This window comes from Rhodoferax sp. GT1R46, from assembly GCF_056521285.1.
This window is the reverse complement of the sequence record NZ_JBWMBC010000006.1, coordinates 167,332-225,002: the sequence shown is the minus strand read 5'-3', so window position 1 is coordinate 225,002 and position 57,671 is coordinate 167,332. Positions and strand designations below refer to the sequence as shown.

Annotated in this window: 51 protein-coding genes, 2 tRNA genes and 1 other RNA gene (2 of these 54 only partly in view); 23 read left to right on the top strand and 31 right to left on the bottom strand. The window is 57.3% G+C overall.

Annotated elements, in window-relative coordinates; genetic code table 11:
* The 3 genes from AC097W_RS14725 to AC097W_RS14715 all read right to left on the bottom strand — a co-directional run.
* Positions 1-41, bottom strand: the beginning of a protein-coding gene (locus AC097W_RS14725; protein ID WP_479603359.1) for a GntR family transcriptional regulator. 628 nt of this gene lie to the left of the window's left edge; the window shows 41 of its 669 coding nt (coding positions 1-41); its start codon is at positions 39-41; its stop codon lies beyond the left edge, outside the window.
* A 138-nt stretch (positions 42-179) separates the two neighbouring features.
* Positions 180-989: a prolipoprotein diacylglyceryl transferase gene (gene lgt, locus AC097W_RS14720; protein WP_479603358.1), complete on the bottom strand. Its 810-nt coding sequence runs from the start codon at positions 987-989 to the stop codon at positions 180-182.
* A 4-nt stretch (positions 990-993) separates the two neighbouring features.
* Positions 994-1,926 (bottom strand): LysR family transcriptional regulator, encoded by a 933-nt coding sequence (locus AC097W_RS14715; protein ID WP_479603357.1) that lies wholly within the window; start codon positions 1,924-1,926, stop codon positions 994-996.
* A gap of 107 nt (positions 1,927-2,033) precedes the next feature.
* Here AC097W_RS14715 and ilvD point away from each other — a divergent pair, with 107 nt between their 5' ends.
* Positions 2,034-3,728 carry a dihydroxy-acid dehydratase gene (gene ilvD, locus AC097W_RS14710; protein WP_479603356.1) on the top strand — a complete coding sequence of 565 codons (1,695 nt, stop codon included), beginning with the start codon at positions 2,034-2,036 and terminating at the stop codon, positions 3,726-3,728.
* A gap of 37 nt (positions 3,729-3,765) precedes the next feature.
* Here ilvD and AC097W_RS14705 read toward each other — a convergent pair whose 3' ends face one another.
* Positions 3,766-4,011 (bottom strand): TIGR04438 family Trp-rich protein, encoded by a 246-nt coding sequence (locus AC097W_RS14705; RefSeq protein WP_479603355.1) that lies wholly within the window; start codon positions 4,009-4,011, stop codon positions 3,766-3,768.
* 51 nt (positions 4,012-4,062) lie between these two features.
* Positions 4,063-6,060 carry an acetate--CoA ligase gene (acs, locus tag AC097W_RS14700; RefSeq protein ID WP_479603354.1) on the bottom strand — a complete coding sequence of 666 codons (1,998 nt, stop codon included), beginning with the start codon at positions 6,058-6,060 and terminating at the stop codon, positions 4,063-4,065.
* 199 nt (positions 6,061-6,259) lie between these two features.
* Between acs and AC097W_RS14695 the strand changes: the two genes are divergently transcribed.
* From AC097W_RS14695 to murI, 3 genes are read left to right on the top strand one after another with little or no spacing between them, the layout of a single operon-like run.
* Positions 6,260-6,868, top strand: coding sequence for a TIGR00645 family protein (locus tag AC097W_RS14695; protein WP_479603353.1), 609 nt, complete (start codon positions 6,260-6,262; stop codon positions 6,866-6,868).
* A 30-nt stretch (positions 6,869-6,898) separates the two neighbouring features.
* Entirely contained in the window at positions 6,899-8,449 is a 1,551-nt protein-coding gene (locus AC097W_RS14690; RefSeq protein WP_479603352.1) for a fumarate hydratase, read from the top strand.
* Positions 8,450-8,459: 10 nt separating this feature from the next.
* Complete coding sequence (murI, locus tag AC097W_RS14685; RefSeq protein WP_479603427.1) at positions 8,460-9,290, top strand: glutamate racemase; 831 nt, start codon at positions 8,460-8,462, stop codon at positions 9,288-9,290.
* A 60-nt stretch (positions 9,291-9,350) separates the two neighbouring features.
* Here the strand turns inward: murI and AC097W_RS14680 are convergent.
* Together AC097W_RS14680 and AC097W_RS14675 are read right to left on the bottom strand one after the other, a co-directional pair.
* Positions 9,351-9,427: transfer RNA gene (locus tag AC097W_RS14680), tRNA-Arg, on the bottom strand.
* Between the two features lie 64 nt (positions 9,428-9,491).
* A tRNA-Pro gene (locus AC097W_RS14675) sits at positions 9,492-9,568 on the bottom strand.
* A gap of 100 nt (positions 9,569-9,668) precedes the next feature.
* Here AC097W_RS14675 and aat point away from each other — a divergent pair.
* The 3 genes from aat (at position 9,669) to AC097W_RS14660 (ending at position 12,034) form a co-directional block, all read left to right on the top strand.
* Entirely contained in the window at positions 9,669-10,403 is a 735-nt protein-coding gene (aat, locus tag AC097W_RS14670; protein WP_479603351.1) for a leucyl/phenylalanyl-tRNA--protein transferase, read from the top strand.
* Between the two features lie 10 nt (positions 10,404-10,413).
* Positions 10,414-11,172 carry an arginyltransferase gene (locus AC097W_RS14665; protein WP_479603350.1) on the top strand — a complete coding sequence of 253 codons (759 nt, stop codon included), beginning with the start codon at positions 10,414-10,416 and terminating at the stop codon, positions 11,170-11,172.
* Positions 11,173-11,245: 73 nt separating this feature from the next.
* Positions 11,246-12,034, top strand: a complete 789-nt coding sequence (locus tag AC097W_RS14660) for an IclR family transcriptional regulator (RefSeq protein WP_479603349.1) — start codon at positions 11,246-11,248, stop codon at positions 12,032-12,034.
* An 11-nt stretch (positions 12,035-12,045) separates the two neighbouring features.
* Here the strand turns inward: AC097W_RS14660 and AC097W_RS14655 are convergent, their stop codons facing one another.
* The 6 genes from AC097W_RS14655 to AC097W_RS14630 form a co-directional block, all read right to left on the bottom strand.
* Positions 12,046-13,077 (bottom strand): serine hydrolase, encoded by a 1,032-nt coding sequence (locus tag AC097W_RS14655; RefSeq protein WP_479603348.1) that lies wholly within the window; start codon positions 13,075-13,077, stop codon positions 12,046-12,048.
* A gap of 147 nt (positions 13,078-13,224) precedes the next feature.
* Positions 13,225-14,763 carry a 2-isopropylmalate synthase gene (locus AC097W_RS14650; RefSeq protein ID WP_479603347.1) on the bottom strand — a complete coding sequence of 513 codons (1,539 nt, stop codon included), beginning with the start codon at positions 14,761-14,763 and terminating at the stop codon, positions 13,225-13,227.
* A gap of 33 nt (positions 14,764-14,796) precedes the next feature.
* Positions 14,797-15,612: a CDP-diacylglycerol--serine O-phosphatidyltransferase gene (gene pssA, locus AC097W_RS14645; protein WP_479603426.1), complete on the bottom strand. Its 816-nt coding sequence runs from the start codon at positions 15,610-15,612 to the stop codon at positions 14,797-14,799.
* Positions 15,613-15,750: 138 nt separating this feature from the next.
* Positions 15,751-16,767 carry a ketol-acid reductoisomerase gene (gene ilvC / locus AC097W_RS14640; RefSeq protein ID WP_479603346.1) on the bottom strand — a complete coding sequence of 339 codons (1,017 nt, stop codon included), beginning with the start codon at positions 16,765-16,767 and terminating at the stop codon, positions 15,751-15,753.
* Between the two features lie 70 nt (positions 16,768-16,837).
* Complete coding sequence (ilvN, locus tag AC097W_RS14635) at positions 16,838-17,329, bottom strand: acetolactate synthase small subunit (RefSeq protein WP_479603345.1); 492 nt, start codon at positions 17,327-17,329, stop codon at positions 16,838-16,840.
* A gap of 103 nt (positions 17,330-17,432) precedes the next feature.
* Positions 17,433-19,232: an acetolactate synthase 3 catalytic subunit gene (locus AC097W_RS14630; RefSeq protein WP_479603344.1), complete on the bottom strand. Its 1,800-nt coding sequence runs from the start codon at positions 19,230-19,232 to the stop codon at positions 17,433-17,435.
* 297 nt (positions 19,233-19,529) lie between these two features.
* Between AC097W_RS14630 and AC097W_RS14625 the strand changes: the two genes are divergently transcribed.
* The 5 genes from AC097W_RS14625 (at position 19,530) to AC097W_RS14605 (ending at position 22,246) form a co-directional block, all read left to right on the top strand.
* The gene (locus AC097W_RS14625; RefSeq protein WP_479603425.1) at positions 19,530-20,096 is read left to right on the top strand and encodes an RNA polymerase sigma factor; all 567 of its coding nucleotides are present in this window, start codon (positions 19,530-19,532) and stop codon (positions 20,094-20,096) included.
* A complete protein-coding gene (locus AC097W_RS14620; RefSeq protein WP_479603343.1) occupies positions 20,093-20,524 on the top strand; it encodes a DUF3619 family protein in 432 nt (143 codons plus the stop codon). The genes AC097W_RS14625 and AC097W_RS14620 overlap by 4 nt, the downstream gene beginning before the upstream one ends.
* Positions 20,525-20,540: 16 nt before the next feature.
* Positions 20,541-21,245: a DUF3106 domain-containing protein gene (locus tag AC097W_RS14615; protein ID WP_479603342.1), complete on the top strand. Its 705-nt coding sequence runs from the start codon at positions 20,541-20,543 to the stop codon at positions 21,243-21,245.
* An 87-nt stretch (positions 21,246-21,332) separates the two neighbouring features.
* Entirely contained in the window at positions 21,333-21,827 is a 495-nt protein-coding gene (locus AC097W_RS14610) for an RDD family protein (RefSeq protein WP_479603341.1), read from the top strand.
* A gap of 5 nt (positions 21,828-21,832) precedes the next feature.
* Positions 21,833-22,246 carry a diacylglycerol kinase gene (locus AC097W_RS14605; RefSeq protein ID WP_479603340.1) on the top strand — a complete coding sequence of 138 codons (414 nt, stop codon included), beginning with the start codon at positions 21,833-21,835 and terminating at the stop codon, positions 22,244-22,246.
* Between the two features lie 16 nt (positions 22,247-22,262).
* On the opposite strand, the gene AC097W_RS14600 is transcribed toward AC097W_RS14605, so the two are convergent.
* Together AC097W_RS14600 and AC097W_RS14595 are read right to left on the bottom strand one after the other, a co-directional pair.
* Positions 22,263-22,601 carry a P-II family nitrogen regulator gene (locus tag AC097W_RS14600; protein ID WP_479603339.1) on the bottom strand — a complete coding sequence of 113 codons (339 nt, stop codon included), beginning with the start codon at positions 22,599-22,601 and terminating at the stop codon, positions 22,263-22,265.
* A 53-nt stretch (positions 22,602-22,654) separates the two neighbouring features.
* Positions 22,655-24,331 (bottom strand): NAD+ synthase, encoded by a 1,677-nt coding sequence (locus AC097W_RS14595; protein ID WP_479603338.1) that lies wholly within the window; start codon positions 24,329-24,331, stop codon positions 22,655-22,657.
* A gap of 62 nt (positions 24,332-24,393) precedes the next feature.
* Between AC097W_RS14595 and AC097W_RS14590 the strand changes: the two genes are divergently transcribed.
* Positions 24,394-25,593 (top strand): GNAT family N-acetyltransferase, encoded by a 1,200-nt coding sequence (locus AC097W_RS14590; RefSeq protein ID WP_479603337.1) that lies wholly within the window; start codon positions 24,394-24,396, stop codon positions 25,591-25,593.
* Positions 25,594-25,613: 20 nt separating this feature from the next.
* Here AC097W_RS14590 and AC097W_RS14585 read toward each other — a convergent pair whose 3' ends face one another.
* On the bottom strand, positions 25,614-27,362 hold the full coding sequence (locus AC097W_RS14585; RefSeq protein ID WP_479603336.1) for a methyl-accepting chemotaxis protein: 1,749 nt from the start codon (positions 27,360-27,362) through the stop codon (positions 25,614-25,616).
* A 40-nt stretch (positions 27,363-27,402) separates the two neighbouring features.
* Positions 27,403-27,912, bottom strand: a complete 510-nt coding sequence (locus tag AC097W_RS14580) for a chemotaxis protein CheW (protein ID WP_479603424.1) — start codon at positions 27,910-27,912, stop codon at positions 27,403-27,405.
* Positions 27,913-28,126: 214 nt separating this feature from the next.
* Here AC097W_RS14580 and AC097W_RS14575 point away from each other — a divergent pair, with 214 nt between their 5' ends.
* A complete protein-coding gene (locus tag AC097W_RS14575) occupies positions 28,127-28,918 on the top strand; it encodes an esterase/lipase family protein (RefSeq protein ID WP_479603335.1) in 792 nt (263 codons plus the stop codon).
* A gap of 168 nt (positions 28,919-29,086) precedes the next feature.
* On the opposite strand, the gene ppa is transcribed toward AC097W_RS14575, so the two are convergent.
* Entirely contained in the window at positions 29,087-29,623 is a 537-nt protein-coding gene (ppa, locus tag AC097W_RS14570; protein ID WP_479603334.1) for an inorganic diphosphatase, read from the bottom strand.
* Between the two features lie 251 nt (positions 29,624-29,874).
* On the opposite strand from ppa, the gene AC097W_RS14565 reads away from it, so the two are divergent.
* On the top strand, positions 29,875-31,944 hold the full coding sequence (locus tag AC097W_RS14565) for a sodium-translocating pyrophosphatase (protein ID WP_479603333.1): 2,070 nt from the start codon (positions 29,875-29,877) through the stop codon (positions 31,942-31,944).
* Between the two features lie 104 nt (positions 31,945-32,048).
* Positions 32,049-32,690, top strand: coding sequence for a response regulator (locus AC097W_RS14560; protein WP_479603332.1), 642 nt, complete (start codon positions 32,049-32,051; stop codon positions 32,688-32,690).
* Positions 32,691-32,713: 23 nt separating this feature from the next.
* Here AC097W_RS14560 and AC097W_RS14555 read toward each other — a convergent pair whose 3' ends face one another.
* Genes AC097W_RS14555 through AC097W_RS14545 form a run of 3 tightly spaced genes read right to left on the bottom strand, consistent with a single transcriptional unit; the run spans position 32,714 to position 37,755 of the window.
* Complete coding sequence (locus tag AC097W_RS14555) at positions 32,714-34,633, bottom strand: ATP-binding protein (RefSeq protein ID WP_479603331.1); 1,920 nt, start codon at positions 34,631-34,633, stop codon at positions 32,714-32,716.
* Positions 34,630-35,568 (bottom strand): ABC transporter substrate-binding protein, encoded by a 939-nt coding sequence (locus AC097W_RS14550; RefSeq protein ID WP_479603330.1) that lies wholly within the window; start codon positions 35,566-35,568, stop codon positions 34,630-34,632. The genes AC097W_RS14555 and AC097W_RS14550 overlap by 4 nt, the downstream gene beginning before the upstream one ends.
* Positions 35,569-35,577: 9 nt before the next feature.
* Positions 35,578-37,755 carry a TonB-dependent receptor plug domain-containing protein gene (locus AC097W_RS14545; RefSeq protein WP_479603329.1) on the bottom strand — a complete coding sequence of 726 codons (2,178 nt, stop codon included), beginning with the start codon at positions 37,753-37,755 and terminating at the stop codon, positions 35,578-35,580.
* On the opposite strand from AC097W_RS14545, the gene moaA reads away from it, so the two are divergent.
* The gene (moaA, locus tag AC097W_RS14540) at positions 37,715-38,818 is read left to right on the top strand and encodes a GTP 3',8-cyclase MoaA (RefSeq protein ID WP_479603328.1); all 1,104 of its coding nucleotides are present in this window, start codon (positions 37,715-37,717) and stop codon (positions 38,816-38,818) included. The genes AC097W_RS14545 and moaA overlap by 41 nt on opposite strands.
* Positions 38,819-38,828: 10 nt before the next feature.
* Here moaA and AC097W_RS14535 read toward each other — a convergent pair whose 3' ends face one another.
* The gene (locus AC097W_RS14535; RefSeq protein ID WP_479603327.1) at positions 38,829-40,226 is read right to left on the bottom strand and encodes a phenylacetate--CoA ligase family protein; all 1,398 of its coding nucleotides are present in this window, start codon (positions 40,224-40,226) and stop codon (positions 38,829-38,831) included.
* Positions 40,227-40,388: 162 nt separating this feature from the next.
* Between AC097W_RS14535 and AC097W_RS14530 the strand changes: the two genes are divergently transcribed.
* Positions 40,389-42,164 carry a PHA/PHB synthase family protein gene (locus AC097W_RS14530; RefSeq protein WP_479603326.1) on the top strand — a complete coding sequence of 592 codons (1,776 nt, stop codon included), beginning with the start codon at positions 40,389-40,391 and terminating at the stop codon, positions 42,162-42,164.
* 9 nt (positions 42,165-42,173) lie between these two features.
* On the opposite strand, the gene AC097W_RS14525 is transcribed toward AC097W_RS14530, so the two are convergent.
* The 4 genes from AC097W_RS14525 to AC097W_RS14510 all read right to left on the bottom strand — a co-directional run bounded on the left by AC097W_RS14525 (position 42,174) and on the right by AC097W_RS14510 (position 47,853).
* A complete protein-coding gene (locus tag AC097W_RS14525; RefSeq protein ID WP_479603325.1) occupies positions 42,174-45,257 on the bottom strand; it encodes an efflux RND transporter permease subunit in 3,084 nt (1,027 codons plus the stop codon).
* Positions 45,254-46,486 carry an efflux RND transporter periplasmic adaptor subunit gene (locus tag AC097W_RS14520; RefSeq protein WP_479603324.1) on the bottom strand — a complete coding sequence of 411 codons (1,233 nt, stop codon included), beginning with the start codon at positions 46,484-46,486 and terminating at the stop codon, positions 45,254-45,256. Before AC097W_RS14520 ends, AC097W_RS14525 begins: the two co-directional genes overlap by 4 nt.
* A gap of 105 nt (positions 46,487-46,591) precedes the next feature.
* The gene (rnhA, locus tag AC097W_RS14515) at positions 46,592-47,044 is read right to left on the bottom strand and encodes a ribonuclease HI (RefSeq protein WP_479603323.1); all 453 of its coding nucleotides are present in this window, start codon (positions 47,042-47,044) and stop codon (positions 46,592-46,594) included.
* Positions 47,045-47,082: 38 nt separating this feature from the next.
* Complete coding sequence (locus AC097W_RS14510; RefSeq protein ID WP_479603322.1) at positions 47,083-47,853, bottom strand: class I SAM-dependent methyltransferase; 771 nt, start codon at positions 47,851-47,853, stop codon at positions 47,083-47,085.
* On the opposite strand from AC097W_RS14510, the gene gloB reads away from it, so the two are divergent.
* Complete coding sequence (gene gloB, locus AC097W_RS14505; protein WP_479603321.1) at positions 47,852-48,619, top strand: hydroxyacylglutathione hydrolase; 768 nt, start codon at positions 47,852-47,854, stop codon at positions 48,617-48,619. The genes AC097W_RS14510 and gloB overlap by 2 nt on opposite strands.
* The gene (locus tag AC097W_RS14500) at positions 48,619-50,187 is read left to right on the top strand and encodes a transglycosylase SLT domain-containing protein (RefSeq protein WP_479603423.1); all 1,569 of its coding nucleotides are present in this window, start codon (positions 48,619-48,621) and stop codon (positions 50,185-50,187) included. The genes gloB and AC097W_RS14500 overlap by 1 nt, the downstream gene beginning before the upstream one ends.
* Positions 50,188-50,229: 42 nt before the next feature.
* On the opposite strand, the gene AC097W_RS14495 is transcribed toward AC097W_RS14500, so the two are convergent.
* From AC097W_RS14495 to dnaX, 4 genes are read right to left on the bottom strand one after another with little or no spacing between them, the layout of a single operon-like run.
* Positions 50,230-50,643 carry an MAPEG family protein gene (locus AC097W_RS14495; RefSeq protein ID WP_479603320.1) on the bottom strand — a complete coding sequence of 138 codons (414 nt, stop codon included), beginning with the start codon at positions 50,641-50,643 and terminating at the stop codon, positions 50,230-50,232.
* Positions 50,644-50,687: 44 nt separating this feature from the next.
* Positions 50,688-51,278 (bottom strand): recombination mediator RecR, encoded by a 591-nt coding sequence (gene recR / locus AC097W_RS14490; RefSeq protein WP_479603319.1) that lies wholly within the window; start codon positions 51,276-51,278, stop codon positions 50,688-50,690.
* Between the two features lie 12 nt (positions 51,279-51,290).
* Positions 51,291-51,623: a YbaB/EbfC family nucleoid-associated protein gene (locus tag AC097W_RS14485; RefSeq protein WP_479603318.1), complete on the bottom strand. Its 333-nt coding sequence runs from the start codon at positions 51,621-51,623 to the stop codon at positions 51,291-51,293.
* A 44-nt stretch (positions 51,624-51,667) separates the two neighbouring features.
* A complete protein-coding gene (gene dnaX, locus AC097W_RS14480; RefSeq protein ID WP_479603317.1) occupies positions 51,668-53,572 on the bottom strand; it encodes a DNA polymerase III subunit gamma/tau in 1,905 nt (634 codons plus the stop codon).
* Between the two features lie 147 nt (positions 53,573-53,719).
* Between dnaX and AC097W_RS14475 the strand changes: the two genes are divergently transcribed.
* The 3 genes from AC097W_RS14475 (at position 53,720) to ffs (ending at position 56,625) form a co-directional block, all read left to right on the top strand.
* Complete coding sequence (locus AC097W_RS14475; protein WP_479603316.1) at positions 53,720-54,766, top strand: extracellular solute-binding protein; 1,047 nt, start codon at positions 53,720-53,722, stop codon at positions 54,764-54,766.
* A complete protein-coding gene (locus AC097W_RS14470; protein ID WP_479603315.1) occupies positions 54,763-56,496 on the top strand; it encodes a diguanylate cyclase domain-containing protein in 1,734 nt (577 codons plus the stop codon). The genes AC097W_RS14475 and AC097W_RS14470 overlap by 4 nt, the downstream gene beginning before the upstream one ends.
* A 32-nt stretch (positions 56,497-56,528) precedes the next feature.
* Positions 56,529-56,625: signal recognition particle sRNA small type (gene ffs, locus AC097W_RS14465), an RNA gene on the top strand.
* Positions 56,626-56,715: 90 nt separating this feature from the next.
* Here ffs and AC097W_RS14460 read toward each other — a convergent pair.
* Positions 56,716-57,671 carry the 3' portion of a TIGR03862 family flavoprotein gene (locus AC097W_RS14460; protein ID WP_479603314.1) on the bottom strand. Its footprint extends 304 nt past the window's final position, so 956 of the gene's 1,260 nt are visible here — the last part of the coding sequence; its start codon lies off the right edge, out of view; it ends in the stop codon at positions 56,716-56,718.

The following is a 57,671-nucleotide window of genomic DNA, read 5'->3' as shown; positions in this document are numbered from 1 at the left end:
ACCGCGACTTCAATGTGCAAAGAGTTATGAACCAGACGCATGGTGCAGTTGGACCGGGTAGCCACGGAGGTCGTGGTTGGGTTGGTGATTTTCGATAATTACCGGTAATTATCGAATCTTCCACTCCAGCAGACAAGACCATTTACCCCCGGACAAACCCGGGGGTCACTATCATTTCTTTACTTGAGCGGACGGGATTGGAACCACGCCCACAGTGCAGCCCCGCCCACAATCATGGGCACGCACAACCACTGCCCCATGCTCATGCCCAGGGACAGCAAGCCCAGATAGGCATCGGGTTCACGGAAGAATTCAGCGACAAAGCGCATCAATCCATAACCCAACAGGAAGGCGGCAGCGACCTGCCCCTGCTTGGGAGCCCGGCGTGCGTACCACCACAACAGCACAAACAACAGCAAGCCTTCCAGCAAAAACTGGTAGACCTGTGATGGGTGCCGGGGCAGATCGCCCGCCCCTCGAAACACCATACCCCAGGGAAGCGCCGGATCGGCCAGACGGCCCCACAACTCACCGTTGATGAAATTACCAACCCGGCCAGCTGCCAGCCCCGTGGGCACACACGGCGCCACAAAGTCGGCAACCTGCCAAAAAGGCTTTTTGCGCGAGTGGGCAAACCACACCATCGCTGCAATCACCCCCAGCATGCCGCCATGAAAGCTCATTCCACCCTGCCACACCGCGAACACCTCCAGCGGGTGGGCCAGGTAGTAAGCCGGCTTGTAAAACAGGCAATAGCCGATACGCCCGCCCAGCACCACACCCATCACCCCCAGGAACAGGATGTCTTCCACGTCCTTGTAGGCCCAGGCACCAGGGCCGGTGATCGAGACAAACGGCCGGTGCCGCAGCCGTCGACTTCCTAAAAACATGAACAGTGCAAACGCAGCCAGGTAAGTCAGACCATACCAATGGACGGCGACAGGGCCCAATTGCAGGGCGACGGGATCGATAACAGGATGAATCAGCATGGCCTTATTGTGCCTGCCATACGGGTTGTTTGACAGAAGGAAGAAACTCGACGAACCGCGCCAGCGCGGGGTTGGGTGATGCACCCGACCACACCAGGCTGGTTTCGCAGCCAGGAATTTCCAGGGCCGGCGCGGCCAAAACAGGTCTATACACTACGCCCGGTCGCTGAAACTGCCGCACGCTTTCAGGCACCCAGGCCAAGCCCAGACCGGCAGAGACCAGATTGACAATGGTCTGCATCTGGATGGCCTCCTGGGCGATCTGTGGCAACTGGTTGGCACTGTGGTAAACCGAAAAAATGGCGTCGTGCAGCGACGGCAGAATGCGCCGCGGAAAAATAACCAGGGGCTGTGCGAGTACATCCTCCAGATGCAGTTTTGCCATGGTGGCCAATGGATGGTGCTGGGGCACGGCCACAATCAGCGGCTCGCTCGCAATCAATACGCGTTCCAGCCCCACTGGCGCAAAACCGGGTGAATGCAGAATGAAACCGGCGTCCATTTCGCCCCGCTCCAGTGCAAGCAATTGCACATCACCGGTGGCTTCAATCAATTCCAGCTGGATATCGCCATAGCGTTCGCGCAGTGCCCGCACCCATTCAGGTAACAAACCAAAGCCCACCGTCGACACAAATCCCAGGCGCAAACGCCCCAATGCACCCGTCGCCGCCGCGCGTGCATAGGCTGGCAGCGCCTCGGCGCGCTCCAGCAATTCGCGTACCTCGGGCAGTAGCGCGACACCCGCGGCGCTCAAGGCAACCCGTCGCTTGGTGCGCTCAAACAGACGAACCTGCAACCGCGTTTCCAGCAAGGCAATCGCTTGCGTCAGCGGCGGTTGGGACATGTGCAGGCGCAAGGCGGCACGGCCAAAGTGCAACTCTTCGGCCAACGCCACGAATTGTCGCCACACACGCAGTTCAATTGGATGCTCACTCATATGCCACGCATATTAATATAGATGATTAAATATATTGGAAAAACAGGTTTGACGGGGGCATACTTTGGGCTCACTAGCCCCCTCCAAACCAAGGCGAGAAACACCCCATGGACAACAAACCCGTCATCATGAATCCGCGCAGCCGCAACATCACCGAAGGCAAGTCGCGCGCACCCAACCGGTCGATGTACTACGCCATGGGCTACGAGGAAGGCGATTTTGTCAAACCCATGATTGGTGTGGCCAACGGTCACAGCACCATCACGCCCTGCAACTCAGGCCTGCAAAAGCTGGCGGATGCAGCCATTGACGCCATCGAAGAAGCCGGCGGCAACGCCCAGGTTTTTGGCACACCCACCATCAGCGATGGCATGGCAATGGGCACCGAGGGTATGAAGTACTCATTGGTCAGTCGCGAAGTCATCAGCGACTGCATCGAAACCAGCGTGCAAGGGCAGTGGATGGACGGCGTGGTCGTCATCGGCGGCTGCGACAAGAACATGCCCGGCGGCCTGATGGGCATGCTGCGCGCCAACGTGCCATCGATCTTTGTGTATGGCGGCACCATTTTGCCAGGCCGCTACAAGGGTCAGGACCTGAACATCGTGAGCGTGTTTGAAGCCGTGGGTGAAAACGCTGCCGGCCGCATGAGCGACGAAGACCTGCTACAGATCGAGCGCCGTGCCATCCCCGGCCCTGGCTCCTGCGGTGGCATGTACACCGCCAACACCATGTCGTCCGCCTTTGAGGCACTGGGCATTTCGCTGGCCTACTCCAGCACCATGGCCAACCCGCACGACGAGAAAGTGGAGTCGGCCCGCGAGTCAGCCCGCGTGCTGGTTAACGCCATCAAGAACGACCTGAAGCCGCGTGACATCGTGACCCGCAAGTCGATTGAAAACGCCGTAGCGGTCATCATGGCCATCGGTGGCTCCACCAACGCGGTATTGCACTTTTTGGCCATTGCCCATGCGGCGGGCGTCGAGTGGACGATTGACGATTTTGAGCGCGTACGCCAGAAGACGCCCGTTCTGTGCGACCTGAAACCCAGCGGCAAGTATCTGGCGGTGGACCTGCACCAGGCAGGCGGCATTCCGCAAGTGATGAAAACACTGCTGGCGGCTGGCCTGCTGCACGGTGATTGCATCACCATCACCGGCCAGACCGTTGCCGAAGTGCTCAAAGACGTCCCCGATGCACCCCGTGCGGACCAGGACGTGATTCGCCCCTTGGATAACCCCATGTATGTGCAAGGGCACCTGGCTATCCTGAAAGGCAACCTGTCACCCGAAGGCGCCGTGGCCAAGATCACAGGCCTGAAAAACCCGGTGATGACTGGCCCAGCCCGCGTGTTTGAGGACGAGCAAACCGCCTTGAAAGCCATTCTTGCCAACCAAATTGTGGCCGGTGATGTGATGGTGCTGCGCTACCTGGGCCCCAAGGGCGGCCCCGGCATGCCCGAAATGCTGGCACCCACCGGTGCGTTGGTGGGTCAGGGTCTGGGCGAGTCAGTCGGCTTGATTACCGATGGCCGTTTTTCGGGCGGCACTTGGGGCATGGTCGTGGGCCATGTGGCGCCCGAAGCCGCAGTGGGCGGCACGATTGCCTTCATTCAGGAAGGCGATTCGATCACGATTGATGCGCACCAGTTGCTGCTGCAGTTGAATGTGAGCGATTCCGAGATCGCCAAGCGCCGTGCGGCCTGGACGGCTCCGGCACCGCGGTACACCCGCGGGGTGCAGGCCAAGTTTGCGTTCAACGCCTCAACCGCAAGCAAGGGTGCGGTATTGGATAATTTCTAGACGATACCAACCCGTTGCAGACGAAAAAAAACGCCGCTTAGCGGCGTTTTTTGCTGTTGAGGGTACCAATCGCTTCACGGTTCTTGTCAATGCGTGCTTTACGCCGCGCATCCTCAACGTCCATGGCTTTTTTCTTGGTGTAGCCGGAAGAATCCGCCCAAGCCCACCAAGCCACTGCCAGTCCGAAGGGGGCCAATACGACCCACCAGTCCCACATGGCAACCGGACCCAACTCCAAAAACTTCATGGCCAAGAGAACCAGACCCAAACCCAGAAAATACATGACCGTCTCCGATTTTTCTTGCGTACGACGGTCAGATACTACACCGGCTTGTCAATAGGCCTGACCTAGCTGGTCGAGAATCGCCGGATTTTCCAGCGTAGAAGTGTCCTGGGTAATCGCTTCGCCTTTGGCCAGCGAGCGCAGCAGGCGGCGCATGATCTTGCCGGAACGGGTCTTGGGCAGGTTCTCGCCAAAACGGATGTCCTTGGGCTTGGCAATGGGACCAATTTCTTTGGCAACCCAGTCGCGCAACTCCTTGGCGATGGCCCTGGCTTCGTCGCCAACGGGGCAAGGACGCTTGAGCACCACAAAAGCACAAATAGCCTCGCCGGTGAGGTCATCCGGACGACCCACTACGGCAGCCTCTGCCACCAGATCTGACTTGGCAACCAAAGCAGACTCGATTTCCATGGTGCCCATACGGTGACCCGACACGTTCAACACGTCATCGATGCGGCCAGTAATGCGGAAGTAGCCACGGTCAGCACTGCGCACTGCACCATCCCCCGCCAAATACATCTTGCCGCCCATTTCTGCCGGGAAATAGCTCGATTTGAAACGCTCGGGATCATTCCAGATGGTGCGAATCATGGAAGGCCATGGGCGCTTGACGACCAGAATACCGCCCGTGCCGTTAGGAATGTCGTTTCCGACTTCGTCCACGATGGCGGCCATGATGCCGGGCAGCGGCAAGGTGCAGCTACCGGGAACCAGCGGCGTAGCACCCGGCAGCGGTGTCATCATGTGACCACCGGTTTCAGTCTGCCAGAAGGTATCGACAATCGGGCACTTCTCATGGCCGATGTTTTTGTAGTACCACATCCACGCTTCGGGGTTGATGGGCTCGCCCACCGAGCCCAGAATGCGCAAGCTGCTCAAATCGGAGCGGTCAGGGTGCACTTTCGGGTCGGCCTCGGCTGCCTTGATGAGCGAACGGATCGCAGTAGGCGCGGTGTAGAAAATGGTGCACTTGTGGCGCTCGATCATTTGCCAGAAACGGCCGGCGTTGGGGTACGTCGGTACGCCTTCAAAGATGATCTGGGTCGCACCGGCCGCCAATGGGCCATAAGCCACATAGGTGTGGCCGGTGATCCAGCCGATGTCGGCGGTACACCAGAACACATCTTCCGGCTTCAAGTCAAAGGTCCAGTCCATGGTCAGCTTGGCCCACAGCAGGTAGCCGCCAGTGGAGTGCTGAACGCCCTTGGGCTTGCCGGTGGAACCGGAGGTGTAAAGAATGAACAAGGGGTGCTCGGCGCCCACGGGCACGGGCGCGCACTCGGTGCTTTGGCCGGCAATAGCTTCAGCGAATGTCTTGTCACGCCCAGCCACCATGGCGCAGGCAGTCGGGGTGCGCTGATACACATACACCGTCTTGATGGACTCGCATCCGCCCATCGCCAGACCTTCGTCCACAATGGCTTTGAGTGGCAACTCTTTGCCACCCCGCATCTGGTAGTTGCAGGTGATGACCGCGACGGCACCCGCGTCGATGATGCGCTCCTGCAAAGCCTTGGCCGAGAAGCCGCCAAACACCACGCTGTGGGTGGCACCAATGCGGGCACAGGCTTGCATGGCAATCACGCCTTCCAGCGTCATGGGCATGTAGACGAGGACGCGATCGCCCTTTTTGATGCCATCGGCCTTGAGCGCGTTGGCAAACTGACTCACGCGGGCGAGCAGTTCCTTGTACGTGGTCTTGGTTACGGTTCCGTCATCGGCTTCGAAAATGACAGCGGTTTTGTTTTCGGTGGGTGTGCCCACCCACTTGTCCAGACAGTTGGCGGACGCATTGAGTTCGCCATCATCAAACCATTTGTAGAACGGCGCATTGGACTCGTCCAGCGTCTTGGTGAAAGGTTTGTTCCACAGCACGTTCTCGCGCGCCAGCCTGGCCCAGAATCCCTCAAAATCCTTCTCGGCTTCGGCGCACAGTGCGTTGTAGCCGTCCATACCCGAAATGCGTGCGGCCTTGACCATGGCGTCACTGGGCATGAAGACCCGGTTTTCGACCAGGGTGGATTGGATGGCAGAGGATGAAGTACTCATGGGAATGTCTCCTGACTTATTTGTTGGAACTGTCGCAATGGTTATGGATGCCACTTACATTTCACTGACTTCTAACCAGGGCGCTCGCCATTGCCCAGACCGACCCCGTTGTGCGGCCGACCATCACCCAATGGTCGCCTGATGCCACATGGCAGGCTTCTACAATGGTGTCCATCCCGATTTATAACCTACTTGCAAAATGAGCCAAGCCCCTCCTCCGAAGCGCGGCACCGCCGCCATGTCACCCCTGTCGCGTCTGATCTTTGCGAGTCGCTGGCTGCAACTCCCGCTGTACCTGGGCTTGATTGCAGCACAAGCGGTCTACGTTTTCCATTTTTGGGTGGAGCTGGTTCATTTGCTGGAAGCGGCCTTTGGCAACCAGGACGCGCTGGCCCAGCTGGTGAAAAGCATAGGCTACAAAGATTCGGTCACCGTTACAGCGCTGAACGAGACCATCATCATGCTGGTGGTACTGGCCCTCATCGACGTAGTGATGATCTCCAACCTGCTGATCATGGTGATTGTGGGCGGCTATGAAACATTTGTGTCCCGCCTGAATCTGGATGAACACCCGGATCAGCCTGAATGGCTCAGCCACGTTAATGCGTCTGTCCTGAAAGTCAAGTTGAGTACCGCCATCATCGGCATCAGCTCCATCCACCTACTCAAGACCTTCATCAATGCGGCCAACTACGACGAAAAAGTCCTGATCGCACAGACCGGCATCCACATCACCTTTTTGCTGTCTGCATTGGCCATTGCCTACACCGACCGCTTGATGGCGCGTACCCAAAACGAAGCGCATTGATCTTTTATTACCCTGAAACAAAGCACCGTCATGACCAACATCCGCCAGTCCGACCTCATCGAATCCGTTGCTGCCGCTTTGCAGTACATCAGCTACTACCACCCTGCCGATTACATCGCCCACCTGGCGCGTGCCTACGAGCGCGAACAGAGCCCCGCAGCAAAAGACGCCATTGCGCAAATCCTCACCAATAGCAAAATGAGCGCTACGGGCCATCGCCCAATTTGCCAGGACACCGGCATCGTCAACGTGTTTCTCAAAGTCGGCATGGACATTCGCTGGGAGGGATTTACCGGCAGTCTGGATGACGCCATCAACGAAGGTGTGCGCCAGGGTTACAACCACCCCGACAACACCCTGCGCGCCAGCGTGGTGGCCGACCCTGAATTTGCCCGCAAAAACACCAAAGACAACACGCCGGCCGTCATCTTTACCGAGATCGTGCCTGGCAACACCGTGGAAGTGACCGTTGCCGCCAAAGGCGGCGGCTCCGAGAACAAAAGCAAGATGATCATGCTCAACCCCGGCGACTCGGTGGTTGACTGGGTGCTGAAAACCGTGCCCACCATGGGTGCGGGCTGGTGCCCGCCCGGTATGTTGGGCATCGGCATTGGCGGCACAGCAGAAAAAGCGGTGCTGATGGCCAAGGAAAGCCTGATGGACGACATCGACATGTACGAGCTGCAAGCCAAGGCCGCGGCCGGACAACCACTGACGCAAACCGAAGAGTTGCGTCTGGAACTGTGCGAGAAGGTAAACGCCCTGGGCATTGGCGCGCAGGGCTTGGGTGGACTCACTACCGTACTGGACGTCAAAATCAAGATGTATCCCACCCACGCGGCCAGCAAGCCCGTCGCGATGATCCCCAACTGCGCAGCCACACGCCACGCCCACTTCGTGATGGATGGCAGCGGCCCGGTGTATCTGGATCCGCCGTCCCTGGATCTGTGGCCCAACGTCAACTGGACGCCCGACTATGTGCAGAGTAAAAAGGTGGACCTCAACACCCTGACCAAAGAAGAAGTCGCCAGCTGGAAACCCGGTCAGACCCTGCTACTCAACGGAAAAATGCTCACCGGTCGCGATGCCGCGCACAAGCGCATCAAGGACATGCTGACCAAGGGTGAAAAGCTGCCCGTCGACTTCACCAACCGCGTCATTTACTACGTGGGCCCGGTTGACCCGGTCAAAGGCGAGGCCGTCGGCCCCGCTGGCCCCACTACCGCAACCCGCATGGACGGTTTTACCGAGATGATGCTGAGCCAGACCGGCCTGATTTCCATGATTGGCAAAGCCGAACGCGGACCGGTCGCCATCGAGGCCATCAAGAAGCACAAAAGCGCTTACCTGATGGCAGTAGGCGGTGCCGCCTACCTGGTCAGCAAGGCCATCAAGCATGCCAACGTGGTGGGCTTTGCCGATCTCGGCATGGAAGCGATTTACGAATTTGACGTCGTGGACATGCCCGTCACGGTGGCCGTGGACTCTGGCGGCACCAGCGCCCACATCACGGGACCAGCCGAATGGCAGAAGAAGATTGCCACCGGCGAGTTCAAAACCATCCCGGTGCGCTCTGCCTGATTTTCAATCCCTGCTCCCGGCAACCCGGGCCATTGGCGTCTTTGATAGCGGCGTCGGCGGCCTGAGTGTGCTGCGGGCGTTGCGAACCGAACTGCCACTGGAGCGCTTTGTCTACATCGCCGACAGCGGCCATGCCCCCTACGGGGAACGGGACGACGCCCATGTGATCGCCCGCTCCCACGCCATAACCCGTTACCTGCTCAACCAACACCACATCAAAACCCTTGTCGTGGCATGCAATACCGCAACGGCAGCCGCGATAAAACTACTGCGCCAGGACTACCCGAACCTGCCCATCGTCGGCATCGAGCCAGCACTCAAGCCGGCGGCAAGCGTGAGTCAGACCAAGCACATCGGCGTCATGGCCACGCGAGGCACGCTCAACAGCGAGAAATTCCGCGTGCTGCTGGAGTCTCTGCACGCTCAAGCCACCTTTGTGCTGCAACCCTGCGACGGTCTGGCAGACGCGATTGAGCGCGCAGATGCTACAAAAACAATAGCTGCCTGCGCTTATTACACGGGGGCTATGGGCCGATTTGGCACTAAATCAGGAGAGATGGACACGCTGGTTCTGGGCTGCACCCACTATCCGTTTGCCGCTGACACACTGCGCACTACGGTCGGAGAAACAACGGCCTTCCTGGAAGGTGGGGCGCCCGTGGCACGCCAGACCCGGCGCCTTCTGGCGGATCGGGGATGGCTGGTGCACGCGCACATGCCCCTTCCAGCAGAGCCCCAAGCCCTGACCTTCTGCACGACCGGCAGCGCAGACTCCCTGCAATCAGCCGTGCATCGATGGCTGCAACTGCAAGTTGACGTGCAGTCAATCAACATTCCGTAAAGATTCAGTGCACCGGGATGCTACAGAAGGCCAATCATTCTGGCATCACCGCCCCGGGAGTGGCCTGTCCGGAGGGGATCGAACCCCCGACCCTCAGCTTAGAAGGCTGATGCTCTATCCAACTGAGCTACGGACAGAATGCTAGGGTTTGTAGTAACCCTGAAACAAATAAGCCAGAGACTTTGCTCTGGCTAAAAATGATGGTCGGGGCGAAAGGATTCGAACCTTCGACCCTCTGGTCCCAAACCAGATGCGCTACCAGGCTGCGCTACGCCCCGACAGCGAGTATTCTAACCGCTTGAACGCCCTCTCCATCCTGAGGTGCAATATATTTATAGTCCACTCCACATTACGGCAACCCTTTTGTCAAACAACGCTATGTCCCTACCTTGGCTGGAACCTGGTCTCGCGTTTCCGCCAGTGGAGCGGGCGTGGGGCGCCGAATCTGATGCACCTGGCCTGCTGGCTGCGGGAGGTGACCTGACGGTCCGCACCTTGCGGGCTGCCTATTCCAGCGGAATATTTCCCTGGTTCAGCGAGGGCCAGCCGAATCTCTGGTGGAGCCCGGACCCACGCATGGTGCTGAAGGTATCGGATTTTCGACTGCACCGATCCTTCCGAAAAACGCTGACCCGATTCAGAGCTGATACTCGCTGTGAAATTCGCTTTAACACCGCCTTTTCCACCGTCATCCAGTCGTGCGCCAGCGCTTCAAGACATGGCCAACCAGGAACCTGGATTCTGCCGGCCATGGTGCAGGCCTACACACGCCTTCATGAAGCAGGCGACGCACACAGCTTAGAGACCTGGATTGATGGCAAGCTGGCGGGAGGGCTTTACTGCGTTGCATTGGGGCGAGCGGTTTTTGGGGAATCGATGTTTGCCCACATGCCTGATGCGTCAAAAATTGCCTTGGCTGCACTGGTGGCCTTCTGCCGCGCAAATGCCATCACCATGATTGACTGCCAACAAAACACAGCACACCTGGCCTCGCTCGGGGCTTCGGAAATTCCGCGTAGCAACTTTTTGAAGCGGGTTCATACGGCTATCAAAGAACCCAGCGTGGACTGGCATTTCTCCCCCCTATACTGGAACCACATTTTCCCGGACTGACGCATTCACCGTGACAGACCTCAAAGACCTCCCGCTGCAAATACTGCAGTTCTACGCGACAGCGCCCTATGAGTGCAGCTATCTGCCAAACCGGCAAGCTCGCTCCCAAGTCGCGACACCCAGCCACCTGATCAACAACGCAACCTATTCCGAGTTGGTCACCAAGGGATTTCGCCGCAGCGGTATGTTCACTTACCGGCCCTACTGCGACGGTTGCCAGGCCTGCACTCCGTTGCGTGTGGTCGTAGATCAGTTCAAACCCGGCAGAAGCCAGCGACGTGCATGGACACAACATCAGACCTTGTCGGTTCGCGTACTCAAGCTCGGCTTTGTGCCTGAGCATTACGCACTCTACCTGCGCTACCAGAATAGTCGGCATGCCGGCGGCGGCATGGACGAAGACAGCATTGACCAATACACCCAATTTCTGCTGCAAAGCCGCGTAAATTCCAGACTGGTTGAGTTCCGAGCGCCTTCGAGCGATGGAATACCCGGGGCGCTGAAAATGGTCTCCATTCTGGACGTTCTGGATGATGGTCTTTCGGCGGTCTACACATTTTTTGAGCCTGAAGAAAAATCCAGCTTTGGAACCTTCAACGTACTGTGGCAAATTGAACAAGCCAAACTCCTGGGGCTTGACTTTGTGTATTTGGGATACTGGATACAGGAAAGCCCGAAGATGAGCTACAAAGCCCGTTTTGCGCCCATGCAACTCTTGATTGACAGTCAATGGTCCACATTCTCCAGCGCAACCCCTGCCCCAGACTGAGTTGTTCAACGCACCGCTTGCCAATGGGTCGGGTGTCGCGGTCACACGATAAGATAGGGGCAAAGAAAGCACCATGGCAAAAAAAGACCCCGACATTCCCAGTGTTCCCGCCGTTCAGGTACTCGAACGCATGTTTACGCTGATCGACGTACTCGCGTCGCGTGAGGAAGCCATGTCGCTGAAGGAAATCAGCGAAAAAGCAGGGCTCCATCCGTCAACCACCCACCGTATCCTGAATGATCTGGCGATTGGCCGTTTTGTAGATCGTCCCCAGGCAGGCAGTTACAGGCTGGGAATGCGACTGCTTGAATTGGGAAACTTGGTCAAAGGACGGCTCAACGTCCGTGATGCGGCCGTGGCTCCGATGCGAGAGCTTCACAAGCTTACCCAGCAACCCGTCAATTTAAGTATGCGCCAAGGAGACGAAATCATTTACGTTGAGCGCGCCTACAGTGAACGCTCCGGAATGCAGGTCGTTCGAGCCATTGGAGGACGTGCCCCCTTGCACCTCACGTCGGTCGGCAAGCTATTTCTTGCAGCGGATGATCCCCAGCGGATTCGCGCCTATGCCGCGCGCACAGGTTTACAAGGGCACACCAAAAATAGTATTACGCAATTGGAAGATCTGGAGCGGGAACTGTCCAAGGTCCGTCAATATGGCCAGGCAAATGACAACGAAGAGTTGGAGCTCGGGGTGCGCTGCATGGCTGCAGGTGTGTACGATGACCAGAACAAACTTATTGCCGGGCTTTCGATTTCAGCCCCCTCGGGACGAATGGAAGAGAGTTGGCTACCCAAACTCAAAGAAACCGCACGACTTATTTCCGAAGCACTGGGACACAAGCCCAGCACGGTTCGGTAATTCGCTAAAGATCAGTTGGAAATAACCGGGTGGTCTGGGTGAATGCTGGCCACGGGCGAGGTCTTGTTCGCCACCGCTGGAATGGATTCAACCCAGCGCTTGACACGCTCCGCATCGCCAAGACGACTGAGTTTTCCTGCCGAATCCAGAAATACCATGATGATTTTTCGGCCCGCTACTTTGGCTTGCATAACCAGACACTGGCCAGCTTCGTTGATGTAGCCCGTCTTTTGCAGCCCGATGTCCCAAGCCGGGTTCTTTACCAGCCGGTTGGTATTGTTGTATTGCAGCGTACGATGTCCTACGGCAACTTGGTAACCAGTAGACGTCGACAGTTCACGCAAGGTCGGATCGCCATAAGCGAAATTCACCAAAGTCGCCAGATCTCGCGCGCTCGACTGATTTTTGCTCGACAGTCCGGTGGGCTCAACATAGCTGGTGTCATTCATTCCAAGCGTCTTGGCCCGCGAATTCATCAACCCTACAAACATTGGCAATCCGCCTGGGTAGCTGCGCCCCAACGCGTGTGCCGCTCGGTTTTCACTGGACATCAACGCCAGATGCAACAACTCCCCTCGGGTCAACGCGGTACCAACGCTCAGGCGCGATGAACTCCCTTTTTCCAGATCCACGTCGGCTTGGGTGATCTCGATCACTTCGTCCATTGGCAATTTGGCTTCGCTGATTAGCAAGCCAGTCATGAGCTTGGTGAGGGACGCAATAGGTAGCACCGCCAGTTCATTCTTTCGGAACAGCACTTCTTTTGTATCTTGGTCGACCACAAATGCCACACTTGACTTCAAATCCAGTGCATCGCGTCCGCCATGCAATCCGGCCAACTGCCCAAAGGACGGTGCTTTTGGAACCGCTGCTATGCGAACAGCCACGCGCTTTCGCACAAGATGACCCTTCGCTGCCGTGCGTTTGATGAGACGCGGCTTCTCTGCGCCCGATGGGTGTTGAGATGTGGCCGAATACACAGGCGTCATGCCCATCGTAGACAGCACAACAAGCAGCCCCAACCGGGAAAAGAGTCGTTTCATGGTGTGTTCCAACGCTGCAGCAAGGCGAATTACCAGAAATCTGGCCAACAGCCTAACCGTGTAACGAGAGTTTAATCAGAAAAGTCACGCAAGATCAACTACTTGCGCGACAAACTTCAACAAATTAGTAAGCAATTGGGGTTCACCCTAACCCTGCGCGGCTACGCGATCCGCTTTGCTGTGCAACTTATTGAGTGCACTCAGGTATGCTTTTGCGGAAGCGACCACGATATCGGGATCCGAGCCGACGCCATTGACGACCCTTCCGCTATTTTGCAGACGCACGGTCACCTCGCCCTGGCTCTCTGTGGAACCACTGATTGCATTGACGGAATAAAGCACCATTTCAGCGCCGCTTTTAACGTGACCCTCAATGGCTTTTAGCGAAGCGTCCACAGGTCCATTGCCTTCAGAGGAGCCTTTGACTTCTTTGCCGTCTACGGTAAATACTATGCTCGCCTGTGGCCGCTCGCCGGTCTCGCTGTGCTGCGACAAGGAAACAAAACCGTACTGCTCCTTGACGTGCGTCACGCTCTCATCACTCACCAAGGCGAGTATGTCTTCATCGAAAATTTCACTTTTGCGATCTGCAAGCTCTTTGAATCTCGCAAATGCGGCATTGATGTCTGCTTCGCTTTCCATCTGAACGCCCAGTTCCTGCAAGCGCTGCTTGAACGCATTTCGACCGCTCAACTTTCCCAAAACAATCTTGTTGGCGGTCCACCCCACATCCTCAGCGCGCATGATTTCATAGGTGTCTCGCGCCTTGAGCACACCATCCTGGTGAATGCCCGAGGCGTGGGCAAATGCATTGGCACCCACCACGGCCTTATTGGGCTGCACAACAAAGCCGGTGGTTTGGCTGACCATGCGGCTGGCCGCCAGAATGTGACGGGTATCGATGCCCAGCTCCAGTCCAAAATAGTCCTGCCGCGTCTTAATGGCCATCACAACCTCTTCAAGGCTGCAGTTCCCGGCACGCTCGCCCAGACCGTTTATGGTGCACTCCACCTGACGTGCCCCGCCAATCTTGACCCCTGCCAAAGAATTCGCCACGGCCATGCCCAAATCATTGTGGCAATGAACAGACCAAATTGCCTTATCGGAATTAGGAATTCTCTCCCGAAGGGTCTTGATAAAGTTGCCGTATAACTCTGGTATCGCATATCCCACCGTATCGGGGACGTTGATGGTCGTGGCGCCTTCATTGATGACGGCCTCCAAGATCCGGCACAAAAAGTCGACATCACTGCGATAGCCGTCCTCCGGACTGAATTCAACATCCGCAACCAGATTCCGGGCAAATCGCACCGCCTGCTTGGCCTGCTCAAACACCTGGTCAGGTGTCATGCGCAGCTTCTTCTCCATGTGCAATGGCGAAGTTGCAATGAATGTATGAATGCGAGCGCTATTTGCACCCTTGAGCGCTTCAGCCGCTCGCGAAATGTCGCGGTCATTGGCACGTGACAACGAGCAAATTGTGGCATCCCTGATGGTGTTGGCTATCAGTTGGACGGCTTCAAAGTCTCCGTTGGAACTTGCCGCAAAACCAGCCTCAATGACGTCCACCTTCAATCGCTCAAGCTGGCGGGCAATACGCAACTTCTCATCGCGCGTCATGGATGCACCCGGCGATTGTTCGCCATCACGCAATGTGGTGTCAAAAATGATTAGTTTGTCAGCCAATTCAAAACTCCTTTTATTCGTTTGATGCCCGATTTACTTGTGCAGTCCACGTTCATCTGGCTCGTCGGTCGACGTACTAATCAAACTGGTTTGAACACCCTTGGCTTTCCGCCATCCATACACAGCATATCCACTCAAACCATAAATAACAAAAATGCCAAACATGACAGTAGGTGGATCAATGTTCACAACGGCTATTCCAAGTGCAATCAGCACAATGACTACGAAGGGTACGCTTCGTTTCATACTCACGTCCTTGAAACTGTAAAAAGGAACGTTGGTCACCATTGTCAATCCGGCATACAGCACCAAAAAGAAAACCGCCCAAGCGACTGTCGGGCCTTTGATGCCAAGATCCGTACAAAGCCATATAAAACCAGCCACGAGCGCTGCGGCGGCAGGAGAAGGAAGCCCCTGAAAAAACCGCTTGTCCACCACGGCCGTGTTCACATTGAACCGAGCCAGACGCAAGGCCGCACAAGCACAGTAGACAAAAGCCGCAAACCAGCCCCACCGACCCAAGCCCCTGAGTGCCCATTCATAAGAAATAAGTGCAGGCGCAGCACCGAAAGAGACCATGTCAGAGAGGGAATCCATCTGCTCCCCAAATGCGCTCTGGGTATTGGTCATACGCGCCACCCGCCCGTCCAGACTATCGAGAACCATGGCACAAAATACACCTACAGCAGCCAGGTCAAACCGGCCATCCATCGCCATCACGATAGAGTAGAAACCGCCAAAGAGCGCCGCCAATGTAAACAGATTGGGCAACACGTAGATGCCTTTGCGCCGCTTTCGCACCAAGACAGCCTCATTGTCGGTAATGCCAGAATCTGTTCCATCATGCATAAATTTTCCTTGCCAAGCTTGTCCGGCAGCGCGCCAAACGTCGAAGTGTAAGCCAGTCACAGGTGGATTTCTCTGCAACATATAGGGGTCAAAAATAAAGGCCACCGAAGTGGCCTTTATCTAATCGCCTTTCAGGCGTTAATTGCGAGTCTGATCGACCAGCTTGTTCTTTTTGATCCAGGGCATCATTGCGCGCAAGGTTTCACCGACTTGCTCAATTTGGTGCTCCGAGGTCAAACGACGGCGGCTCAACAAAGTAGGAGCGCCGGCCTTGTTTTCCAAGATGAAGCTCTTGGCGTATTCGCCCGTCTGAATATCCTTCAGGCACTGACGCATAGCGTCTTTGGTAGCACTGGTCACGATGCGCGGGCCAGTGACGTATTCGCCGTACTCTGCGTTGTTGGATATCGAATAATTCATGTTGGCGATGCCGCCTTCATAAATCATGTCAACAATCAGCTTGAGTTCATGCAGGCACTCAAAATAAGCCATTTCTGGTGCGTACCCGGCTTCGACCAAAGTCTCGAAGCCCGCTTTAATCAATTCGACCGTACCACCGCACAAAACCGCCTGCTCACCAAACAGATCCGTCTCGGTTTCTTCACGGAAATTGGTCTCAATGATGCCGGCCTTGCCGCCACCGTTTGCCATGGAATAGCTCAGCGCCAAATCGCGACTGCGGCCCGATTTATCCTGATGCACTGCAATCAGATGGGGGACGCCGCCACCCTGGGCATAGGTTCCGCGCACGGTGTGCCCAGGCGCCTTGGGAGCGACCATCCAGACATCCAGGTCAGCACGGGGCGTAACCAGACCGTAATGCACGTTGAAACCGTGAGCAAACACGAGTGAGGCACCCTGCTTGATGTTGGGCTCAATGTCGTTCGTGTAGACCGAACCGATTTGCTCGTCCGGCAGCAGAATCATGACCACATCAGCCGATTTCACGGCGTCGGCCACTTCAGCAACCTTCAAACCAGCTTTTTCCACCTTGGGCCAAGATGCTCCGCCTTTACGCAAACCGACCACCACTTTCACGCCGCTGTCGTTCAAATTTTGCGCGTGGGCGTGTCCTTGGCTTCCGTAGCCAATGATGGCAACGGTCTTGCCCTTAATGAGACTCAGGTCGCAATCCTTGTCATAAAAAACTTTCATCTTCTCTCCGAAATAAATAGTGGCGAAAGGCGCCTGGTTGCTAAAAACTATCCAAACTTACGCAAAAAAATTACACGCGCAAAATGCGCTCACCTCGTCCGATACCACTTGAGCCGGTTCGTACGGTTTCAAGAATTGCAGCACGCTCAAGCGCTTCCAGAAAGGCGTCGTTCTTGGACTGGTCACCTGTGAGTTCAATGGTGTAGCTCTTGTCCGTTACATCGATGATTCGCCCGCGAAAAATATCCGCCATGCGTTTCATCTCTTCGCGCTCTTTGCCAACCGCTCGTACCTTGACCATCATGAGCTCACGCTCAATGTAGGCACCCTCAGTCAAGTCCACTACTTTAACCACTTCGATGAGGCGGTTAAGGTGCTTGGTGATTTGCTCAATTACATCGTCTGAGCCCGTGGTCTGAATGGTCATGCGGGACAGACTGGGATCCTCTGTCGGTGCCACGGTCAACGATTCAATGTTGTAGCCACGGGCCGAAAACAACCCGACGACCCGTGAAAGAGCCCCTGGCTCATTTTCCAGCAATACAGCGATTATGTGTTTCATATTGATAGATTCCTCTTTTCGCTGCCCTCCCCCCGATGCGGTAACACCGGAGCTCGGCAAACAATAGATTCGTCAAATAAAGTTCAAGAAAAAATGCGGCCAATTACAGGTCTTCAGACCCCAGCAACATCTCGGTAATACCCTTGCCAGCTTGAACCATGGGGAACACGTTCTCGGTCGGATCGGTTCTGAAGTCCATGAAGACCGTTCGGTCTTTCAACTTGCGGGCTTCACGCAAAGCAGGCTCAACATCTTGCGGCTTTTCGATCAGCATGCCCACATGCCCATAGGCCTCTGCCAGCTTGACAAAATTAGGGAGCGCATCCATGTAACTGTGACTGTAACGGCCCTCGTATTCGACCTCCTGCCACTGGCGAACCATGCCGAGGAAACGATTATTCAGCGACACAATTTTGATGGGCGTGTTGTATTGCAGACAGGTTGACAACTCCTGAATACACATCTGCACCGAACCCTCTCCAGTAATGCAAAAAACCTCGCTATCGGGCTTGGCCAGCTTGACGCCCATAGCATAAGGAATACCCACGCCCATGGTGCCAAGACCGCCTGAATTGATCCAGCGGCGAGGTTCATCAAACTTGTAGTACTGCGCCGCCCACATCTGATGCTGCCCCACATCAGATGTGATGTAGGTGTCAGCGTCCTTGGTCATGTTCCAAAGCGTCTCCACAACATACTGCGGCTTGATCACGTCGCCCTTGCCCAGACTGTATTTCATGCAGTCGCGCTTGCGCCAGCCTTCGATCGTGTCCCACCACGCACCCAGTGCTTGCGCATCGGGTTTGGTTGTACTTTCCTTGATCATGGCGATCATTTCGCTGAGCACATCTTTCACATCGCCCACGATGGGAATGTCAACCTTCACGCGCTTGGAAATGCTCGACGGATCAATGTCGATATGAATGATCTTTCGCTCGTTTTGGGCGAAATGCTTGGGATTGCCGATGACACGGTCATCAAAGCGAGCACCCACTGCGAGCAGAACATCACAGTTTTGCATCGCATTGTTGGCCTCAACAGTTCCATGCATGCCCAGCATGCCCAAAAACTTGCGATCGCTTGCCGGATAGGCGCCCAAGCCCATCAGAGTATTGGTACAGGGATATCCCAGCATATCCACCAAAGTGCGCAACTCTGCGGATGCGTTACTCAGCAGAACCCCACCGCCGGTATAAATGTAGGGACGCTTGGCTGCCAGCAACAACTGCAGAGCTTTGCGAATCTGTCCACCGTGCCCCTTGCGCACTGGGTTGTAAGAACGCATCTCAACAGAAGTGGGATAGCCCGTGTAAGGAACCTTCTTGAAGGAGACGTCCTTTGGGATATCCACAACGACAGGGCCCGGACGGCCGCTGCGGGCAATGTGAAACGCCTTCTTCATCGTTTCAGCGATGTCGCGCGCATCTTTCACCAGAAAATTGTGTTTAACGATTGGACGGGTGATGCCGACGGTATCGCACTCCTGGAACGCATCCAGGCCAATCGCATGCGTAGGCACCTGTCCCGTGATGATGACCATGGGAATGCTATCCATGTAGGCAGTAGCGATGCCCGTAACCGCATTGGTCACACCAGGACCTGAAGTGACCAGCGCCACGCCCACGTCTCCGGTTGCACGGGCATAACCATCGGCAGCGTGCACCGCCGCCTGCTCATGGCGCACCAAAATATGCTGGATCGAATCCTGCTTGTAAAAAGCGTCGTATATGTGCAGTACGGCTCCGCCTGGGTACCCCCAGATGTACTTGACGTTCTCGGCCTGAAGGGCCTTGACCAGGATTTCAGCACCCCGGAGTTCTTGCGACGCGGGTGAAACACCCTGTGTCTTGACTGTGGCGGAAGTGGCAGCAGCCGACGCGATTTCGGATTTGGAAATTTCCATGATGAACCTTTGTGAATTTCTCTGACGAAAAACCTTGGGTGCCCCTTCGCAAACACTTGTGGAGTCGCGTCGGAACTTAAGATTAGGGCCATGGGCGCATTGAATATTGCGCCGGACCAAAATCCGTTTGCCTTTTGATTGCAACCGGTATTATCGCACTGAGTCGCCGTATTTTCAAAAATACGCCAGCGATATGAACGAAGCGGGTGCCATAATTCTGCCAAGTAGCAGGACGTGAAGACCTTTCTTGTCTCAGCGTTTCTGTACAACATCCCTTTTTTCGTTGGCTTGTCACAATTGGCATCTGAACTCGAACTTTCCGAATTTCTGAAAAGCGTAGAAAAGCGCGCTTTTAAACGATCGGTGTATCACGTTCGCAACGAGGAATCCGCTCTGGACATCGTTCAGGAAAGCATGATGAAGCTGGCTGAGCATTACGGACATAAGCCAGTTGAAGAGCTGCCAATGCTCTTTCATCGAATTTTGTCCAACTGCACACTGGACTGGTTCCGCAGGCAAAAGACACAAAACGCCCTGTTTACCAATATGGGAGATTTTGAATCCGCCAACGAAGATGGGGATTTCGACCTGCTGGAAACATTGCACGCGTCAAACAGCCCTGAGCAGAATGAAAGTACCGAAACTCAGACTGAACGGGCACAAACCTTGCGTGAGATCGAAATTGAGATCCAGCAACTACCTGCGCGTCAACGAGAAGCTTTCTTGATGCGTTACTGGGAAGAGCTGGATGTGGCAGAAACTGCTGCAGCCATGGGTTGTTCCCAGGGCAGTGTCAAAACACACTGCTCCAGGGCCGTTCATGCTCTCGCAAAAGCTTTGAGCGCAAAGGGATTAAAACTATGAACAATATGCACTTGGTCTTACACGACAACTTCGAGGACAAATTCGGGAGCCGTATCGCGGCTCGCCTGTCAGAATCAACTGCGAGCTTGCCCAACGACATCTCAGAACGTCTTAAGGCTGCGCGGATGCAGGCACTATCAATACGAAAGGTAGTCAAACTCCAAGTTGCGTCTGGTGTTTCCCAAAATGGTGGGGCAGCGGCTTTACACATGGGCGGAAACGATCGCAGCCTGTGGAACCGGATAGCTTCACTGGTCCCTTTGTTTGCGTTGATTGCGGGTCTGCTGACCATCGCCGTCCTTCAGGACCAAAAACGAGCGAGTGAAATTGCGGCTGTCGACGTTGAGTTGCTCACCGACGACCTTCCTCCTGCGGCTTACACCGATCCGGGTTTTCTGCATTTTCTGAACCTGAATCGCCGCGACTGACGGTTGCTGAGACACCATGTTGTTTGTTGATTCATTCTCGCGTATTCCCTCCCGCCGACCGCTGCAACGTTCAGTTGCCGTATTGACGTTGATGGCAACTGGGCTGGTCGCTACAACTTCCATGGCCTGGTCACAAACCGGGGGGAGTAGCAGTGCGTCAGTTGCGCCCAAGGTACAGTCATCCGCACCTCAAACCTTCGTCAAACCTTCCGGTCCTCAATGGCGTGAACTCAGCGGCGTGCAGCAGCAGACGCTGCGTCCCCTGGCGGGTACTTGGGATTCATTGAGTGAGGGGCACAAGGGCAAATGGATAGCGCTTGCGCAGAATTACCCGTCACTTGCACCGGCAGAGCAGGGAAAGCTGCAAGGCCGCATGGCTGAGTGGGCTGCGCTCAAACCACGCGAGCGCGAACAGGCACGGCTAAACTTTGCCGAAACCAAGAAACTTTCCCCGTCTGAGCGCACGGCCGACTGGGAGACTTACCAGGCGCTCAGCCCGGAAGAGAAGAAGAAATTGGCGGCTGAAGCCGGCGAAAAGCCCAAAGGTGCGGCAATCAGGATTAAGCCAGTGCCATCGGAAAGACTGACGACGGTTCCCATTACCCGCCACACACCTGCGGAAGATCGTACCCAGCTGGCACCAAAGCAGACCCTGGATCGCAACACCTTGCTGCCGCAGCCAACGCGTCAAGCCCCCGGTACGTCTGCCACCCAGAACTGATTCCGGACCGCTTTTAAGCCAGGCCGGAGCAGGGTAAGGCCTGCGAATGCCCGCCTACAATCGGGCGTCCATTTGACTCTTATCCTGATGAAAAACACCTTTAAAACTCCCGGCTTGTGGCGCCGAATGGCATGCTGGACCTATGAAGGCATGCTCATGTTCGGTGTGGTTTTTTTGGCCGGATACCTCTTTGGCACCTTGAGCCAAACACGCAACGCAATGGACAACCGCAATGCCTTGCAGGCATTTTTGTTCGTTATTTTTGGCATTTACTTCGTTTGGTTCTGGGCAAAAGGGCAAACCCTTGCAATGAAAACCTGGCATATCCGGCTGGTCGATCGCCATGGACTTGCTGTGTCACAAGCCAGGGCCTTGGGTCGCTATTGCCTGAGCTGGCTCTGGTTTTTGCCGCCGCTGATCGCGATTTCACCTTTTCATCTCAGCGGGCCAGAATCAGCTGTCATTTTTCTTGGGTGGGTCGTTTTTTGGGCGTTACTCAGCCGGCTGCAGCCGCAGGGGCAGTTCTGGCACGATGCCTGGGCTGGCACCCGCCTGGTTTCTTCCGAACCGCTCAGCCGCTGATATTTATGCACCCTGCCGACGTTAAACCAGCCACTTCCAGCAAACCCGCAAATCCTCAAAAAGACCGCGTTGGGTTGAGCCGGATGTGGCATGCCACAGGCTACTCCATGGCTGGCTTGCGTGCGGGATGGGGCGAAACCGCGTTCCGCCAAGAGGCATTGGCTGCATTGGTGATGCTGCCACTGTCATTTTGGCTGGGCAGCAACTGGGTGGAAACCGCTTTACTGGCCGCCTGTGTAGTGCTGGTGCTGGTGGTGGAGTTGCTCAACACGGCAGTAGAAACTGCTGTTGACCGCATTGGCCCCGAGTGGCACGACTTGTCCAAGCGGGCCAAGGATATGGGCAGCGCCGCGGTGCTGCTGAGCCTGGTACTGTGTGCGGGCATTTGGGCAGCAGCGGCGCTTCACCGCTTCACATAGCCACCCTTCGCAACAATCAGACTGCGGACTCGTCCTGCTCACCGGTGCGGATGCGCACGACGCGTTCCACGCTGGTGACGAAAATCTTGCCATCACCAATCTTGCCGGTACGGGCTGCCTTGACGATGGCATCCACACAACGCTCAACATCATCGGTTTTCACCACGACTTCCACCTTGACCTTGGGAAGAAAATCGACCACATACTCGGCCCCACGGTACAGCTCAGTGTGTCCTTTCTGGCGGCCAAACCCTTTGACTTCGGTCACGGTGAGGCCGGTCACACCACACTCAGCCAGCGCTTCACGCACTTCTTCTAGTTTGAATGGCTTGACGATGGCGGTAATTTGTTTCATTTTTTTCCAATCAGTTGAGGACGTCAGCACCGACTGTCCCACACAATGTTAATTCACGCGCGAAAACGGTTGGTAATAGGATAACGCCAATCCTTGCCAAAGCTGCGGTGCGTCACCCGAATTCCAACCGGGGCCTGACGTCGCTTGTATTCATTGAGCTTGATGAGACGTGTGACCTTCTCGACATCAGCCCGTGCAAATCCGGCTGCAACAATGGTTTCGATGCTTTGGTCGTTTTCCATATAGCGATCCACGATGGCATCCAGTATCTCGTAGGGCGGCAGACTGTCCTGATCGGTCTGATCAGGGCGCAACTCGGCACTGGGCGGGCGGGTGATGATGCGCTCCGGAATCGGGTTGCTGCCGGTGCCGTAGGGGTCGTGGGCATTGCGCCAGTGCGCCATTTTGAACACCAGTGTCTTGGCCAAATCCTTGATCACGGCAAAACCACCCGCCATGTCGCCATACAGGGTGCAATAGCCTGTGGCCATCTCGGACTTGTTGCCGGTGGTGAGCACCATGCTGCCCAGTTTGTTGCTCAGCGCCATCAGCAAGGTGCCACGAATGCGGGCCTGGATGTTTTCTTCGGTCGCGTCTTCGGCCAAGCCCGCAAACTCTTTGGCCAGGGAGGACTTGAAGGCTTCGAACTGCGGAACAATGGAAATCTCGTCATAGCGTACGCCCATGCGCGCAGCCATTTCACGGGCATCCAGCCAGCTGATGTCGGCGGTATAGGGCGATGGCATCATGACGGTGCGCACCTTGTCGGCGCCCAGCGCATCCACGGCAATCGCCAGTACCAATGCCGAATCAATACCGCCGGACAGTCCCAAAATCACACCGGGAAAGCCGTTTTTGCCCACGTAGTCCCGAACACCGAGCACCAGCCCGTCCCATAAATCCTGCTCGGGGGTGCGCATCGGCTCCACCATTGCTATGATATTCATAGCTGCTTGCGCAGGCTCCACGAGGGCTACGAACATATTTTCTTTAAAACTGGGTGCACGACCTGCGACGGAGCCGTTGGCGTTCAAGACAAACGAGTGGCCCTCAAAAACCACTTCATCCTGCCCACCCACCAGATGGGCATAGACCAGCGGCAAGCCGGTGGCGCGGGCGCGGGCCGCCATGGTGTCTTCGCGCTCATAGCCTTTGCCCACATGAAAGGGCGAGGCATTGATGACGGCCAGCATCTGGGCACCCGCCTCCTGGGCCAAACGGGCGGGTTCCTCAAACCAGGCGTCTTCGCAGATCAGCAGTCCGACACGGATTCGCTCGCCTGGCGTGCCCGCTTCAAACACGCAAACACCGTTACCAGGCGTGAAATAGCGGCGCTCGTCAAAGACCTGGTAATTGGGCAACTCGCGCTTGGCGTAGGTGGCCACAACCTGTCCTTCCCGCAGCACACTGGCCGAATTGAAGCGGTTTTGCACTGCCACCGAGCGCGTGCGGCTATCGCCCCCGGTGGGGTGGCCCACCACCACGGTCATGTCTTTTAGCCCGGCGAGCGCCCGGGCCACTGCTTTCACGGCATCATCGCAGGCATGAATAAATGCAGGACGCAAGAAGAGGTCTTCGGCCGCATAGCCGCAAATCGACAACTCGGGAGTCAGCAGCAGCCGCGCACCGTCCGCGTGCGCCTGTTGCGCTGCCGCGATGATCTTTTGGGCGTTGCCGTCCAGGTCGCCCACAATGAAATTAAGTTGCGCAACGCACAGTTTGAGAGTCATGAACCAGTATCGTTTCGTTAATGGCCGTGCTGCGTTCGCAGTACCCAGGCAAGGGCAGCAGCATGGCTCAGATTGATTATGTCATTCGGGTACGGACTTCGCCTCTGGAGCTGAATTCCCAGGCCTGGGACGACCTGCTGTACGCGCAGTCAGAGCCCAGCCCTTTCATGCGCCACGCTTACCTGGCGGCGTTGCATGCCAGCGGCAGTGCCACGCCCGACACGGGCTGGGCACCCCATTTCATCACCCTGGAGGCTGGCGGTCAGTTGGAGGCTGCCTGCGTCGTGTACGCAAAAAACCATTCGTATGGTGAGTATGTTTTTGACTGGGCCTGGGCCAACGCCTACCAGCAGCATGGCTTGGCCTACTACCCCAAGGCCGTGGTGGCGGTGCCTTTCACGCCCGTGCCAGGTGCACGCTTGCTGGCGCGCAATGACCACGCCCGCGCCGCATTGGTGCAGACGCTGGTGCAGTGGTGCGAACAAAGCGGCATGTCGTCCCTTCACCTGCTGTTTGCAGGGGACGCCGACATAGCCGCCTGCGCCACGGCTGGGCTGATGTTGCGGCACACGGTGCAGTTTCACTGGACCAACACGTCACCCGGATACGCGGACTTCGACGCGTTCCTGGGGTCGCTCTCACAAGAGAAGCGAAAGAAAATACGGCAAGAGCGCCGCAAGGTGCGGGACGCTGGCATCACGTTCCGCACGATCCAGGGCGCTGATATTTCCAGTGCGGACTGGGATTTTTTCTACCATTGCTATGAACGCACCTACCTTGAGCACGGCAATGCACCGTACCTGAATCGCGACTTCTTTCAGCGTATGGCCGACACCATGCCCCAGCACTGGCTGCTCTTCATTGCAGAGCGCGACGACCAGCCCATTGCTAGCAGTTTGATAGCTATTGACGCACATTCCACGGGGGCTACGGGCAATATTGACTCAAAGAACCCAAACAGGGTCGCCTACGGCCGCTACTGGGGTGCGCTGGAACGCGTGGACTGCTTACACTTCGAGGCCTGCTATTACCAGCCCCTCCAATGGTGTATTGAAAACGGCTACCTCCGCTTTGAAGGCGGTGCGCAGGGAGAGCACAAAATGGCGCGCGCTCTGCTACCAGTCAAAACGACCAGTGCGCATTGGCTGGCCCATCCCGGGTTTGCCGATGCGGTTGCCCGATTTCTGGAGCGTGAAGACCAGGGAATCAGCAACTACTTGGACGACCTGACGGAGAGAAGCCCTTTCAGACAAGGGCCCTGAAAACCAGGTCTGGCAACCGCTCAGAATGACTCCCAGTCGTCTCCACCGGCTGGAGTGGCTTTGACGCTGACTCTCGGTGCCGGTGCAGCGCGCTGTGCCGGACTACCCGTCACGCCTGCAGCCCGGCGCTCCACACCCTTGAAAGGCGTCGCCTTGGGTACGCTGGAGCGCACGGCGGCCTTGGGGGGCGAAAAACCCGGTGCACTTGAGTGGCTGCCATCCGCGAGCTTGAACGCCGCAACCACTTCCACCAGATCATGTGCCTGGCTCTTGAGGCTGCTCGCCGCCGCCGCCATCTCTTCGACAAGGGCCGCGTTTTGCTGTGTGGCCTGGTCCATCTGGGTGACGGCTTCACCGACTTGGGCCACACCCAGGGCTTGCTCATTGCTGGCCGCACTGATCTCGCCCATGATGTCGGTGACCCGCTTGATGCTGCTGACCACCTCGGTCATGGTGACGCCAGCCTGATCCACCAATGTGGTGCCCTGCTCCACACGCTCCACACTGGCGCCAATCAGCGTTTTGATCTCTTTGGCGGCTTCGGCGCTGCGCCCGGCCAGTGAGCGCACTTCCGATGCCACCACGGCAAAGCCACGACCCTGTTCACCCGCCCGTGCCGCTTCCACCGCAGCATTGAGGGCCAGGATGTTGGTCTGGAACGCAATGCCGTCGATGACACTGATGATGTCGGCAATTTTGCGGGAGGACTCGTTGATCCCTTTCATGGTCTCGACGACCTGGCTCACCACTTCACCGCCCCTGACCGCTACAGTGGACGCATTCAAGGCCAACTGGTTGGCCTGACGGGCACTGTCAGCGTTCTGCTTGACAGTGGAGCCGAGTTCTTCCATGGAGGCCGCCGTTTGTTCAAGCGCGCTGGCCTGGTGCTCCGTGCGGGCAGACAGATCATGGTTACCCTGCGCAATTTCGGCGCTGGCGGTCGCAACGCCTTCCGATCCCTGTCGCACGTTCGATACAACTTTGGCCAAAGCAAGCCGCATCGACTCCAGTGCGTGCAGCAACTGCGCAGGCTCGTCAGATCCTTGGGGATGCAGAGCGTGCGTCAGATTGCCACCGGCAAACTCCTTGGCAGCTCCCACGGCAAACTCGATGGGTTTGGTAATCTGGCGGGTGATCCAGACCGCCATTGCGGCAGCCAACGCAACGGTCAGTCCCAGCAGCAGTGCAACGCTCCACTGTGAACCGGTGTAGGTCCGCTGAGCACCCACATATGCGTCATCGGCCCCTTTCGAATTGAGCGCATTCATCTCACCGATGTTCTTGGACAGCACACTGAACGCCGCACGCGACTCTCCGTTCAACAACTCCGTGGTAGCCTGCGCCTCCGCTGGCCCGATATCGGACAGGGTCAATAATTTGGTACTGATTGCGTAATACGCCGCAAGGTCTTTGCCGAATTTCTCCCAAGCCTGTTTTTCGGCTGGCGTATTCACCAAAGCTTCGAATTTCTTGCCGACGCCGGACAGTTTCGTTTTGTCAGCGGCAATGCGATCCGCTTCCGTTTTCTTGTCTTCTGCAACGACAGCCATGGCATGCTGGGTCTCGGCCTGGCGGAAATCGTTCAGCAAACCCTGCATTTCACCCACATATTTGATACTGGGCAACCAGTTGCTCGCCATCTCCTCGGTATTGGCATTGATGCGAGCCAGCTGCACCAAGGCAAAGCCACCGATTGCCGCGGTCAGCAACACCATCACGAAAAATGCGAGGCCCAACTTGACACTTATTCTGGTGTTAGAAAAATTCATGTGTAACCGTTCCAAAGACAAAAAAACAGAGTGTTGTGCGTCAAACCGGCTGGGTTGAAACCAGTCCCATCTCGGCGCTGCTCACCAATGCCTCGATGTTCATGACAATCAGCATGCGATCCCCGACGCTGGCAAGCCCGACAATAAAGCGCGATTCAATTGGCGATTCAAACTGTGGCGCAGGCTTGATGGTTTTTGAGTCCAGCGTCACCACATCGGACACGGCATCCACGACGACCCCAATCACCGATCCACGCACGTTGAGAATAATGACGACGGTGAACTCGTTGTATTCAACCTTCGCGATGCTCAGCTTCAGCCGCAAATCAGCAATCGGAACAATAACGCCGCGCAAGTTCACCACGCCCTTGATGAAGCTGGGGGAGTTGACCATTCTGGTGGGCTCTTCATACGAGCGGATCTCTTGAACCCGGAGAATGTCGATGGCGTACTCCTCTTCGCCCAGACGCAAGATCAGGTACTGCCCGGATTCGGCAATCGGCTGATTCGGGCTTGCTGCCAGACGGTCCAGAGAGGAAGATGCTTGCATAGTTTCCATCGATTTTTCCTTGAAGACCACGATGCGCGGTGTGCAATAACGGGGCCGAATGATCATACACGGCGACCCTCCCAGTCACCAATGTGACCCGAATCCTGATAAGACCCCGAATTGCACGCCTGATACCCGGATGGGCGATATCAATCCCTGCTAATGTGTTGGTCAGTACTACTTCACGCTCGCCCTCACAGGCTGATTCCAGTTCATGGCAAATGTGCGAAAACAAGATACCAGTGAGCACCACACCCCCCCCAGCGCATTGCTGGTCGCGCTCGAGCTTCGTGCCGCCTTCGAATTCTGGACGGTGCTTCCGAGCTGGCCTGCGCTGATGCGTGCTCCGGCCGGAGATGGTCATTCGGTCATTGTTTTTCCCGGGCTGTCGGCCAGTGATGGCTCCACAGCACCGCTTCGTGGCTATCTGCAAAGCCTCGGTTACGACGTGTCCGGCTGGAACCAGGGGCACAACTTTGGCCCGCGTGCCGGCATTCTGGAAACGGCCAAACGACAGGTGATCGACACGTTTGAATCCACCGGCAACAAGATCAGTTTGATTGGCTGGAGTCTGGGCGGCATCTACGCCCGGGAACTGGCCAAGGAGTTACCCCATTGTGTACGTAGCGTGATCACGATGGGAACGCCTTTTTCCGGTTCGCACAGACGCACCAACGCATGGCGATTCTTCGAGTTGGCCAGCGGGCAGGACATCATGGCAGCAACCCAGAAATTTGATCTGCCGGCTGCGCCGCCCATGCCGACCACGTCCATCTACTCGCGAACCGATGGGGTCGTGGCGTGGTCCGCCAGCATCCAGCAGCCCTGCAAGCGAAACCCCCATACCGAAAATGTGGAGGTTTATGCCAGTCACGTTGGCCTGGGAGTGAACCCCAGCGCCTGGTGGGCTGTCGCCGACCGATTGGCGCAACACCCCAAACAGTGGAAGCAGTTTGACCGCACGGCCGGCCTGCAGCGGCTGATCTATCCAGACCCCAATCGCTAGACGCCTCGCGCCCAAACAAAAATAGCGCCTGACGAACTTCTCAGGCGCTATTTTTTTGATAGCTGCCCGCGCAGCATTCACGGGGGCTAAGGCCAATTTAGGCCACTAAATTGCAGGACCGGGTGTCAGGACACTGCCACTCACGCCCGGCCCTAGTGCCCGTCCCTTTCAGGGGTTTTGCTTGTTGTAGTTAGCAATACCGTCCAGGATTTCCTTCTTGGCAGAGTCCAGGCCTTCCCAGCCCAGAACCTTGACCCACTTGCCTTTTTCGAGGTCTTTGTAGTGCTCGAAGAAATGGGCAATGGCGTTCAGGCGCATCTGGTTCACGTCTTCAATTTTTTGCCAGTGGGTATACATCGGCAAGATCTTGTCGGTCGGCACCGCCAGCACTTTTCCGTCCACGCCGGCTTCGTCTTCCATCATCAGAATGCCAATGGGGCGGCACGGCACGACCACACCGGGATACAAGGGGTATGGCGTAATCACGAGAACGTCAACCGGATCGCCATCACCGCTGAGGGTTTTGGGCACATACCCATAATTGGTCGGGTAGTGCATGGCCGTAGTCATGAAACGATCCACAAACATGGCACCCGATTCCTTGTCAACCTCGTACTTGATCGGGTCGGCGTTCATCGGAATTTCAATGATGACATTGAAGGACTCAGGTACGTTATTGCCAGGTGTGACTTTGTCCAGGGACATGTATTTACTCCGCTTTGTAGGTGTTTTGTGCCACGAGAGGCACCAGGGTCATGGTGGGCCAAGGCTCGAGCCTAGGATTAACCCTGATTTTACTGACGCCCGCCTTGCGCTTCCAGAAAAAGCCTTTTTTTCAAGTTACAGTCCGCGAGTTGGCCAATCGTCTCTCCCATGGGATTCACGAGGAAGCAACGCAGCGGGGTACCGTTAGCGTGGCGCCCTTCCCTAGCGAAACAACATGAGGAGAACTATTTATGACAGGCAACTCAGCGCTGATTCTCGCGCTTGTTTGCGGGCTCATTGCCGTAGGTTACGGCTTCTGGGCACGCAGCTGGATTCTTTCCCAGGACGCAGGCAATGCACGCATGCAGGAGATTGCAGCCGCTATTCAAACCGGTGCGGGCGCCTACCTGGCCAGACAATACAAAACCATTGCCATCGTGGGCGTGGTGCTGGCCATTCTGATCGGCGTTTTTCTGGACCAATTGAGTGCCATTGGCTTCGTCGTAGGAGCCGTTTTGTCAGGCGCCTGCGGTTTTATCGGCATGAATGTGTCCGTTCGCGCCAATGTGCGCACGGCGCAGGCTGCCACTCGGGGCATTGGGCCCGCGCTGGACGTCGCTTTTCGTGGCGGTGCAACCACCGGGATGCTGGTCGTGGGCTTGGGCCTGCTGGGGGTGACCGGCTTTTTCTGGGTCCTCGTCGGCAATGGCAATCTGACCCCCGACAAAAATCTGGTGCAACTGCTCAATCCACTGATCGGTTTTGCTTTCGGATCGTCACTGATTTCGATCTTTGCCCGTCTGGGTGGAGGCATCTTCACCAAGGGGGCAGACGTGGGTGCCGACCTGGTGGGCAAAGTCGAAGCGGGTATTCCCGAGGATGATCCGCGTAACCCTGCTGTAATTGCCGACAACGTCGGCGACAACGTGGGCGACTGCGCCGGCATGGCCGCCGACCTGTTCGAAACCTACGCCGTCACACTGATTGCCACCATGGTGCTCGGCGCATTGCTGGTCACAGGCGGCGGCATGAGTGCAGTCGTCTATCCGCTGGCGCTAGGTGCGGTGTCGATTGTGGCTTCCATCATTGGCTGTTTCTTCGTCAAGGCGTCACCTGGAATGAAAAACGTGATGCCAGCCCTTTACAAAGGATTGGCGGTGGCGGGCATCTTGTCGTTGATTGCCTTCTACTTTGTGACGCAATCCATGATTGCAGACAATGCTCTGGGCGGCACTGGCGCACAAATGAAACTCTTTGGCGCCTGCGCGGTCGGACTGGTGCTGACTGCGGCGCTGGTGTGGATTACCGAGTACTACACCGGCACGCAATACGCACCGGTGCAGCACATTGCTCAGGCATCGACCACCGGCCATGGCACCAATATCATCGCTGGCTTGGGCGTCTCCATGCGCTCTACGGCTTGGCCCGTTATTTTTGTGTGCATTGCAATTTACACCGCCTACGCGCTGGCCGGTTTGTATGGCATTGCCATTGCCGCAACGTCCATGCTCAGCATGGCAGGTATTGTGGTGGCACTGGACGCCTACGGCCCTATCACAGACAACGCGGGTGGCATCGCAGAGATGTCCGAGATGCCAAAGAGCGTTCGCGACATCACAGACCCGCTGGATGCCGTGGGCAACACGACCAAAGCCGTCACCAAGGGCTACGCCATTGGGTCCGCCGGCCTGGCCGCATTGGTGCTGTTTGCCGACTACACGCACAAACTTGAAGCCTACGGCCGCCACATCACGTTCGATTTGAGCAACCCGATGGTCATTATTGGTTTGTTTATTGGAGGACTCATCCCTTACCTGTTTGGTGCCATGGCCATGGAAGCGGTCGGGCGCGCGGCGGGATCGGTAGTCGTGGAAGTGCGGCGCCAGTTTCGCGACATCAAAGGCATCATGGACGGCACGGGCAAGCCCGAGTACGACACCGCTGTGGACATGCTCACCACGGCGGCCATCAAGGAAATGATGATCCCCAGTCTGTTGCCCGTGGTAGCCCCCATTCTGGTTGGACTGGTGCTGGGGCCAGCGGCCTTGGGCGGGCTGCTGATGGGTACCATCGTCACCGGCTTGTTTGTGGCCATTTCCATGTGCACCGGCGGTGGCGCCTGGGACAACGCCAAGAAATATATTGAAGACGGTCACCACGGCGGCAAAGGCTCTGAAACCCACAAAGCGGCCGTCACCGGAGACACCGTAGGCGACCCCTACAAGGACACCGCTGGCCCGGCAATCAACCCGTTGATCAAAATCATCAACATCGTGGCACTCCTCATCGTGCCGTTAATGATGAAAATTCACGGCGGTTGATACCCACCCGCGTTGCGAAGCCCGCGCAAGCGGGCTTTTTCGTTTGTCACGGCACTGCGTTAACATCCGTCTGCGCTCTGTTGCGCTCTTCCGCCAAAAAAACCGTGAAAATTCTTGTCGTTGATGATCACAGCCTGGTGCGTGAAGGCCTGTGCCAAGTGCTGAAAGGCCTTGACGAGCACGTGGAAGTTCTGCAGGCCGGCACTTGCGCTCAGGCATTCGCACAGGCTGCATCCCACCGCGATCTGGATTTGATATTGCTGGACTACCATTTGCCCGACATGACGGGTCTGGACGCACTGGACATTTTGGGGCAACGCCACCCCGAATTGCCCGTAGTCATGCTTTCCGGTTCAGCCAACCTGCAGATCATGCGGCAGGTGTTGCGAGCTGGCGCCGCCGGTTTTGTCACCAAATCCAGCCTCAGCGATGAGTTGCTGAGTGCGATTCGACAGGTGCTGGTCGGAGATGTTTATCTACCACCCGAACTGGGAACAGCAGCACCGAATGGATCATCCACTGCAGGTCCGGAAAAACCATCTTTGACGCAACGCCAGGAATTGGTGCTTCACGGCTTGCTCGATGGGCGCTCCAACCGGGAAATCGGTGAAGCGTTGAGCATCTCAGAGGAGACGATAAAGTCCCACGTCACAGCGATCTTGCGGCATTTTGACGTGCAAAACCGTACCCAAGCGGTAGTTGCCGCAGCGAGACGAGGCTACCGTCCAACGACGGCTGCCCAGTAAGCTGAATCCAAAGTCAGGTCAAATCAGGCGACGGCAACCAAGCGGCGCAAAAGGGCTCTTAGCTTGGCGGGTCGCACAGGTTTGTGCAGCAGTGTCAGACCGGCATCTCGAGCGGCCTGCATCAATTCACCATCGGTGTCTCCGCTCATCAGACAAGCAGGAATCTTCTTGCCCGCCAGCCCCCGCAAGGCGGCGATTGCGCTCAAACCGTCGTCGCCATCGCCCAAACGGTAGTCACTGACAATCACATCCGGCAAGCACTCCGGTTGCATGAATTCACGGGCCTGCACTACGGCCTGCGCCGCCAGCACGTTGCAGCCCCAGGAGCCCAACAAACCCACCATGGCCTCAAGTGCTAGCGCATCGTCTTCCAGCACCAACACCCGTGAACCCTCTAGTCCGCCCATCACTGCGATCACAGGCTCGGGCGCGGTCCAGTCACTGTTCACCGGTTCTGCAATAGGTGCCGTAATGGCAAAGCGGGTGCCGTGGCCCAAGGTAGATCGCACAGTCACCTGATGGCCCAGCAATTGGGCGCTGCGCTCCACAATATTGAGTCCCAAACCCAAGCCACGAGTCCGCTCACGTCCCGGGTTTCCAACCTGATAGAACTCTTTGAAAATGTCGGTCTGGTGTTCTTCCGATATACCAATGCCGCTGTCCCACACCTCAATACGCAGATGCTTCCCGTCACCGACTCTCCGGCATGCCAGCAGCACGGTGCCTTTGTCGGTATAGCGAATCGCGTTATGGGTCAAATTCATCACCATTCGTTGCAGCTGCACTGAGTCGGTCATGGCCCATAAGGCGCTCGAACGAATTCGCAAGTGGAGGCCTTTTTCCGCCGCAGCGGGTTCAAGTGCAGAACGTATGGCATCCAACAAATCCTGCACTCTGACTGCTTGCCTGTGAACGGTTACGGCGCCCGATTCAAGACGGGACAAGTCCAGCAATCCGTCAAGCAAGTCCTGCATCGCCTGAACGGAGCGCTCAAGACTCCCAACCAATAGACTGGCCTGTCCATCCAACGGCAGCTGTCCCAAGCGGGAGATGAACAGTCCAAGCGCGTGGGTGGGCTGTCGCAAATCATGACTTGCGGCCGCCAAAAAGCGGGATTTTGCCAGCGTCGCTGTTTCAGCCTCATCCTTCTTCAATCGCAGCTCGTGGGTCACTGTCGCTACGCGCTGCTCCAGTTCATCACGCCCCCACTGAAGACGGCTTGCCATCTGGTCCAGCTTCAATTGCAGCCCATACAACGGGTCATTGGGTTTGATCGACGTATCTCCGGAAAATTCACCCTGACCAATGCCCTCAATCCTGCGTGATATGCGCAGAATCGGCTGCAACACGCCCTCTCCCAGACGGGTAGCCAGCAATCCGCCCAGCAGCAGCCCAAGCAAGCCCACCCCCACGGACAGGAGCAACATGTCCCGCTGACGCGCACGCAGGCTGTCGCGCGACACCTCCACAACAGCGTGCCCCAAAACCAGCGCTTGCGCAGGACGTGCCTCACCCTGCCCGGCAAACAAGTCATCCAGGGGAACTTTGGTTGAACTGATCGTTGCTAACAAGGTGTCAACGCCCCGTTGGCGCTGACGCGATGCGTATTTTGAATCCGACAGCTCCGCCAGCGTCTTGTAAACCGGAAAACCGACGCTGACCAAGAGAACACCACGCGAATCAAATACTGCCGCAGATCGCACATCCACATCGGTCTGCATGGCGTTGACCACACTCTGAAGGCTTTCGACATTACCGGAGAACAGGCCGTATTCGCTGGTTGTCACAACCTGCTGCAGCAAGGACTTTTCCCGCTGACTATGTGTCTCCTCAAGATCAGCCAGACGGTTTAACCAGAATACGCTGACCAGCGCCACCACGACCAGCGCCACCGGCACCAACGCGGCGACCAGCATTCGCACACGAAGCGAATTAAAATTCACGGCCTTTTTTCCAGCCGGTGCAACCGGTCTGACAACGCCACCTCATCCAGTGTCAGGCCCAGCGAACGGGCGACGTGCACATTCACGCTGACACGGAAATCCAGAGGATATTGGGCAGCAGGCACCGCACCACCTAGCAAAATACCCCGAACGATACCCGCCGTCTGGACGCCGATTTGGTCGGGAGCGGTGTGCAGAGACAAGAGCGCACCGGCCTTGACGTAGGCGGGCGAGAAAGCCAGCACAGGGATCCGTGCCCGGTAAGTCGCCAACAGAATGTTGGCAACCGTGCCACTGTTAAAGACCTGTGGATCGGCAACCGCAAGCAACACGTCGGCGTCATCCAGCGCCGCTTTGAGGCCTGCAAACAGCGAACCATTGAGAGCCACAGCACCACTGACCACCGTCATGCCGCGTGCTTGCCCAGCAGCCATCAACGCGGACTGCTGCAACACGGACTCAGGCCCCCAAATGACGCCAACCCGTCGGGCCTCAGGAAGTGCGAGCCGCAAGAGGTCCAGCTGGCGGCCAAAGGGTTGATCCAGATACAGCGCGGTGACTGGGGTCGAGGCCTTTCTCCCCCATTCCCGGACCACTCTCTCGAAACCGCTGCGAGGAATCAGGGCAGCAACCACTGGCGCCCGTGGTTCGAGGTTCAGCAAACGCTGCAGGGACTCTGCACCCAGCGTCACGAATACCCTGGGCGCAGCTGTTCCGACAACGTCGGCATGGGTCAAGTCCATCGCGGACACTTGAACGATGTCTGAACGTGCCACCCCACCTCGTGCCAACTCTGCCACCATGGCTTCCGCTGCCTCGGTATACCCGGGGCTGCGTTCGCTTAGAACAATAGCAACGCCCGCCGCATGGACTACACCCACCCAGCACAGCATGCACACAAAGCACGCCATTAATTTGAGCAAGGTGCGCGTCACGGAATCAACTCAGTTCTCAAATCGCAAGGTCACCATCGCGCGTCGATCAAAGTAAAACTTGCGGTCGCCATCCTGGTAAGGCACATCGAGGTTTTGAATGGTCAGCGCCATCTCGGCATTGCTCTTGCCCACCTTGAAGGACTTGCCCAGGCGGATATCCGTGCGCTGCGAAGAATACAGTTGCCCATAGAGGCCCGACATAAGCGCCGCGTCGTCTGACCAGTTGTGCATCACCGAAAGAGTGACGCCCGTTGGCAGGGTGTGCATTAGGGTCAGCGACCCCGCAAACCTTGGAGCACTATGGCTAATCCTGAAATTGAGCATATCCAGGGCGGATGTTTGCACAACGGGGTAAGGCGCACCTGAAATACTGGTCCAGGTCTGATTGAGAATGACCCGCGTTGCCGTTGCCGGCATCCAAGTAAGCTGGTATTCGGCACCTGTAGTGGAGTAGTTATTTTTGTTAATGCAGTCTGATGGAATATCAGAGGTGCACCAAATGCCATCTGAAATGGATTCATTGAACAGCCTGACATCTCCGCTGAGGTTCGCCGACGGCAGGTTCAGGTAATAGCCCAACTCCCGAGAGAATATGTGCTCTGGCGCGAGATTGCCCGTACTCAACACGTACGGCGGAGTCACTGCGCCGTTGGCGCCGTAATACCGGACATTCCCATACTTTTCGAAAGCGCTGGGAGGCCGAAACCCAGTGGACACACCTGCACGCAGCGTGTGTCCCGGGGTCACATGCCAGTTCAACATCACGCGCGGTGACGCAGTGTCTCCACCAATGTCACTGTGCTCCGCCATAATCCCTGCATTCAATACTAACGAAGGATTCATCCGCCACTCAGCGTTCCCAAACAATCGAAAGAAATCGGTTGTAACCCGTTCGCGATCGTCAAAGCTGGAACGTGAAAGAACTTGCTCCCGTCTCAACTCTGCACCCCACACCGTGCGCAATGTCGGGGACTGCCTAACGGTCTGCTGCAAAGTGACTGCATCATTGAATTCCCGACCACTGGTCTCGATTGGTATTCCGAAGAAACTGGCGTACGCAACATCTGGATTCAAGTACGGAAAGCTGTCACGGTACGTGTTCTCGGTGTGCGAGGCAGTGAGCGCGAGGTCTTGATCGTCGGTCAAATTCTTGCGCCAATCCAGTTGCAGGAACTGCGAACCCATATAACGCAACCGCGCGGCATTGCCGTACTCGGTAGGATCTGTACTACCTCGGCCGGCGTCAATACTCACGATTCCTGCGCGAAGGTCTACCTCGGAACCACCCCCTGGCGTCACTTGCGCGACAAAATCGGCCCGTTTGATACGGCTCTGGCCAAACGCGTGGCGTAAACCGTCATCGCCACGTGTATCCGCACTAACCCGGTACATCGCCGACTCATCTCCCCAGCCGATGCGAGCACCCGCATCGGTCACGCCGTTGTCGCCTGTTGTGACGCTACCTGCTGGACCAATCGTCTCCCGTACATCTCGGGAAACGATGTTGACCACCCCCAAAAAGGCTCGCGCACCATAGGCCGCGGAATTGGAACCCCTTAACACCTCAATGCGGTCAACATCATCAATCGCCAGAGTTTGAAGCCCAAGACCGGCAGAACTGGAAAGAAACCCGGAGTAAACCGACCGCCCATCTACAAGAACCTGAATGCGGTTGGCCCAGTCGTCGACCCGGCCATGGTAGGTGGCCATGGGGGCATCGGTCTCATACGAATTGGTTGTCTGAAATCCAGGCACCAACCGCAGCAAATCGACTACGTCCCGCGCACCCGACATGCGGATGAACTGCCGGTCCAGAATGGTCACGGCCCCCGGAGTCTCATCCAGCGGCTGCGCAAGACGGGAAACCGACAAGACAATGGGCATATCGCCCAAAAAATCCCGTTCGGTCAACGCCGACGCAGCAGTGCCCGTCTGCGCCCCCACAGGCCCAATCCTGAGTAACAACAAAAGAAAAATAAGCTTCTTGTACATAATCGTGTCTCCAACGAATACCGTGCTCTTTTTAGATTGACGCAATTTTGCACTGTGTTTCGTCATAAATTTGCCACCGCCAGTAAACAATAGCCCTATGACCGAACGTTCTGCGCCCCGAGTTATTCCCTTGTTGGATCTGCGCACCAGCGCGATGCGGCCTCCGTCGGCCGCGTTTGCTGAAAACAGCCGCATTGAAGCGCATGGGTTATTGAGTGACACGTTAGGGCGCAATTTGCGGGATCTACGCATCAGCGTGACAGACCGATGCAACTTTCGCTGCAGCTACTGCATGCCCAAAGAGATTTTTGACAAGGATTATCCTTACCTGCCGCATGCGTCGCTGCTGTCCTTTGAGGAAATCACACGGATCGCTCAGCAGTTTGTAAACCATGGCGTGCAAAAAATCCGACTAACGGGTGGTGAACCTTTGTTGCGCAAGAATATCGAGATATTGATTGAAAAGCTGGCGGCGCTGCGGACGGTCGAAGGCAAACCCCTTGATCTGACACTCACCACCAACGGATCTCTTTTGGCGCGCAAAGCAAAATCACTGAAAGCTGCGGGCTTGCAACGCGTGACCGTCAGCCTCGACGGTCTCGACGATGCTGTATTTCGCAGTATGAATGACGTGGATTTCCCGGTGGCGCAGGTGCTCGATGGCATACGCGCGGCGCAGGAAGCAGGCCTGGGACCCATCAAGGTCAATATGGTGGTCAAGCGGGGTACCAATGACAACGAAATCATCCCCATGGCCCGCCACTTCAAGGGCAGTGGCATTGTGTTGCGGTTTATAGAGTACATGGACGTGGGTGCCACCAATGGCTGGCGCATGAACGATGTCCTACCCTCGGCGGAGGTCATTCAACTCCTTCAGACCGAGCTCCCCTTGATTGCGTTGGAGCCTGCCAGCGTGGGTGAGACTGCGCAACGCTGGGGCTTCGCCGATGCGTCGGGAGCTCATGATGTGCAGGCGGGGGAAATCGGCGTCATCAGCAGCGTGACACAGGCTTTCTGCAGCGATTGCAACCGCGCCCGATTGTCTACCGAAGGTCAACTCTATTTGTGCCTGTTTGCAAGCCAGGGGCATGATTTGCGCAGCCTGGTTCGCAATGGCTCCACCGACGAGGATCTTGCGTCCGCCATCGGCCATATCTGGACGGGCCGCACCGACCGGTACTCCGAACTGCGCAGTGGCATGGCTGCCGATACGGGCAGCGGTGTTCGTCGCGTAGAGATGAGTTACATCGGCGGCTGAGCCACTTTCGTCAGAGGCTGCGCCCAATCACACGCAGTGCCTTGCCACTGCGCCCGCGCGGTATGGGTTGCCCCAACTCCCCAACGACACGCAACGCACCGAGCCCCTGCGAAGCAGCGAACGAATGAAGCACTGATCGGCAGCGGGCCATGGCCTCTTCGGCAGCCACACCGTCAAGCCCCAAGCGAAGCACCAATGTATGGTCGCCGGTCTGGCGAAGCTGAAAGTCAAATGCATTGGCCTGATCTTCCAGAACCGTTGTCAGCGCCAAAGGCAGCAGCGTTACCAACTGCCCGTGATCACCCGTCATCACCAGTGGTTCGTCCTGCCGCCCCTGCACTTCAATCACTGGTAGAGGGGACCCACACATACAGCGTTCAGTTTGCAGGGTGACCTGGTCGCCCAGATCGTAGCGAATCAGGGGTTGCACCGTATTCGCAAGGTTCGTCAGCAGCACAGTGCACGAAAGTTCCCCGGGTGGCACCGGTCGATGGCGTTCATCCACGGGCTCCAGAATCGCCCAGTCAGCGTTAACGTGCAAGTGGCCCTCTGCACACTCCCAGCCAAGAGCCAGAAACTCGGATGCACCATAGCTATTGCGCACCGTGCACCCCATTACTTGCTTGAGACGCGCGCGCACCGTGGGGCTCAGGCACTCCCCACCGGTCCAGATTTCCCTCAAGTTGATCTGCAGGTTTCCTTTTTCAGCCTCGTCTGCCAGCAGTGCTGCGGCCGTAGGGTAGGTCGCAATTACCGTCGGGTTGAATGCATTGAGGCAAGACACCAACGCATTCGTGGACTGGAGAATGGAAAAACTGCGCGTCGTTTGCGCCATCCAGGGGTAAAGCCGACACAGACGCTCCAGCGTTACGTAACTAGCAAAGTGCCCACTGGTAGCGCCGACAAAAGCAGTCCGCTCGGACAGGCATAACGGATCCATCCAGCGCCCGAGCGGCCGCGGAGCGCTGCGGCGCAGTGCTTCCAGCGCATCGTAGACCGCCATGGCTTCACCATCTTGCACAAACATTCCAGGCTGCCCACCGGTACCGGAACTCTCCCAGACCACGTACCGCCCGAGATAGGGCTCACCGATACGCGTGGGATCGGCGGTAAAAGCGCGCAGTTCATCCAGCTTCAGGCGGGGATCTGTCACCCAATCGTCAAAGCGCTGCATCAACTCTTCACGCGTCACAACGGGAATTCCCGACAACAAATCACTTTCACTGCAGTGCAGCGTCTTTCCATTCAGACGTTCGCGATACACAACCGAACTGCGCTGCGCCAGCGCCAGTATCCGCCGTAAACGCGTGGCCTGACGACCGGCGATATCGGCAGGCGTAGCCTGATTGACGAGCGCTATATCCGTTGCCACGGCGGCCAGACGCAGGGGTTCAAACACCGGGTTCATGAAAACCTTCTGCAAAAAGAGTCGTACAGGCAGGATAGAAAGATCGCTTGAAAATGTATTGTCTTTTGTCAAGCGCCGATAAGTGAACCCCATTCTTCGTCGCCTGCCGGTTTTTTTGATTTGCATCAATCGACCGGAAATCCGTTCTTTGCAGAATGTGGTATGCCAAAAAACACTTTGCCACTTCATCCGGTGGATGATTCCGTTCCCACGCCAGATGAATCGCCTACTGCGCGACTCGACCGCTTGTTGCACGCTGCTGGTGCGCCGTTGACCGGCGGCTTGTCGCCCGTTGCACTCGCACTGGCTGGCGCTGACTGGGCGTGGCACTTGGGCGTATCGCCAGGGCGGCAGATGGAACTGGCTGCTTTGGCAAGCAAACTGGCATTGAACACCTTGCGCGTGCAGGATGGCCATGAAGACGGTGCTGGTGCATCAGACGATGACCCCCGGTTCCGGCACGACGCGTGGGCAACTTGGCCTTTTAGTCAGATACGGGCCGGCTTCCGCAACGCCGAGGCTTTTTGGCGCGAGGCCGCTCGGGTACCGGGCATGACCGCTCACCACACAGACATGACCCAGTTCTTCGCGCGCCAATGTCTGGGGGCCATTGCGCCAGCCAATTGGCTCCTGACCAACCCGGTGGTCCTGCGTGATGCCATGTCAACGCAAGGCGTGCACCTGCGCGAAGGTGCGATGCATTGGCTGGCCGACACCACGGGCATGCCAGAGCCCGGCGACCAGGAGCCTGCCCAGCGCTTCAAAGTGGGGCACGACGTAGCAGCAACGCCCGGCAAGGTGGTGTACCGCAACCACCTGATTGAACTCATCCAATACGCCCCTCAAACGACCACAGTGCATCCAGAGCCAGTCTTCATCGTTCCTTCCTGGATCATGAAGTTCTACATTCTGGACCTGTCTGCACACAACTCTCTGGTTCGCTATCTTGTGGGTCAGGGGCACACGGTCTACATGCTGTCCTGGCTCAATCCTGACGCGCATGATGCTGAGTTGACCATGGACGACTACCTTCAACTGGGTGTTCTGGACGCACTGCAAGCCATTGCTGAGCGGTCAGGAAAAAACCTGTCCGTGCATGCCATGGGCTACTGTCTGGGGGGAACCTTGCTGTCCATAGCTGCCGCGGCATTGGCTCGCATTGATGGCGCGGCGGGCAAACGCAAGCTGCCCACCCTGAAAACGCTGACCCTTCTGGCTGCACAAACGGACTTTTCGGAACCGGGCGAGTTGGGCCTGTTCATCGACGAAAGTCAGATCGGCCTGCTGGACAATATGACGCGCGGCCAGGGGTTTCTGAGCGGAAAGCAGATGGCCGGTTCCTTCCAGTTCCTGCATTCACGCGATCTCGTCTGGACACGCCGCATGCGGGAGTACCTGATGGGTGAACGCGAACAACAAAATGACCTGATGGCCTGGAATGCCGACACCACCCGCATGCCTGCGCGAATGCACCATGAATATCTCACTTCCCTCTATTTGCACAACGCGTTGGCCACCAGCAGCTACCGGGTTGACGGCCACACCGTTTCATTGAGCGATGTCCACCAACCGATATTTATGGTCGGCACACAGCGTGACCACATATCGCCGTGGCACTCCGTTTACAAACTGCACCACCTGTGTGACGCGGAGATCACGTTCGTACTGACCAGCGGTGGCCACAATGCCGGAATCATCTCGGAGCCAGGTCACCCGAACCGTAGCTACCAGATGGACACGCGAAAGGCACATGGACCTTGGGTTGAGGCAGATCAGTGGGCCGTTCGGGCACCACAATACGAAGGTTCCTGGTGGCCTGCCTGGCAGCAGTGGCTGGCAGAACATTCCTCGCCGAAGAAAGCTGCCCGCCCGATCCCTGCACCGACAGACCTGGGCGATGCGCCGGGTGCGTATGTGATGGTACGGTACGCCGAGTGAGCGCCGGTCTCAGTCGGTCGTCGTCTCGGCGGTCAGCACCGGCCCGCGGCCACTGAATCGATCCATTGCGAGATAGATCACGGGCGTGATATAGAGCGTGACGGCCTGAGAAAAAACCAATCCGCCCACAACGGCCAAACCCAAGGGTTGGCGCAACTCGGCGCCTGCGCCAAGTCCCAGTGCGATGGGCAAGGCCCCCATCAACGCGGCCAGCGTCGTCATCATGATCGGGCGGAAACGCAGAATGCAGGCCTCGCGAATGGCCTGCTCAGGCGACATGCCGTGGTGACGCTGGGCGTCCAGTGCGAAGTCGATCATCATGATCGCGTTCTTTTTCACAATGCCAATCAGCAGAAGAATGCCAATCATGGCAATCATGGTCAGGTCCTGCCCAAACAGCATCAGCGTTCCCAGCGCACCGACCGCCGCGGACGGCAGGCCGGCCAAAATGGTCAGTGGGTGGATATAGCTTTCATACAACACGCCCAGCAGCACATAAATCACCAGAATCGCTGAAATGATCAACACCAGCTGGTTGCCTTGCGAGCTCTGGAACACAGCCGCGTCGCCACCGTAACTGGTGATGATGGAACCCGGCAGGTTGATTGCATCGCGCGCTTTGGCAATCTGGGCAGTGGCATCACCCAATGCAGTTCCTGGAGCCAGATTGAATGACACGGTAACTGCCTGCAACTGCCCCACATGGTTGATAGACGTGGGGCCCACGGTTCGCTCCACCTTGGTGAAGGACGCCAGCGGAATCAACGCACCGGTATTCGCCCGCACGTAGATACTGTTGATTGCGCTTTCGTCCAGTTTAGCCTCCGGCGCAACCTCCAGAATCACCTGGTAACTGTCGGTCGGCAGGTAAATTGTCGAAACCTGGCGTTCGCCAAATGCGCCAAAGAGAGCGGTCCGGATCGCGTCAATAGAAACCCCGAGAGCGTTGGCACGGTCCCGGTCAATGCGCAGCTGGGCCATTAGTCCGCGCAACTGGGCATCGCTGGTGACATCGCGAAACAGCGGATCCGCCCTCAGCTTTTCCTGCAACTTGACCGCCCAATCATTCAGCTCATCGGCCCGCACGCTCTGGAGAATGTATTGATATTGCGCCTTGCTCGGTCGTCCACCCAACTGCAGATTCTGGATAGGTCGCATGAAAACACTGATGCCGGATACGTCCCGCAGCTTGCGCCGCAGCCCCTCCACGACCTGCTTCATGGGAAGCCGGTCAGCGCGTGGCTTGAGCGTGATAAACATGCGCCCGGTGTTTTGTGCGCCGCTGCCGCCGTTGAATGAACTGACTGCGAATACGTTCACATCCGCCCGAATCAGGGCTGCAGCCCTCTCCTGCAGACGCACCATTTCAGGAAACGAGGTGTCCTCGGCCGCTTCGGTGCTCACCGTAATCTGACCGATGTCTTCCTCCGGAAAGAATCCCTTCGGAATGATATTAAAAAGCCAGGCCGTCAACAGAAACGTGATGGCGGCAACGCCCAGCACCGTTTTGCGGTGCGACATCGCAGCATCCAGCGTGCGGGTGTAGCCACGCAGTGTCGCATCGAACCCGCGCTCAAACAGGGCAGTCATAAGTCCGTGCTTTACGCCGTGGGTCTCCGGGCGCAAGAAACGGCTGGCCAGCATGGGGACCAGAGTGAGCGAAACAAAGGCCGAAACCACAATGGAGAGCGCCACGACCACCGCAAATTCGTGGAACAACAGACCAATCACACCGGGCATGAAGAAGATGGGAATAAAAACGGCAATCAGCGACGTGGAAATCGAGATGATGGTGAAACCCACCTCGCGTGATCCGCGCAGCGCCGCATTGAAAGGCTTCTCCCCGTTTTCGACATGGCGCATGATGTTTTCAAGCATCACAATTGCGTCATCAACCACCAGACCGACAGCAAGCGTCAGACCCAGAAGCGACACATTGTCCAGACTGTAATTCATGCCCCAGAGCAGAGCCACCGCACCAATCAAGGACACCGGGAGCGATAAGGTGGGAATGGCAGTGGCGACAAAACGCCGCAAGAACAGGAATATCACCAACACCACAAGGGCAATCGTGCCCATCAGGGTGAGTGAGACATCATGGAGTGCCTCACGCACGGAAACTGAACGGTCATTGACCGAGGTCAGATTGACCGACTGTGGCATCTGCTCCTTCAGCTTTGGCAAAGCCAACTTCACGGCATCCACTACCCGAACGGTGTTGGCACCAGGCTGACGCAAAATAGCCAGCGTAATAGATGCCTCTCCATTCAGATTGGCATACGACTTGGCGGTTTCAACGCTGTCCTCCACACTGGCTACGTCCTTGAGTCGAACGGTGATGCCGTTGCGACTGGCCACGATCAACTCGGCAAACTCGGCGGCACTGCGCAACTGTCCGTTGGCCTGGAGCGTCAGGGTCTGGCGGTTGCCATCCAGCGTACCCACTGGCGTATTGACATTGGCAGCGCGCAAGGCAGCGGACAGTTCTTCAAGGCTGATGTTGCGCGCCGCTACCGCCGCAGGCAGCACCCGCACGCGGACCGCAAATCGTTTAGCGCCAAAAATATTGACCTGGGCCACACCTTCAATCGTTGACAGCGTGGGAGAAATCAGGTGCTCCGCATAGTCCTGCAGATCGGACAGGGGCATGGAGGGCGACGTCATCGCAACCAGCAGAACAGGCGAATCAGCCGGATTGACCTTGCGGTATGCCGGCAGTTGCGTCATATCCTGCGGCAGGGAACGCTGCGCACGTAACAAAGCCGCCTGCACATCGAGTGCAGCACCATCAATGTTGCGTCCCTGAGCAAACTCCAGTGTCAATGATGTATTGCCGAGTGTGCTCGTGGAACTGATGACGTTCAGACCTGCAATGGTCTGAAACTGCTTCTCCAGAGGCAAGGCGACGGAGGTAGCCATTGTTTCCGGGTTGGCTCCTGGAAACGACGCGGACACGTTGATGACGGGCGTATCGTAGCTGGGCAAAGCCGCTACAGGAATGCTGCGATAGCCGATGACACCTGCCAGGACAATGGCGGCATTCAACAGCACCGTCATCACTGGACGGCGAATAAAGAGTTCCGAAAGATTCATGACGTCGACGAAGACGACGCAGCGGCAGGTGCCGACGCAGGCGCAGATACAGGCGCGGTTGCAGGAGCATTTGCGCCGCCAGGCTTGCGCTCCGCCACGGCGGAGTCAGGTCGTAAATTCTGACGCCCCTCCAGCACGACACGGTCATCTGCGGCTACCCCGGTTACCGCCGTCTCTTCACCGCGCGACGCAAGCACCTTGATCGGTCGCAGCACCGCTTTGCCCTTATCGACTACGTAAACGACCGTTCCGCGTGTACTTTGAATAATCGCGGCCGTTGGAATCACCACTGCATCCTTGATCGTGTCTGAAATGAGCGCAATATTGACAAAGGCCCCAGGCCACAATTTGTTCTCCCGGTTCTCGAAAGCCGCTTTAACCTTGATAGTCCCAGTAGCTGCATCGACTGCATTGTCGACAAACTGGAGTTTCCCTTTGATGACGCCCTTGGCCTCTGGCAATGTGGCGCTAACAGCGGCACCGCCCGACTTCAACCCAGCCAAAACCGACTCCAGATTGCGCTGAGGCAAACTGAAACTGATGTTGATGGGGTCAAGTTGCGTGATGGTCACCAAAGCGGTTTGATTGGCCTGCACAGCGGTACCGGGAAAGACACTGATAGCCCCCAATCGCCCGGCTGCGGGTGCCCGAACACTGTTATATGAAAGGGATAACCGGGCTGCGTCCAGCGCGGCGCGGTCGGCTACCAGGTTGGCCAACTGGGCATCTACCTGTGCCTGACTGGAGTCCAGAGCGCCTTGAGAGACAAAACTCTGTGCCAGCAGATCGCGGCTGCGCGCCAGTTGTCGCTGGGCATCCGCCAACACCGCCTCGTCCTTGGTCATCTGCGCGCGCACTTTGGAAACATTTGCCTCGTCCGAACGGGCGTCCAGCGTAAACAGCAGCTCGCCCGCCTTCACAAACTGCCCTTCCTTCACATGGACACGGGTAACGAGGCTCGTCGTCTGGGGCTTCACATCGACACTGGACAACGGAGTCACTGTGCCGATGGCATTCAGCGCCACCTCGAAATCTCGCTGCTTCGCCTGGTAGGTTGTTACTGCAACAGGAGCAGCCGGTGCGCGGCCGGGACTCGAAGGTGCACTGGCAGCACTGGCAGTGGGCGATGGCCCAGCCACACCTTCATTCTTGTTCCCACAGGCCGCCAGCAGGCCAACAACGGCAACAACTTCCAACAACAAGGCACAAGCGTTTGATTTTTTTTTCATAAATTGAGCCGAGTATGGACGGCGCACTGCATGCCACAAGGCCATATAAAGTAATTTTGCATAACTTTATATCCAGGCCGATCCGCGTCACCAGAGGGGAAACACTCAACGTTGACGAAGAACCTGTTCGACCCCGAGATTGGCTAACGCATCGGCCCGCTCGTTACCTGGATCCCCCGCATGCCCCTTGACCCAGCGCCAGTCAATTTTGTGCCCCATCTGGGCGACCAACTGGTCCAGTTGCTGCCATAGGTCCACATTCTTGACCGGCTGCTTGGCTGCAGTCTTCCAACCTTTTGCCTTCCATCCAGCGAGCCACTCGGTAATGCCTTTCAGTACATACTGACTGTCCAGGTGCAGGACCACGGTACACGGCCGCTTCAGTGCCGTCAGAGCCTGAATGACCGCCATCATTTCCATCCGGTTATTCGTGGTGACCAAGTCACCCCCAAACATTTCTTTCACTGAACCATCCGGCGAGCGAAGCAGGGCACCCCAGCCTCCAGGCCCCGGATTACCCTTGCAGGCTCCATCGGTATAAATTACTACTTGATTCAATCGTCTGCCCTCAACAAAAATTCAGCAATGAACGCATCTCAATGATCATGTGCGCGGTTAGCGACCGAAACCGCCTTGTTTCCGCGCACCGGTGCGGTCTTCCACGCCGCCTCCATGAGCCGCAGTCCACGCACGCGCTTGACGGCCACTAAAAAATACGCCGCGCCAAAAATGGGCCACCAACGCTCGCCGGCGCGGTCCATCCAATCAAAACGCTGAAGCCATTTGTCGCTGCGCACTGCGGGGCTGTAACAGCCGAATTCGCCTACCTCGACCTCAAAACCCAATAAACGAAGCCAGTCCCGCAACCGCCAGTACCCAATAAATTCACCGCAATCCGGCAGAAACAGACTGTTTACGCCCAACCGGCGGTACAAATGACCGCGTCGCTGCCGCAGCCCCCAGAGGCTTGCCGGATTGAGTCCGCATATCACCACCCGCCCCTCGGGCACCAGCACCCGCTCAACCTCTCGCAGTGTGGCATGCGGATCCGCACTGAATTCCAGTGTGTGGGGTAGAACGACCAGGTCCAAGCTACCCGCCGGAAAGGGCAAGGACGCAAAGTTACAGAGGAATTCCGGTTGACCGACTCCGTCGCCGCCATAGACTGGCATATGCTCGGTCGCCAACCACCGGTGCGGCATACGGTTGGTCTGCAAGCCCGCCAGATCCGGTACCCCCAACTGCAGTGCGTGATAGCCAAAGATATCCGCCACAGTGGCGTCTACACGCGTACGCTCCCATTCCAGCAGATAGCGGCCTGCCGGTGTCTGGAACCAATCGTGCATACCTATAATTTGATCGCTCATGAAGTTAATACCGCTGCCCGCCTTTGCCGACAACTACATCTGGATGCTGCACGATGGAAAAGAGGCGCTTGTCGTTGACCCCGGGGATGCCCAGCCAGTGCTCCTGGCCCTACAACGCGAACGCCTGCAATTAAAGGGCATTTTAGTCACGCACCACCACGCTGATCACACGGGTGGCGTCGATTTATTACGCGAAACAACCCACGCGCAAGTTTTCGGACCGGCGCTTGAGCCCATGCCAGAGCCCCTGCAACGCGTGGTGGGCGGCGACACAGTGCGTCTGCTGGGGCTGGATTTCCGCGTGCTGGATGTGCCAGGCCACACAGCGGGCCATATTGCCTACTACTGCGAGAACGTGGACGTGCGCCCTCTGCTGTTTTGCGGCGACACCCTGTTCAGCGGAGGCTGCGGGCGTCTGTTCGAGGGCACACCAAAACAAATGCTGGCATCCCTGGAACTTTTGGCGGCCTTACCGGACCCAACCCAAGTGTGTTGCGCCCACGAATACACTTTAAGTAACCTGAAGTTCGCACGCGAGATTGAGCCCGACAACCAACAACTAGCTAACTACAACGACCACTGCAAGGCGCTGCGTGCGCAGGGTCTTCCGACGCTCCCTTCCACGATCGCGCTTGAGCGAGAGATCAATCCTTTTTTGCGCAGCGACCAACCTACCATCATTGCTTCAGCCCTCCAGTTCGATGCTGGAGGTGTTGAGCGGGATGGGGTGTTTGCGACCCTGCGGCAATGGAAAAACCAATACTGATGAATCTTTTAAGAATAACGTCTCTTGCCACTTTGGTGTGGCTTACGGGTTGCGCAATCTCGCCTGAGGCCGGTGACAGCGCCGCTCCCATTGCAGGCGAAACACTTGACCTGCGGTCCAGTGCCGAGATGCGGCAGCCTCAATCACGCGCAAATAGACCAGGTGCCCATTCGTCTGCCAGCCAATCGACCCTGGCCCCGATTACCCTTCAGAAAACCCCGTCGCGTGCGGTCACCGCATTGACACCCCCTGTGGACTTATGGGATCGCATTCGCCGGGGCTACGGCATGCCTGACCTGGACAATGATCTGGTGCACGACCGCGAGCAGTGGTACGCCACCCGGCCGGACTACATTTTCCGCATGACGGAGCGTTCAAAAAAATACCTGTTCCATATTGTTGAAGAGCTGGAGTTGCGCAACATGCCTACGGAGTTGGCTCTGCTGCCATTCATCGAAAGCGCGTTCAACCCGCAGGCAGTTTCGGGTGCCAAGGCGGCGGGCATGTGGCAATTCATGCCGGCCACTGGAAAATACTTTGAACTGAAGCAAAACGCGTTTCGTGATGACCGCCGCGACGTGCTGGCGTCCACCCGCGCCGCGCTGGATTACCTGCAAAAACTGCACGGCATGTTTGGCGATTGGCACCTGGCGTTGGCCGCTTATAACTGGGGAGAAGGCAGTGTGGGCCGCGCGATAGCCAAAAACCAGCGTGCAGGCCAGGCGGCAGGCTACCCGGACCTGAACATGCCCATGGAAACGCGCTTTTACGTGCCCAAGCTGCAAGCAATAAAAAACATCGTTTCAGACCCTGCGTCGTTCAACTCCAAACTTCCACTGATTGAAAACCACCCCTATTTTCAGTCTGTAACCATTCGCCGTGATATTGATGTGGCGCTCGCTGCGAAACTGGCAGAGGTGCCGTTGGACGATTTCAAGGCACTGAATCCATCCATCAACCGGCCGGTCGTCATGGCGGCGGGGACCCCGCAAATTTTGCTGCCTTGGGACAACGCAGAAGTATTCCAGAGCAACCTGGAGTCCTACGGTGGCGGTCGATTGGCGAGCTGGACTGTGTGGGTTGCGCCCACGACCATGCGCACCGCAGACGCTGCAAAGCGGGTTGGCATGACCGAGGCCGAATTGCGCAGCGTCAACGCCATTCCCCCTAGAGTTGTCATCAAGGCAGGATCGTCTTTACTCGTCACCCGAACGGCCAGCACCGGTCAGGACGTCGCCGTGAAGGTTGCCGACAACGGCCAGCTGTCAACAGCCCCCGAGGTGGTACTTAAACGGGTGCTGGTGCGAGCGGGGAAGAAAGACACGGTGTCCAGCATGGCCCGCAAACATCGGGTGAATGCAGATCAGTTGGCGCAGTGGAACAACGTGGGCATTTCAGCCGGCTTCAAAGCCGGACAACAAGTGATCATCTATGTTCCGGTCAACTTCCAGACGGGCAACGGACGCTCCAATAAACGGGCAACAGTCGCAAAAAGCCCGGTGCGCCGGGTGGTTGCGCTTGGCAATAAGAAAGACACCCCCCCCGCCGCAAAATTGGCAAAACGCTAGGGGGTCTGTGGTGCGAGAGCGGGCCCACCGCGGCCCAGCCGTTTAGCGGTAGCCTACAAACAATATGCCAATGTTGACGGCAAAAGCAACCGTCCAGACGATGCTGCGTGCATTGGACATGCCGGAGACATACATCATGATGTACAGCACACGCAGCACGACAAACAAAAACGCGAGTACGTCCAGAAACGCCTGAGGCGCTACCAGTTGGTGCGCAATGACTACCGCGCCAATGAAGAATGGCAGCGCCTCGAAACTGTTGGCTTGTGCAGCGTCCGCGCGGGCGCGCCAGTCAGTCTGGCGTGCAAGCCAGTGGCGCGGATCGGCGTTGTCATATCCGCCATCTTTGCGGGGTTTGCCAAACATGCCGGCTTTGGCCAGACCTGCGCAGCCAATGGGTAACAGCGCGGCAATCAGCACGCACCAGTAGGCGATGGTGAAGTGGACGAGATGCATAAATAATAGAAAATTTCAGGTTTCAGGATTGCAATGCGCGCGCATCAGCGTCGGTCCACCAGTGCATGCGCGATGGTTCCCAGGTCCACATATTCCAGCTCACTGCCTGCTGGCACACCGCGCGCCAACCGAGTCAGTTTGAGCCCGCGTGCTTTGAGGCCTTCGCTGATCACATGCGCCGTCGCCTCGCCTTCAGCGGTGAAGTTGGTGGCCAGAATCACTTCTTCCACCAAGCCATCGGTTGCCCGGTCAAACAGCTTCTTCAGACCGATATCGTGCGGGCCGATACCGTCGAGCGGGCTCAGCTTGCCCATCAGCACAAAGTAGAGGCCCTTGTAGGCGCCAGTGCGCTCCAGCGCCGCCTGGTCAGCCGGTGTTTCCACCACACAGAGCTTGCTGCGGTCGCGCCGCGCATCCAGGCAGGTGGCGCAGACATCCGACTCCGTGAAGGTATGGCAGCGCTCGCAGTGCCGAACACCGGTCGCAGCATCCTGCAAGGCCCGCGACAAGGTCAGCGCGCCTTCACGGTCGTGCTGCAGCAGGTGAAACGCCATGCGCTGGGCCGACTTGATGCCCACACCGGGCAGGCGTTTGAGCGACTGAATCAGGACTTCAAGGGAATGGGTATCCGCCACGCGTCAAGCCGTTCAGAACGGAAACTTCATGCCACCGGGCAGGCTGGGCATGCCCGCTGAGATTTTCCCCATTTTTTCAGCCGAGGTGTCTTCGGCCTTGCGCACCGCTGCATTGAAAGCCGCCGCCACCAGGTCCTCAAGCATGTCCTTGTCATCGGTCAGCAGGCTGGGGTCGATGGTGACGCGTTTGACATCGTGCTTGCAGGTCATGATGACCTTGACCAAGCCTGCACCGGACTCGCCAGTGACTTCAATGTTGCCCAACTCATCCTGGGCTTTTTTCATGTTGTCCTGCATCGCCTGGGCTTGTTTCATCAGACCGGCGAGTTGACCTTTGTTGAACATGGTTGTCCTTAGTTGATTTCAAAAAATAAACGAGCGGAAAGCCGCTACAGGGGCTTGATGGATCCTGGCACGATTTTCGCGCCAAAGTCCCGCATCATGGTTTGCACAAACGGATCGTCAAAAATAATCTTCTCGGCCGCCAGCTGCTTCTCAGCGGAGGCCGCACTGTTGCGCCTGCCAGGGCTATCGGTCACACGGCCAATTTCCACCACCAGCTTGACGGCAAAACCGGCGGCCTTCAAAGCTGCGGTCAAGCGGTCCCGGGTACCGGTCTGGTTCAGCGATTCCCGCTCCAACCGCAAAACCCATTCATCCGTGTCGCGCGCGACCAACTGCGACTGCAGTGCCAGTTCTCGCACCATGGCGTTGATGGCTTCAGCCGCAATCAGCTGCTGAACGGTGGCGTGCCAAAAGTCACCCTCTTCGGTGGGCACCAGCGCCTGCGTGACCTGCCCGGCGGTAAGCTCCGAACGCGACTCGGCCTGCACACGCACAGGAACTGCTACAACTTTTGTAGCTACCCGCGCAGGTTCCGCGGGGGCTAGAGGCGTATTTGATTTAAATTCTGGCTCAGAATCATGCACGGCAACCAGTGAAGGCGATCCCATTCGCACTGTGAGAACCTGACCCGGCGGCACGTTAACCACGGCGGGCACTGCAACGGGCTCATCTTCCCACGGCTGCACCGCGACTGGCTTTGCTGCCGCCTGCACTACCGGCACTACCGGCAAAGCAGCTGGATGAGTATTTTGCGAAGTGGCTTGCGGTTGCGCAAGCGGACTATTCAGAGTTTTTTTTTCAGCCAGTGGCGCAGAGCCCGCGTTCGCCAATCGTTCGCCGCCCCCCCCTTTGGGCTTGAACGCCAGCAGACGCAGCAGCACCATGGTGAGCGCAGCATATTCGTCGGGGGCCAGGCCCAGATCCCCGCGACCATGCAGGCAAATGCTGTAGAGCAACTGGGTTTCATCGGGTGGCATCAGGGCTGCCAAGCGGGAGGTCTCGGTGGCTTCGGGGTCGCTGTCATCGTCGGTAGCCGGCCCAACGGTTTGCACCACCGCCATGCGCTGCAACACTGTGGACATTTCTTCCAGCGTGGAGGCCGCACTCAGGCCATTGAGCCGAAGTGTCTCGGATATCTCCACGACGGTTTTGCCGTCACCCTGTGCCAGCGCTTCAATCAAACGAAACACGTAGGAGCGATCCACGCTGCCCAGCATCATGCGCACGGAGGCCTCCTGCAACTGGCCCGAGCCAAAGGCAATGGCCTGGTCGGCCAGGCTCAGTGCATCCCGCATGGAGCCGCGCGCTGCCCGCGCCAGCAGGCGCAGCGCCTGCACTTCCGCGGGAACCTGTTCCACTTCCAGCACCTTGGCCAGGTGCTCGCGGATGGTCTCGGGCGCCATGGGTCGCAGATTGAACTGCAGGCAGCGCGAAAGCACGGTAACCGGCACCTTTTGCGGATCGGTCGTGGCCAGCACAAACTTCAAATACTCAGGGGGCTCCTCCAGCGTCTTCAACATGGCGTTAAACGCCGTGTTGGTCAGCATGTGCACCTCGTCAATCATGAAGACCTTGAAGCGACCTTGCACCGGCTTGTAAACCGCCTGTTCCAACAGTGCCTGCACTTCGTCCACACCCCGGTTGGAGGCTGCATCCAGCTCGGTGTAATCGACAAAGCGGCCGCTATCAATATCAGAGCACGCCTGGCATACGCCACAAGGGGTCGCAGTGATTCCGCCTTGTCCATCGACGCCCTGGCAATTGAGCGACTTGGCCAGTATGCGCGACACGGTGGTCTTGCCGACACCGCGGGTGCCCGTAAAAAGGTAGGCGTGGTGCAACCGTTGTGTGGTGAGCGCGTTGGTTAGCGCCTGCACCACATGGTCCTGCCCCACCATTTCCGTGAAATTGCGGGGGCGGTACTTGCGGGCGAGCACGAGATAGGACATGCCCGGATTCTAAAGGGGGTGAGGTCCGTTTTGCCTCTGAAGGCTCTTTTAATGGGCATAGAATGGGCTGCAACCCTTTCCGGGTCTCGTGGCTCCCCCCGTTGCCAGAAAGAAAGCTTGGAGATAGGTTATGGCGATTTTTTTCCCATGATCAAGGCATTGCGCAGCCTGTTCGTGCTTTCCACCTGTTTTTTTGCGATGGCCGTGTCCGCCTACGCTGCCGACGCGCTGCGGGTGCTGGCTTGGCCGGGTTACGCTGATCCAGACCTGGTCAAGGTTTTCGAGCAACGCACCGGCAGCACCGTCGAAGTCACCATCGTTGATTCCGATGAAGCCCTGTGGCAAAAAATCCGCAACAACAAGGCGCAAGACTTTGATGTTTTTGCGGTGAATACCGCTGAGTTGCAGCGTTACATCGCTGAAGGCCTGGTGACTCCCATCAACACCGCAGGCGTGCGCAGAATCGCAACGCAGTTGCCACGGTTTCGCAACGTCAAGAGCATTCCCGGCCTCGTTCATGGCGGCAAGGTCTTCGCCATTCCGTACACCTACTCGGAGATGGGACTGATCTATGACCGGCAGCAGGTCAAGGAGGCACCCACATCCATTCGGGCGTTGTGGGATCCCCGCTACAAGGGAAAGGTATTGCTGTACGACAGTGGAACCCACAATTTTTCACTGGCAGCGCAAGTGCTGGGCGGCACAACCCCCTTCCATTTGAACGACAAAGAATGGCCCGCGGCCGTTCAGCAATTGATCTCCCTGCGACGCAATGCGCTGGCGTTTTATACCCAGCCCGTTGAATCGGTGGAACTGTTCAAAAACAAGAAGGCCGCGCTACTTTTCGCCAACTACGGGTCGCAGCAATTGCAATTGCTCAAAGCGGCAGGGATCGACGTGGGCTACGCCATTCCAAAGGAAGGTGCACTCGCCTGGCTTGATTGCTGGGCGATCACGCGGGGCGCACGCAACCCTGAGCTGGCTGAAGCCTGGATTAGCTATCTTCTGGAGAAAGAGCCAGGTGAGGCATTGGTCAAGCGCCAGGGTCTCGCCAACACGACGTCGGAGTCACCCAACCTTCGGACTGACGATACATTCAAATGGCTGGAGCCAGTTGAAGACGTGGATCGCAGGAACCTGCTGTGGGGTCGCATCGTCTCGGGCGATCGGGCCAGCAAGGTACTGGCACCGTGACCTCCGGAATTGCTGTAAAGCTGGGCCTGCTGCTGGCAGTCGTGGGCCTTCTCGCTTCTGGACTGACGGGCTATTACGCCTATGACGTCAGCCGTGGCCAGTTGGTGCAATCGGCGAAAAACGAATTGCTGACATCGACCTCCGGGCTCGCTCGTCGCATCGCATTGGCGCGAGATGAGATATCCCGCAATCTGCAGGTGCTGTCCAGTCACCCGTCCGCTTTGTCCGTCTTGCAGAAGCCCAGCCCGGCACAGGAAGAGCAGTTGGCCACGCTTTTCAAGCTGATGATGGAAGCGAACCCCGGCTACTTTCAGGTGCGCCTGATATCCGCAGCCGACAACGGCATGGAGCGTGTGCGCGTTGACAGGGACGGGGCGCAGTTGGTCCGCGTTACAGGCGACGAACTTCAGGAGAAGGGTCACTTTCCCTATGTATCCGATACGCTGAAAATGGCCTCCGGTGGAATCTATTTGTCGCGGATTGACATCAATCATGAACGAGGTGCACACGAAGGGCAAGAACAGCCCACCGTGCGGCTGGCCGCGCCCGTAACAGACCGGAAGGGCCAGGTTCTGGGCGCCGTGGTGATCAATATCGATCTCAACCGCACGTTCAAACAGATAGCGTCGAACCTGCCCAAAGACACCCAGTTTTTTCTGACCAATCGCGATGGCGACTTCCTGATTCATCCCGACAATTCGCAATCCTTCGGCTTCGACAAAGGCCGGCGGGTCCTGGTGCAGGATGAGTTTCCTGCGACACGGAGTCTGGTGGAAAGCAAGTTCGACCAAGTTGTTTTTGAAGCGACGCAGGGGCGTTATGCGGATGCCCCTGTAGTCGCAGCGTTTGTAGGCAACAAGGTCGGAGCCACCAGTGACGAAACCAGGCTCCTTCTCGGCTTGGCGCAACCACTTTCGGCCATTGTGGCGCAGGCGGACCAGCTTGGACTGGCCATACTTCAAATCGTGGGTGGTTTTTGCCTGGCCTGCATTCTGCTGGCCACGTTTGTTGCTCGGGCGGTTACCAGACCCATTGACTCCATGAGCAACGCTGCACAACGCTTTGCCAATGGATATGAAATCGATGGGCTGCCAGTGGATCGAAAGGATGAGATTGGTGTGCTGGCGCGCAGTTTTAGCCAGATGCAGGCCCAAATCAAACAGCAGCTCACCGCACTCCAGGACAGCCAGAAAAACCTGGAGCATCTGGCGCTGCACGACATGCTGACGGGCCTGCCCAACCGCCGTCTGTTTCACGAGCGCCTGGAGCAGGCCGTAGAGCGCGGCCGGCGCAACGGCGAGCGATTCGCCCTCCTGTTTATTGACTTGGACAATTTCAAGGACATCAACGACCAATTGGGCCACGAGGCCGGTGATGCCGCGCTGAAGGAGATTGCGCAACGGCTGGCCTCCGCAACGCGAAAGGTTGATACGGTAGCCCGACTGGGCGGAGACGAGTTCGTTGTTTTACTGAACAACCCGGCAGACCGGAAGCAGATTGCGTCCATTGCACGCCAGCTGCTGGATTGCATGCGGTCGCCAATACCCTTTGGTCCGCTTTCCATGCGCGTGAGCTTCAGCATTGGCATCGCTCAGTATCCCGACGACGGCGATACCGCCTCCGGAATTATCTCCAGCGCCGACCATGCGATGTACCTGGCCAAGACAGACGGTCGCAACAGCTTTCGCTTTTGTTCGGGCGATACGGTATCCGAACCACTCTTTGACTGAATGAGCCTCTCGCATTGAGTACAATAAAGGCTGACGGGCCTTCCCGCATGGTAAAGCGGCCAACCGGGTCAGATGGGGAACCAAGCAGCCCTAACTGTGGAGCCAGTGCCGGGGTCAAGGCTCGTCAACCTCATTTTTTTTCTCGTTCTATTTCCCAAGCTTTCAGCAGCTATCAAAACGATAGCTGCTTGCGCAATGCGCACGCGGGCTAGAACCCTGTCAGGCTTGAGATTGTGCCTGCAGGTACTCCAGCACACCCTGCCCTGCGCGCTTGCCACTGGCAAAACAGGCGCTGAGCAAATAACCACCGGTGGGGGCTTCCCAGTCCAGCATTTCTCCGGCGCAAAACACACCGGGCTGCGCCTCGGTCATCAGGCCGGGCGTGAGGGCTTCAAACAATACCCCACCTGCGCTGCTGATGGCTTCATCGATCGGGCGTGCTGCCACCAGCGTGATGGGCAAAGCCTTGATGGCTGCGGCCAGTTGCACCGGGTCTGCAATCGCTTCTTTGGACACCAATTCGTACAGAATGCCGGCCTTGATGCCCTCCAGATGCAAACGGCTCTTGAGGTGGCTAGACAACGAACGCGTACCCCGGGGGTGGCGCACTTCGGCCAGCACTTTCTCGGCACTCATGTCGGGCAGCAAATCCAGGTGAAAGGTGGCGGAACCGGAGCGGATGATTTCGTCGCGCAGCAGGCTGGATGCGGCGTAAACCAGACTGCCCTCCACGCCGGTGGCCGTGGCCACAAACTCGCCCTTGCGCTCAAACCGCACGCCCTGCGAGCTAGTAAGCGCCATAGATACCAGCTTGAAAGGCTGGCCCGCAAAGCGGCTGGAGAAATGTTCGCTCCAGCCGTTCTGCACGTCAAAACCACAATTGGCGGGCAAGAGCGGCGCCACAGCGATGCCGCGTTCCGCCAGCAGCGGCACCCAGGCACCGTTGGAGCCCAGACGCGCCCAACTGCCGCCACCGAGCGCCAGTACCACGGCGCGGGCCGGTACCTGCACCGGGCCTTGGGGTGTTTCGAAGTTCAAAACGTTGTCGCCAGACCAGCCGGTCCAACGGTGGCGCATGTGGAATTGCACACCCGGGCCGGTGGCGGGATGGCGCAGCCGGTGCAGCCAGGCGCGCAGCAGCGGTGCGGCCTTCATGTCCTTGGGGAAGACACGGC

Bases quoted from the DNA above. Each gene is read 5' to 3' on its own strand.
- lgt (WP_479603358.1), bottom strand. From the start codon at position 989: ATGCTGATTCATCCTGTTATCGATCCCGTCGCCCTGCAATTGGGCCCT.
- AC097W_RS14715 (WP_479603357.1), bottom strand. From the start codon at position 1,926: ATGAGTGAGCATCCAATTGAACTGCGTGTGTGGCGACAATTCGTGGCG.
- ilvD (WP_479603356.1), top strand. From the start codon at position 2,034: ATGGACAACAAACCCGTCATCATGAATCCGCGCAGCCGCAACATCACC.
- AC097W_RS14705 (WP_479603355.1), bottom strand. From the start codon at position 4,011: ATGTATTTTCTGGGTTTGGGTCTGGTTCTCTTGGCCATGAAGTTTTTG.
- acs (WP_479603354.1), bottom strand. From the start codon at position 6,060: ATGAGTACTTCATCCTCTGCCATCCAATCCACCCTGGTCGAAAACCGG.
- AC097W_RS14695 (WP_479603353.1), top strand. From the start codon at position 6,260: ATGAGCCAAGCCCCTCCTCCGAAGCGCGGCACCGCCGCCATGTCACCC.
- AC097W_RS14690 (WP_479603352.1), top strand. From the start codon at position 6,899: ATGACCAACATCCGCCAGTCCGACCTCATCGAATCCGTTGCTGCCGCT.
- aat (WP_479603351.1), top strand. From the start codon at position 9,669: ATGTCCCTACCTTGGCTGGAACCTGGTCTCGCGTTTCCGCCAGTGGAG.
- AC097W_RS14660 (WP_479603349.1), top strand. From the start codon at position 11,246: ATGGCAAAAAAAGACCCCGACATTCCCAGTGTTCCCGCCGTTCAGGTA.
- AC097W_RS14655 (WP_479603348.1), bottom strand. From the start codon at position 13,077: ATGAAACGACTCTTTTCCCGGTTGGGGCTGCTTGTTGTGCTGTCTACG.
- pssA (WP_479603426.1), bottom strand. From the start codon at position 15,612: ATGCATGATGGAACAGATTCTGGCATTACCGACAATGAGGCTGTCTTG.
- ilvC (WP_479603346.1), bottom strand. From the start codon at position 16,767: ATGAAAGTTTTTTATGACAAGGATTGCGACCTGAGTCTCATTAAGGGC.
- ilvN (WP_479603345.1), bottom strand. From the start codon at position 17,329: ATGAAACACATAATCGCTGTATTGCTGGAAAATGAGCCAGGGGCTCTT.
- AC097W_RS14630 (WP_479603344.1), bottom strand. From the start codon at position 19,232: ATGGAAATTTCCAAATCCGAAATCGCGTCGGCTGCTGCCACTTCCGCC.
- AC097W_RS14620 (WP_479603343.1), top strand. From the start codon at position 20,093: ATGAACAATATGCACTTGGTCTTACACGACAACTTCGAGGACAAATTC.
- AC097W_RS14615 (WP_479603342.1), top strand. From the start codon at position 20,541: ATGTTGTTTGTTGATTCATTCTCGCGTATTCCCTCCCGCCGACCGCTG.
- AC097W_RS14610 (WP_479603341.1), top strand. From the start codon at position 21,333: ATGAAAAACACCTTTAAAACTCCCGGCTTGTGGCGCCGAATGGCATGC.
- AC097W_RS14605 (WP_479603340.1), top strand. From the start codon at position 21,833: ATGCACCCTGCCGACGTTAAACCAGCCACTTCCAGCAAACCCGCAAAT.
- AC097W_RS14600 (WP_479603339.1), bottom strand. From the start codon at position 22,601: ATGAAACAAATTACCGCCATCGTCAAGCCATTCAAACTAGAAGAAGTG.
- AC097W_RS14595 (WP_479603338.1), bottom strand. From the start codon at position 24,331: ATGACTCTCAAACTGTGCGTTGCGCAACTTAATTTCATTGTGGGCGAC.
- AC097W_RS14590 (WP_479603337.1), top strand. From the start codon at position 24,394: ATGGCTCAGATTGATTATGTCATTCGGGTACGGACTTCGCCTCTGGAG.
- AC097W_RS14585 (WP_479603336.1), bottom strand. From the start codon at position 27,362: ATGAATTTTTCTAACACCAGAATAAGTGTCAAGTTGGGCCTCGCATTT.
- AC097W_RS14580 (WP_479603424.1), bottom strand. From the start codon at position 27,912: ATGCAAGCATCTTCCTCTCTGGACCGTCTGGCAGCAAGCCCGAATCAG.
- AC097W_RS14575 (WP_479603335.1), top strand. From the start codon at position 28,127: ATGGCAAATGTGCGAAAACAAGATACCAGTGAGCACCACACCCCCCCC.
- ppa (WP_479603334.1), bottom strand. From the start codon at position 29,623: ATGTCCCTGGACAAAGTCACACCTGGCAATAACGTACCTGAGTCCTTC.
- AC097W_RS14565 (WP_479603333.1), top strand. From the start codon at position 29,875: ATGACAGGCAACTCAGCGCTGATTCTCGCGCTTGTTTGCGGGCTCATT.
- moaA (WP_479603328.1), top strand. From the start codon at position 37,715: ATGCGGCCTCCGTCGGCCGCGTTTGCTGAAAACAGCCGCATTGAAGCG.
- AC097W_RS14545 (WP_479603329.1), bottom strand. From the start codon at position 37,755: ATGCGGCTGTTTTCAGCAAACGCGGCCGACGGAGGCCGCATCGCGCTG.
- AC097W_RS14535 (WP_479603327.1), bottom strand. From the start codon at position 40,226: ATGAACCCGGTGTTTGAACCCCTGCGTCTGGCCGCCGTGGCAACGGAT.
- AC097W_RS14530 (WP_479603326.1), top strand. From the start codon at position 40,389: ATGCCAAAAAACACTTTGCCACTTCATCCGGTGGATGATTCCGTTCCC.
- AC097W_RS14525 (WP_479603325.1), bottom strand. From the start codon at position 45,257: ATGAATCTTTCGGAACTCTTTATTCGCCGTCCAGTGATGACGGTGCTG.
- AC097W_RS14520 (WP_479603324.1), bottom strand. From the start codon at position 46,486: ATGAAAAAAAAATCAAACGCTTGTGCCTTGTTGTTGGAAGTTGTTGCC.
- gloB (WP_479603321.1), top strand. From the start codon at position 47,852: ATGAAGTTAATACCGCTGCCCGCCTTTGCCGACAACTACATCTGGATG.
- AC097W_RS14510 (WP_479603322.1), bottom strand. From the start codon at position 47,853: ATGAGCGATCAAATTATAGGTATGCACGATTGGTTCCAGACACCGGCA.
- AC097W_RS14500 (WP_479603423.1), top strand. From the start codon at position 48,619: ATGAATCTTTTAAGAATAACGTCTCTTGCCACTTTGGTGTGGCTTACG.
- AC097W_RS14495 (WP_479603320.1), bottom strand. From the start codon at position 50,643: ATGCATCTCGTCCACTTCACCATCGCCTACTGGTGCGTGCTGATTGCC.
- AC097W_RS14485 (WP_479603318.1), bottom strand. From the start codon at position 51,623: ATGTTCAACAAAGGTCAACTCGCCGGTCTGATGAAACAAGCCCAGGCG.
- dnaX (WP_479603317.1), bottom strand. From the start codon at position 53,572: ATGTCCTATCTCGTGCTCGCCCGCAAGTACCGCCCCCGCAATTTCACG.
- AC097W_RS14475 (WP_479603316.1), top strand. From the start codon at position 53,720: ATGATCAAGGCATTGCGCAGCCTGTTCGTGCTTTCCACCTGTTTTTTT.